This is a genomic window from Methanofollis sp. UBA420 (assembly GCF_002498315.1).
Classification (GTDB): domain Archaea; phylum Halobacteriota; class Methanomicrobia; order Methanomicrobiales; family Methanofollaceae; genus Methanofollis.
Genome location: NZ_DAGX01000002.1, coordinates 624067 through 681737 on the forward strand (window position 1 = coordinate 624067; position 57671 = coordinate 681737).

45 protein-coding genes and 1 tRNA gene (1 of these 46 running past the window's edge) are annotated in these 57671 nt (G+C 62.2%); 32 read left to right on the forward strand and 14 right to left on the reverse strand.

Annotated features, from left to right (window positions below):
* Both BP869_RS03100 and BP869_RS03105 read right to left on the reverse strand, forming a co-directional pair.
* Positions 1–1031: right-handed parallel beta-helix repeat-containing protein (locus BP869_RS03100; protein ID WP_342676788.1), on the reverse strand; the 1031-nt coding region annotated here is incomplete at its 3' end.
* 619 nt (positions 1032–1650) lie between these two features.
* Positions 1651–2055, reverse strand: coding sequence for a nuclear transport factor 2 family protein (locus BP869_RS03105; RefSeq protein WP_342676790.1), 405 nt, complete (start codon positions 2053–2055; stop codon positions 1651–1653).
* A gap of 434 nt (positions 2056–2489) precedes the next feature.
* On the opposite strand from BP869_RS03105, the gene BP869_RS03110 reads away from it, so the two are divergent.
* From BP869_RS03110 to BP869_RS03175, 14 genes are all read left to right on the forward strand, one after another.
* Entirely contained in the window at positions 2490–4364 is a 1875-nt protein-coding gene (locus tag BP869_RS03110; RefSeq protein WP_342676792.1) for a PAS domain S-box protein, read from the forward strand.
* 104 nt (positions 4365–4468) lie between these two features.
* Positions 4469–5476 carry an asparagine synthase C-terminal domain-containing protein gene (locus tag BP869_RS03115; RefSeq protein WP_342676794.1) on the forward strand — a complete coding sequence of 336 codons (1008 nt, stop codon included), beginning with the start codon at positions 4469–4471 and terminating at the stop codon, positions 5474–5476.
* On the forward strand, positions 5466–5735 hold the full coding sequence (gene gatC / locus BP869_RS03120) for an Asp-tRNA(Asn)/Glu-tRNA(Gln) amidotransferase subunit GatC (RefSeq protein ID WP_342676796.1): 270 nt from the start codon (positions 5466–5468) through the stop codon (positions 5733–5735). Before BP869_RS03115 ends, gatC begins: the two co-directional genes overlap by 11 nt.
* Positions 5736–7031, forward strand: coding sequence for an Asp-tRNA(Asn)/Glu-tRNA(Gln) amidotransferase subunit GatA (gene gatA / locus BP869_RS03125; RefSeq protein ID WP_342676798.1), 1296 nt, complete (start codon positions 5736–5738; stop codon positions 7029–7031).
* A complete protein-coding gene (gene gatB / locus BP869_RS03130; protein WP_342676800.1) occupies positions 7028–8467 on the forward strand; it encodes an Asp-tRNA(Asn)/Glu-tRNA(Gln) amidotransferase subunit GatB in 1440 nt (479 codons plus the stop codon). Before gatA ends, gatB begins: the two co-directional genes overlap by 4 nt.
* A 3-nt stretch (positions 8468–8470) precedes the next feature.
* Complete coding sequence (locus BP869_RS03135) at positions 8471–11290, forward strand: DNA topoisomerase I (protein ID WP_342676802.1); 2820 nt, start codon at positions 8471–8473, stop codon at positions 11288–11290.
* Between the two features lie 13 nt (positions 11291–11303).
* A complete protein-coding gene (locus BP869_RS03140; protein WP_342677396.1) occupies positions 11304–11993 on the forward strand; it encodes a phosphoglycerol geranylgeranyltransferase in 690 nt (229 codons plus the stop codon).
* Positions 11994–11998: 5 nt separating this feature from the next.
* The gene (locus BP869_RS03145) at positions 11999–12712 is read left to right on the forward strand and encodes an RNA methyltransferase (RefSeq protein ID WP_342676804.1); all 714 of its coding nucleotides are present in this window, start codon (positions 11999–12001) and stop codon (positions 12710–12712) included.
* 26 nt (positions 12713–12738) lie between these two features.
* Entirely contained in the window at positions 12739–13296 is a 558-nt protein-coding gene (dcd, locus tag BP869_RS03150; RefSeq protein ID WP_342676806.1) for a dCTP deaminase, read from the forward strand.
* Between the two features lie 61 nt (positions 13297–13357).
* Positions 13358–15202 (forward strand): threonine--tRNA ligase, encoded by a 1845-nt coding sequence (locus BP869_RS03155; RefSeq protein ID WP_342676808.1) that lies wholly within the window; start codon positions 13358–13360, stop codon positions 15200–15202.
* 410 nt (positions 15203–15612) lie between these two features.
* On the forward strand, positions 15613–16353 hold the full coding sequence (locus tag BP869_RS03160; protein WP_342676810.1) for a hypothetical protein: 741 nt from the start codon (positions 15613–15615) through the stop codon (positions 16351–16353).
* A 7-nt stretch (positions 16354–16360) separates the two neighbouring features.
* Positions 16361–18211 carry a fasciclin domain-containing protein gene (locus tag BP869_RS03165; RefSeq protein WP_342676812.1) on the forward strand — a complete coding sequence of 617 codons (1851 nt, stop codon included), beginning with the start codon at positions 16361–16363 and terminating at the stop codon, positions 18209–18211.
* 225 nt (positions 18212–18436) lie between these two features.
* Positions 18437–20329 (forward strand): HAMP domain-containing sensor histidine kinase, encoded by a 1893-nt coding sequence (locus tag BP869_RS03170; protein ID WP_342676814.1) that lies wholly within the window; start codon positions 18437–18439, stop codon positions 20327–20329.
* Between the two features lie 26 nt (positions 20330–20355).
* Positions 20356–21516, forward strand: coding sequence for a cation:proton antiporter (locus tag BP869_RS03175; protein WP_342676816.1), 1161 nt, complete (start codon positions 20356–20358; stop codon positions 21514–21516).
* On the opposite strand, the gene BP869_RS03180 is transcribed toward BP869_RS03175, so the two are convergent.
* A complete protein-coding gene (locus tag BP869_RS03180; protein ID WP_342676818.1) occupies positions 21494–21940 on the reverse strand; it encodes a CBS domain-containing protein in 447 nt (148 codons plus the stop codon). The genes BP869_RS03175 and BP869_RS03180 overlap by 23 nt on opposite strands.
* Positions 21941–22024: 84 nt before the next feature.
* Here BP869_RS03180 and BP869_RS03185 point away from each other — a divergent pair, with 84 nt between their 5' ends.
* Positions 22025–22237 carry a type II toxin-antitoxin system HicB family antitoxin gene (locus BP869_RS03185; protein ID WP_342676820.1) on the forward strand — a complete coding sequence of 71 codons (213 nt, stop codon included), beginning with the start codon at positions 22025–22027 and terminating at the stop codon, positions 22235–22237.
* A gap of 282 nt (positions 22238–22519) precedes the next feature.
* Here BP869_RS03185 and BP869_RS03190 read toward each other — a convergent pair whose 3' ends face one another.
* On the reverse strand, positions 22520–23299 hold the full coding sequence (locus BP869_RS03190) for a DUF3307 domain-containing protein (protein ID WP_342676822.1): 780 nt from the start codon (positions 23297–23299) through the stop codon (positions 22520–22522).
* Positions 23300–23570: 271 nt separating this feature from the next.
* Here BP869_RS03190 and BP869_RS03195 point away from each other — a divergent pair, with 271 nt between their 5' ends.
* Complete coding sequence (locus tag BP869_RS03195) at positions 23571–24284, forward strand: helix-turn-helix domain-containing protein (protein ID WP_342676824.1); 714 nt, start codon at positions 23571–23573, stop codon at positions 24282–24284.
* 20 nt (positions 24285–24304) lie between these two features.
* On the opposite strand, the gene BP869_RS03200 is transcribed toward BP869_RS03195, so the two are convergent.
* Both BP869_RS03200 and fdhD read right to left on the reverse strand, forming a co-directional pair.
* Positions 24305–24377, reverse strand: a tRNA-Gln gene (locus tag BP869_RS03200).
* Between the two features lie 33 nt (positions 24378–24410).
* Positions 24411–25178, reverse strand: a complete 768-nt coding sequence (fdhD, locus tag BP869_RS03205; protein WP_342676826.1) for a formate dehydrogenase accessory sulfurtransferase FdhD — start codon at positions 25176–25178, stop codon at positions 24411–24413.
* Positions 25179–25487: 309 nt separating this feature from the next.
* Between fdhD and BP869_RS03210 the strand changes: the two genes are divergently transcribed.
* From BP869_RS03210 to BP869_RS03220, 3 genes are all read left to right on the forward strand, one after another.
* Positions 25488–28148 (forward strand): aminotransferase class V-fold PLP-dependent enzyme, encoded by a 2661-nt coding sequence (locus tag BP869_RS03210; protein ID WP_342676827.1) that lies wholly within the window; start codon positions 25488–25490, stop codon positions 28146–28148.
* Positions 28149–28422: 274 nt separating this feature from the next.
* The gene (locus BP869_RS03215) at positions 28423–29292 is read left to right on the forward strand and encodes a hypothetical protein (RefSeq protein ID WP_342676829.1); all 870 of its coding nucleotides are present in this window, start codon (positions 28423–28425) and stop codon (positions 29290–29292) included.
* Between the two features lie 31 nt (positions 29293–29323).
* Positions 29324–29722 carry an NUDIX hydrolase gene (locus BP869_RS03220; RefSeq protein ID WP_342676831.1) on the forward strand — a complete coding sequence of 133 codons (399 nt, stop codon included), beginning with the start codon at positions 29324–29326 and terminating at the stop codon, positions 29720–29722.
* 3 nt (positions 29723–29725) lie between these two features.
* Here the strand turns inward: BP869_RS03220 and BP869_RS03225 are convergent, their stop codons facing one another.
* Positions 29726–30235 (reverse strand): type 1 glutamine amidotransferase domain-containing protein, encoded by a 510-nt coding sequence (locus BP869_RS03225; protein WP_342676833.1) that lies wholly within the window; start codon positions 30233–30235, stop codon positions 29726–29728.
* Positions 30236–30313: 78 nt separating this feature from the next.
* On the opposite strand from BP869_RS03225, the gene BP869_RS03230 reads away from it, so the two are divergent.
* Positions 30314–32761 (forward strand): plasma-membrane proton-efflux P-type ATPase, encoded by a 2448-nt coding sequence (locus BP869_RS03230; RefSeq protein WP_342676834.1) that lies wholly within the window; start codon positions 30314–30316, stop codon positions 32759–32761.
* A gap of 150 nt (positions 32762–32911) precedes the next feature.
* On the opposite strand, the gene xerA is transcribed toward BP869_RS03230, so the two are convergent.
* Positions 32912–33841, reverse strand: coding sequence for a site-specific tyrosine recombinase/integron integrase (gene xerA, locus BP869_RS03235; protein ID WP_342676835.1), 930 nt, complete (start codon positions 33839–33841; stop codon positions 32912–32914).
* Positions 33842–35685: 1844 nt separating this feature from the next.
* Between xerA and BP869_RS03240 the strand changes: the two genes are divergently transcribed.
* The 5 genes from BP869_RS03240 (at position 35686) to BP869_RS03260 (ending at position 42406) form a co-directional block, all read left to right on the forward strand.
* Positions 35686–36216 (forward strand): DUF5806 family protein, encoded by a 531-nt coding sequence (locus BP869_RS03240; RefSeq protein WP_067051992.1) that lies wholly within the window; start codon positions 35686–35688, stop codon positions 36214–36216.
* Position 36217: 1 nt separating this feature from the next.
* The gene (gene mobB, locus BP869_RS03245) at positions 36218–36970 is read left to right on the forward strand and encodes a molybdopterin-guanine dinucleotide biosynthesis protein B (RefSeq protein WP_342676840.1); all 753 of its coding nucleotides are present in this window, start codon (positions 36218–36220) and stop codon (positions 36968–36970) included.
* Positions 36971–36980: 10 nt separating this feature from the next.
* Entirely contained in the window at positions 36981–38360 is a 1380-nt protein-coding gene (glmM, locus tag BP869_RS03250) for a phosphoglucosamine mutase (protein WP_342676842.1), read from the forward strand.
* A gap of 237 nt (positions 38361–38597) precedes the next feature.
* Positions 38598–42131 (forward strand): hypothetical protein, encoded by a 3534-nt coding sequence (locus BP869_RS03255; protein WP_342676843.1) that lies wholly within the window; start codon positions 38598–38600, stop codon positions 42129–42131.
* Positions 42128–42406: an acylphosphatase gene (locus BP869_RS03260; protein WP_342676844.1), complete on the forward strand. Its 279-nt coding sequence runs from the start codon at positions 42128–42130 to the stop codon at positions 42404–42406. Before BP869_RS03255 ends, BP869_RS03260 begins: the two co-directional genes overlap by 4 nt.
* On the opposite strand, the gene cas1 is transcribed toward BP869_RS03260, so the two are convergent.
* On the reverse strand, positions 42400–43368 hold the full coding sequence (cas1, locus tag BP869_RS03265; protein WP_342676846.1) for a CRISPR-associated endonuclease Cas1: 969 nt from the start codon (positions 43366–43368) through the stop codon (positions 42400–42402). The genes BP869_RS03260 and cas1 overlap by 7 nt on opposite strands.
* Before the next feature lie 66 nt (positions 43369–43434).
* Between cas1 and BP869_RS03270 the strand changes: the two genes are divergently transcribed.
* Positions 43435–44652 carry an arginine deiminase family protein gene (locus BP869_RS03270; RefSeq protein ID WP_342676848.1) on the forward strand — a complete coding sequence of 406 codons (1218 nt, stop codon included), beginning with the start codon at positions 43435–43437 and terminating at the stop codon, positions 44650–44652.
* Here the strand turns inward: BP869_RS03270 and arcC are convergent.
* The 3 genes from arcC to lysS all read right to left on the reverse strand — a co-directional run bounded on the left by arcC (position 44642) and on the right by lysS (position 50234).
* Complete coding sequence (arcC, locus tag BP869_RS03275) at positions 44642–45577, reverse strand: carbamate kinase (RefSeq protein WP_342676850.1); 936 nt, start codon at positions 45575–45577, stop codon at positions 44642–44644. The genes BP869_RS03270 and arcC overlap by 11 nt on opposite strands.
* Positions 45574–47889 (reverse strand): Orn/Lys/Arg decarboxylase N-terminal domain-containing protein, encoded by a 2316-nt coding sequence (locus BP869_RS03280; RefSeq protein WP_342676852.1) that lies wholly within the window; start codon positions 47887–47889, stop codon positions 45574–45576. Before BP869_RS03280 ends, arcC begins: the two co-directional genes overlap by 4 nt.
* 809 nt (positions 47890–48698) lie before the next feature.
* Positions 48699–50234: a lysine--tRNA ligase gene (lysS, locus tag BP869_RS03285; RefSeq protein WP_342676854.1), complete on the reverse strand. Its 1536-nt coding sequence runs from the start codon at positions 50232–50234 to the stop codon at positions 48699–48701.
* Positions 50235–50555: 321 nt separating this feature from the next.
* Between lysS and BP869_RS03290 the strand changes: the two genes are divergently transcribed.
* From BP869_RS03290 to BP869_RS03315, 6 genes are all read left to right on the forward strand, one after another.
* Positions 50556–50807 (forward strand): hypothetical protein, encoded by a 252-nt coding sequence (locus BP869_RS03290; protein WP_342676856.1) that lies wholly within the window; start codon positions 50556–50558, stop codon positions 50805–50807.
* 108 nt (positions 50808–50915) lie between these two features.
* Entirely contained in the window at positions 50916–51755 is an 840-nt protein-coding gene (locus tag BP869_RS03295; protein WP_342676858.1) for a hypothetical protein, read from the forward strand.
* Entirely contained in the window at positions 51755–52636 is an 882-nt protein-coding gene (gene uvsE, locus BP869_RS03300) for a UV DNA damage repair endonuclease UvsE (protein WP_342676860.1), read from the forward strand. The genes BP869_RS03295 and uvsE overlap by 1 nt, the downstream gene beginning before the upstream one ends.
* A 115-nt stretch (positions 52637–52751) precedes the next feature.
* Positions 52752–54044 (forward strand): phenylacetate--CoA ligase, encoded by a 1293-nt coding sequence (locus BP869_RS03305; RefSeq protein WP_342676862.1) that lies wholly within the window; start codon positions 52752–52754, stop codon positions 54042–54044.
* A gap of 2 nt (positions 54045–54046) precedes the next feature.
* Positions 54047–55345: a phenylacetate--CoA ligase family protein gene (locus BP869_RS03310; RefSeq protein WP_394339017.1), complete on the forward strand. Its 1299-nt coding sequence runs from the start codon at positions 54047–54049 to the stop codon at positions 55343–55345.
* Between the two features lie 2 nt (positions 55346–55347).
* Positions 55348–55782 (forward strand): ACT domain-containing protein, encoded by a 435-nt coding sequence (locus BP869_RS03315; RefSeq protein WP_300165400.1) that lies wholly within the window; start codon positions 55348–55350, stop codon positions 55780–55782.
* Positions 55783–55820: 38 nt separating this feature from the next.
* Here BP869_RS03315 and BP869_RS03320 read toward each other — a convergent pair whose 3' ends face one another.
* Positions 55821–56147: a hypothetical protein gene (locus tag BP869_RS03320; protein ID WP_342676866.1), complete on the reverse strand. Its 327-nt coding sequence runs from the start codon at positions 56145–56147 to the stop codon at positions 55821–55823.
* Positions 56148–56359: 212 nt separating this feature from the next.
* A protein-coding gene (locus BP869_RS03325; protein ID WP_342676868.1) for an Ig-like domain-containing protein crosses the window boundary here: on the reverse strand, positions 56360–57671 show its 3' portion. The gene runs 461 nt beyond the window's last position; only the last 1312 of its 1773 coding nucleotides appear in the window; its start codon lies beyond the right edge, outside the window; it ends in the stop codon at positions 56360–56362.

Genomic DNA, 57671 nt, shown 5'->3' on the forward strand with positions numbered 1-57671 from the left:
GCGAAGTACGCACCGCCGCCGTCCTGTGTTGCATTGTTGTTCATGAAGGTGGTGTCAGTCAGGGTGGTGTCCGTCGGGGTGGCACCGAGGGGCCAGGAGAAATACGCACCGCCGCCGTTCGTTGCCGTGTTGTTCGCAAAGGTCGTGCCCGTCAGTCTGGCTCTGGAACAAATAGAGTCGAAGTACGCACCGCCGCCGTAATCTGCTGCCGTGTTGTTCACAAAGGCCGTGCCCGTCAGTCTGGCATCGGCGGAAGCCTCGAAGTATGCACCGCCGCCGCAGTTCGTTGCCGTGTTGTTTGTGAAGGTGGTGTCCGTCAGGGCGGCATCGGTGGAACTGCCGAACCACGCACCGCCGCCGTCGTTTGTTGCCGTGTTGTTCGTGAAGGTCGCGCCCGTCAGAACGGCACCGGCGGAATTGAAGAAGAACGCACCGCCGCCACCATAAACTGCCGTGTTGTTCGTGAAGGTCGTACCCGTCAGGTCGGCATCGGTGGAATCGACGAAATACGCACCGCCGCCGTTGTTTATCTTTGCCATGTTGTTCACAAAGGTCGTGTCCGTCAGGGCGACATAGTTAGAACTGTCGAAATACGCACCGCCGCCAGAGTCTGCCGTGTTGCCGGTGAACACCGTCCTCTCGACCAGGATGTGGTCGACGCGCTGGGCATGGAGTGCACCGCCGAGGCCAGAGCCTCCCGTGTTCCCGGCAAAAGTGCATTCGGAGATGGTGAGACCCTGAATCCCGTAGGCGTCGATGCCGGCGCCCCCAACATAGCTCAACGTGTTCCCGGAGATGTTGAGGCCGCGGAAGGTGGCGTTGTCCGCGCGGACGGTGAACGCCGGGGCAGTGCCGGAGATGCGGGGTTGGGCGGGCGACCCTTCCCAGCGTTCGACCGTCACGTTGGGCGCGTTGATGGTGATCCCGCCCTCGTAGGTGTAGCCTTCCACGCCCCAGATGCGGATCGTGTCGCCGTCACCGATCTCAGGGATATCCAGAAGACGCGTGAGGTTGTCCGCCCCCGTCACCACGGAAACATTCCAGGTGTGGGGGTGATCGGTCACCGCAGAAGCGGCAGCGGGGAGGAGAATGCACCCCGCAATCAGGCACAAAATTGCTATCCTGGCCCTACTGTTGCACATATGATCTTCAGTCATAATACTCCATATCGTCCCGTTCTTTTTTTCACGGGATGTGATGACAGCCTTATAGATGGCGATGAGACGACATATCAAAAATGCGGATTATTAAAAGTAATATAGTATATTCTGAATTTACTAATCGCGAGCACATACAAACCATGAGGGCAGATTCGGGCTGGCGGAACACATATGGGGTTAATCTGTACTCCAAGAGTTCCATGAGGGCCGGATAAGGGACCGGGATCTCGAATGCGGCGCGCAAGAGAGTGCACCGCCAACGGCACCCGAATAGAAAGAGAACAGCCTTCAGGTGAATCGCTCATGAAACGAAGTTTCAAGCGGTTCTTTGAAAACCACCCTGGGGGTTTTCATGGTATCCGCACGGCAACCCTGCCGCCTTCTCGAAAACCCTGAGGGGTTTTCTCGAACCATGCGTGACCTGTAGGGGCAGGCATGGTGCTCTGAAAAAAGAACCGGCGCCCCCATTCCGGGGCCGCCACTCACTCACTCACTCCTCCCCGCCCTCGGGCACGGAGAAGTGCGTCTGGACAAAGCGCCAGCCGTCCCAGGTGTTCATCAGCACCGCGGTCAGGCGGCCGTTCAGGTGCCGCACCCTCCCCCCGGCCGTGACCGTCATCTCGAAGGGCGTCGCCACCCAGGCGATGATCCCGTCCGCCGCGATCCTGAGGTCGCCGTATTCGAGCGAGATGTCGTCGAAAGCTGCAAATTCGCGGGCGATGGCAGAGACGTACCCGTCGCGCCCCTCCACCCACTCCCCCTTCTCCGAACCGATCCCGATCACCTCGGGCGCCAGCAGCGCCGCAACGCCGTCCGCATCCTTTCGTCCGTACGCGGAGGCGTAGGCGTACATCGTCCTCGTCACCGCATCCCGCGTCTTTGCACTGAGAAACATCTGTACAGAATAGAACAGAAAGGAGTTAGCCTTTCCTGATCCTGCGCCATCTGCGCTCCCTGCCGGCGAGATGAGATCAGGGAACAGGCCTGGAGCGGCAGGTTACGACAGAGACATAAGAAGAAAAAATACGATGCCCCGGCCAGACAAAACCGGAACCAATTAATATGATTATTGAAATGTCCGGCCATCCCCTTTTCCTGAAAATCCCCTCGTCCTGCCCCTTAATAGGAGAGTCTTCAGACATGTACAGAGACGATTTGCATTGTTGATCGCAGGCCAGAAAACAAGGGGGGTTTATCATACCGCATCAAAAATTCCAGAGACCATCATGTGGAAGCCATGCTTCCGGAGAAAGTATTCTGAACGCCCCCGGACGAGGAGATATATCCTCGCCGTCCCCCGAAGCCGAATATCTGCTGCTCCTCGATGCCATGCCGGTGCAGGCATGGTTTCTCCCTGACCCCGTAACGTACGGGGCGGTCAACACCGCCAGGGCCGAGTACCTCGGGCTGAAAAAAGAGGGCCTGGAAAGAAGGGCGATCAGGGACATCCTCCCCGAAGAAGAGGCGGCGATCTGTATCCAGGGGAACGAGAAGGTCTTCCAGGGCAAAAAAACGATCCGTACAGAGGAGTGGGTCAGGAACGCCTGCGGGGAGGAGCGGTTGCTTGCCATCACAAAAAAACCCGTCCTTGACGATTGCGGCAATGTCATCTACGCGGTCTGCACGGCCGAGGACATCACCGAACAGAGACGTGCCGAAGATGCGGTGCTCAGGCGGGACGCAATCCTCGATGCCGTGGGTTTTGCCGCAGACAGACTGCTGAAAAAGACCGGGTGGAGCGACGAGGTTCCTGAGATCCTCCGGCGGCTGGGAGAGGCGACCAGGGCGGGCAGGGTCCACCTCTTCGAGAATAGCGGGACTGCAAGAGACGGGCCCTGTCCCCCGTGCCGGGAATGGACCGCGGCAGGGATCATGCCCCTCGGGAAACAGCTTCCCCACCATGCCGGCATCTTCTCCGCGGACGGGACGCCGCAGTGGTATGCCGACCTTGCCGCAGGACGCCCTGTCGCCGCAAGAGCAGGAGAATTCCCGGAAAAAGCGCGGCAGTATCTTTTTTCAGGACAGATCCTCTCCCTCGCCGAGGTCCCTCTCCTGGTCGAGGGGGAGTGGTGGGGATGCCTCGGCCTTGAAGACTGCCGCGAGGAGAGGAAGTGGTCGGGGGCGGAGATCGACGCCCTCAAGACCGTGGCGCGGATCATCGGCGCTGCCATCGAGAGACAACGTTTCGAGGACCTCTACCGCCTCCCGGTCATGTACTCCTCCTCGGGGATCTACCTTGTACAGGACGGCACCATCAGATACGTCAACCCTGGATTCGGCAAAATTTTTGGCTACACAGAGGAGGAGGTCGTCGGACAGATGGGCCATGCAGACATCATTCTCCCGGCCGACCTGCCCCGCTTCCAGAAGACCATGCAGAGTCTTCTCTCCAGGGCGACGGCCATGGCACGGGACGATTTCAGGGGACTCGGGAAAGACGGTCGCCTGCTCTTCCTCGAACACTTCGGGACAAGAACGCTCTATCACGGGATGCCGGCGGTCCTCGGCACATTCATCGACAGGACCGCACAGAAACAGGCCGAGAACGCGCTGACCGAGAGCGAGGAGAAGTACCGCGAACTCTTCAACAATGTCAAAGATGCCATTTTTCTCATAGAAATCACGCACGACAACCATCTGGGACGACTGATCGAGGTGAACCCGGCCGCCTGCACCTACCTGCAGTACCCCAGAGAAGAACTCCTGCTCATGTCGCCCGGCGAGATCGAAGACCCGAAGACACGGGCCTCCCGTGCCCGGAGTATGGAAAGACTCCTCTTCCACGGTGAAACCGCCTTCGAGTCCGCCCTGGTGAGAAGGGACGGGTTCACCGTGCCGGTCGAGATGCGGTGCAACCTCTTTGAACTGGCCGGAAAGCCGGTGGTCCTTGCCGTCGCCCGGAACATCACCGAGAGGATAGAACAGCAAAAGAAGGAAGCCGAGGCATTCAGGCAGATCGAGAAGAACATGGAGCAGTTCGCCATCCTCAACGACCATATCAGAAATCCCCTGCAGGTGATCCTGGGCCTGGCATGCCTGTACGACGAGACGGTCGGGGACAGGATCGCCACAGAGGTCAGGGAGATCGACGCCCTGGTGAACGGCCTCGACCAGGGCTGGCTCCAGTCGGAGAAGATCAGGGCGGTGCTGCGCCGCCACTACGGGATGATTCTGGACGGCACGGCAAGGCATCAGGCAGGGTGAGGGAAGGCAGTCCGCGATCATGCCTATCTATATCATGCAGCCCTAAACCCTGTACCTGATCATGGGTTACCTGCACACACACCAGACAGTGCAGGAGGGGCGGCGTGGCTGAACTCCTCCTGAAGGGCTGGATCGAACAGGGCGGACGGCGCCTCTCCGGGGACGAGGTGCTGACCGTCCTGACGGAGAAACCCCGCGACGTCTCTCTTTTCGGCGGGGAGTTCTATCTCAGGTACGGCGAGTGGCAGGCGCGGGACCGCTTCGGCATCATGTCCGGCCCCTGCCCGGCAGGGACGGTCACCCGCGACGGCGAGGTCGTCGGGAGAGTCGGGCCGGACTACCCTGCCGGCGACCTCGAAGAGGCGATCGTCACCGCCGTCGGCCTCCGGGCCGTCGACGGCGCCGCAGTCGCCCTCTCCGGTGGGGTGGACTCCGCCCTCGTCGCCGCTCTCGCCCGCCTCCCCGCGGTCGTCGTCGGACTCGAAGGCTCGCACGACCGGAGGCGGGCCCTCGCCCTTGCGGAAAAACTCGGGATCCCCTGCGACGCCGTCTCCGTCACAGAAAGAGAGGTGGAAGGGGCGCTCCAGGAGGTCGTCGCGCTCCTCGGCAACCCGAACCCTGTGGACGCATCCATCGCGGCGACCGAGGTCTTCGTCGCACGCTGGGCAGAGGAGCAGGGCATTCACCGGGTGCTCACCGGCCAGGGCGCCGACGAACTCTTCGGCGGCTACGCACGCTACCTCGAAACCGACGATCTCGCCGACGCCCTTGAGAGGGACGTCGCCGACCTCCCGCGGCAGGTCGCACGGGACGGGGCGGTGGCCGCTCATTATGGTACCGCGTTCTCCCCGCCGTACCTCGACCTGCGCGTCGTGGCGGCGGCCCGCGCCATCCCCCCGGGTGAGAAAGTGGGGGACGGGGTGCGGAAGGCGCCGCTGCGGAAGGTCGCAGAGAGGCACATCCCGCCTGAATTCGCACGGGCCGAGAAGAAGGCGATGCAGTATGGGAGCGGGATCTGGAAGACCATCCAGAGACTCGCGTGTCACAATGGTTATAAAAAGTCGGTACAAGGGTACTTAACTGACATGGGTAGGGACATGCATGGTTTCTGAATCAGACGTGGCACACATTGCCATACTTGCAGATATCGGGATAACCAGCGACGAACTGGCCGAGTTCACCGGGCAGTTCAATGCAATCCTGGAATACTTCGACCTCCTGGACCAGGTCGAGGCGAGCGAAAAACCAGAGGCGGAAAAGATCAATATCTTCAGGGAAGACGAGGTCGTGCCGTCCCTCGCCGTCGCCGCCGCCCTCGATAACGCCGGAGAGTCGGAAGACGACTATATCAAGGCCCCGAAGGTGATGTGAGTGGGAAAGATCACCTTTGACGCGGACGACCGCTGGAACGCCTTCATCGCCATCTGCCGCGAGGCAGAGCACGGCGACGGCCCCCTGGCCGGCGTGCCCGTGGCGGTCAAGGACAACATCTCGACGGCCGGCATCCAGACCACCTGCGGATCGGCGATCCTGAAGGGCTATGTCCCGCCGTACGACGCGTATGTCGTCGAGCGCCTGAAGGCCGCCGGGGCCGCCATCGTCGGCAAGACCAATATGGACGAGTTCGGCATGGGCACGACGACCGAGTCGAGCGCCTTCGGGCCGACCACCAACCCGGTGGACACTGCCCGCGTCCCCGGCGGGTCCTCGGGCGGGAGCGCCGCCGCCGTCGCCGCGGGCATGGTCGATATGGCCCTCGGCACCGACACCGGCGGGTCGATCCGCTGCCCCGCCGCCTTCTGCGGCATCGTGGGGCTGAAGCCGACCTATGGCCGCACCTCGCGGTACGGCCTCATCGCCTATGCGAACTCCCTCGAAGGCATCGGCCCGATGGGGAGGACTGTGGATGACGTCTCCCGTCTCTTTGCGGCGATCGCCGGGCACGACCCCCGCGACGCCACCTCCCTGGACCGGCCGTATACTCACACCCCCTCCGCGGAGATCGAGGGGATGCGAGTCGGCGTGCCGCATGAGTTCTTCGGCGAAGGCGTCGACCCCGCCGTCGGGAAGACCGTCAGGGCGGCGATCGACAGGTTCGCCGAACTCGGCGCCGAGATCGTCGAGTGCTCCATGCCGAGCATGAAGTACGCCCTCGCGGCCTACTATGTCACCTGCACGAGCGAAGCATCCTCGAACCTCGCCAGGTTCGACGGCGTCAGGTACGGCCCTGAAAACGACATCATCCCCTCCTGGCACGAGTCGTACCAGGAGCACCGCAAGACACACTTCGGCAAGGAGGTGCGCCGCCGGATCATGCTCGGCACCTTCGCCCTCTCTGCCGGGTACTACGGGAAATACTATGCGAAGGCCCAGGCGGCACGCAAAAACGTCCGCGACGACTTCGCCCGCCTCTTCGCCGACGTGGACGTCGTCGCCGGCCCGACCATGCCGACGACCGCCTTCGGACTCGGCGAGAAGACCGACCCCCTCTCCATGTACCTCGCCGACATCCTCACCGTGCCGGCAAACCTCGCCGGCGTCCCGGCGATCTCGGTCCCCTGCGGCACCGTGGAGGGCCTGCCCGTCGGGCTGCAGCTCATCGGCAGACACTGCGAGGAGGAGCGGATCATCGACGCCGCCCGTGCCTACGAGGAGGTGAGGGCATGAGCGACACGACAGACGTGATCATCGGGCTCGAAATCCACTGCCAGTTGAACACGAAGACGAAGCTCTTCTGCGGGTGCTCGACCGACTACAAGAACGACGGCCCGAACACCCATGTCTGCCCCATCTGCCTCGGCCTGCCCGGCGCGATGCCGATGATCAACAAAAAGGCCGTCGAGTACGGCCTGAAGGTCGCTCGCGCCCTCAACCTGGAGATCCCCGAGGAAGGAGAGTTCTCACGGAAGAACTACTTCTACCCCGACCTCCCGAAGGGCTACCAGATCACGATGTACGACAGGCCCCTCGCGGTGAAGGGCTACCTCGAGATCGAGGACGACAACGGCATCGACAAGAAGATCGAGATCACCAGGATCCACCTGGAAGAGGACCCGGGCAAACTCGTCCATGTCGGCGGCACCGCCCGCGCCCATTACACCCTCGTCGACTACAACAGGAGCGGCATCCCTCTCATCGAGATCGTCACCGAACCCGACCTCAGGTCGCCGAAAGAGGCGCGCCGGTTCCTCACCAAGATGCGGGCGACCCTCGAGTACCTCGGCGTCTTCGACGGCGAGCGCGAGGGCGCCCTCCGTGTGGACGCCAACATCTCCATCAAGGGGTCCGAACGGGTCGAGATCAAGAACATCACCTCGTACAGGGGCGTCGAGAAGGCGCTCACCTTCGAGATCACCCGGCAGAAGGGCATGATCAGGCGCGGCGGCAGGGTCGTGCGCGAGACCCGCCACTTCCAGGAGGCCCGCGGCATCACCACCTCGGCCCGGTCCAAGGAGACGGAGACCGACTACCGCTACTTCCCCGAACCCGACCTCTGCCCCCTGCGGGTGCGGGACTGGGCACGGGAAGTCGTCCTCCCCGAACTCCCCGACGCACGGCGCGACCGCTTCATGGCCCAGTACGGCCTCTCCCTCAACCATGCCCGTACCCTCACCGGCGACCTCCGTCTCGCCGAGTTCTACGAAGCCCTGGCGGCGAAGGCCGACCCGGCCCTGGCCGCCACCTGGACCGCGGACACCCTCCTCGGCGAACTGAACTACCGGGACATGCCTGTGGCGAAGGTGCCACTCGACCACGTCGCCGACCTCATCGGCCTCGCCGGCAGGAACGAGATCACCGACAGGGTCGCCGTCGACGTGCTGCGGGCCATCCTCGACGCCGTCATGAAAGGAGAGACGCCACAGATGCCGACAGACTATGTCCGCACCCACAACCTCGGAAAGGGCGAGGCCGACGCCTTCTCCGCCGTCATCGACGAGGTGATCGCGGAGAACGAACAGGCGGTCGCGGACGTCCGCGCCGGTAAGAACGCCGCTCTCAACTTCCTTGTCGGCCAGGTGATGAAAAAGACCAGGGGCAAGGCCGACCCGAAGGAGATCACGCCCCTTATTGCCGCCCGTATCACCCCAGAGGGGGGAACATAGGCCGTGCATCTCATTGTCGCAGAAAAGAACATCTCGGCGCGGCGGATCGCCGCCATCCTCGCCAGAGACCAGAAGGTCACCACCAGGAAAGAGGGGGGCGTCGACACCTACGCCTTCGGCGACACCGTCATCGTCGGCCTGAAAGGCCATGTCGTCGAGGTCGATTTCGAGGCAGGATATACCAACTGGCGGAGCGAGGAACGCCCGCCGCGTAGCCTCATCGACGCCGGGATCGTCAAGAAGCCGACAGAGAAGAAGATCGTCGCCCTTCTCCAGAAACTCGCGAAGAAGGCCGACCGCGTCGTCATCGCCACCGACTTCGATGCGGAGGGCGAACTGATCGGCAAGGAAGCCCTCGAACTCGTCAGGGAAGTGAACACGGGCGTGCAGATCCTGCGGGCGAAGTTCTCGGCAATCACCCCGCAGGAGATCGGGCGGGCCTTCTCCGAACTTGCAGAACTCGACTTCGCCCTTGCAGCCGCGGGCGAATCGCGCCAGGTCATCGACCTGATGTGGGGTGCGTCCCTGACGCGGTTCATCTCCATCGCCGCGAAACGCGGGGGGGAGAACATCCTCTCGGTCGGCCGCGTCCAGAGTCCAACCCTTGCGATGATCGTCGACCGCGAGAGGGAGATCGAGGCCTTCGTGCCCGAGAAGTACTGGATGCTCACCCTCGACACGAAAAAGGGCGCCGACTCCCTTGAACTCCGCCACACCCACGGCCGGTTCACCGACCACGCGGAGGCCCTCGCCGCCGAGGCGCGGACACAGGATCCCCTCACCGTCACCGAGGTGCGGGAAGGGGTCAAGAACGACCGGGCGCCGACACCCTTCGACACCACGGCCCTCCTCGTCGCCGCAGGCAGGATCGGCTTTTCCGCATCGAACGCGATGCGCATCGCCGAAGACCTGTACATGAACGGTTTCATCTCGTACCCGAGGACGGACAACACCGTCTATCCAGCAAGCCTGAACCTCGGCGAGGTGCTCGACACACTGAAAAACACGGTCTTCGCACGGGACGTCGCCTGGGTCGAGATGCACAGGCGGCCCGAACCGACGCGGGGGAAGAAGTCGAGCACCGACCACCCGCCCATCCACCCGACCGGCGCCGCAAGCCGCGAGCAACTCGGCGACGATCGGTGGAAGATCTACGAACTCGTCGTGCGGCGGTTCCTTGCGACCCTCTCGCCCGACGCCGTCTGGAACACCATGAAGGTGAACTTCGACGCCGGCGGCGAACCGTACACCATCACAGGCGGACGCCTGAAGGAAGAGGGATGGCGGCGGGTCTACCCGTACAGCGAGGCCGCGGAACACGTGATCCCGGCCTGCACCGTCGGCGAACGCCTCCCCATTCTCGGAAAGGACCTTGAAGAGAAGGAGACCACCCCGCCGCCGCGGTACACCCAGAGCCGGCTCATCCAGAAGATGGAGGAACTCGGCCTCGGCACGAAGTCCACGCGCCACGAGGTGATCCAGAAACTCGTCTCCCGGCGGTACGTGCAGGGCAACCCCCTGCGCCCCACCCTCGTCGGCATGGCGGTGATCGAGTCTCTGGAGGGCCACGCCGATACGATCACGCGGCCCGACATGACCCGTATCCTCGAGTCCCACATGCAGCAGATCAAGGAGAACAGACGGACAAAGGACGACGTCGTCGGCGAGTCGCGGGAGATGCTCCACTCCGTCTTCGAAGACCTTGAGGCGCACGAGAACCAGATCGGGGACGAGATCATCAGCAGGACCGTCGAGGAGAAGACCGTCGGCCCCTGCCCGGTCTGCGGGAAAAAACTCCAGATCAGGCAGGCACACGGGGCCTCCCAGTTCATCGGGTGTTCCGGATACCCCGAATGCTCCTTCAACATCAGCCTCCCCGGCGTCCAGTGGGGGAAGGCGATCAGACTCGACAAAGTCTGCGAACGCCACGAACTCAACCACATCAGGCTGATCAGGAAAGGCGCCAGGCCCTGGGACATCGGCTGCCCGCTCTGCTCCCACATCGAGTCGAACACCGAGACCCTGCGCATGATGCCCCACATGACAGACGGCCTCATCGGACGTCTCCACACCCGCCACATCTACACGGTCCCCGACCTCGCCCATATGCCGGCAGGGGACCTGGCGCAGAAACTCAATGTCGACGAGAAGATGGCCGGGATACTCGTCTCCGAGGCAAAAGAGGTGCTCGACCGCCTCCGCAGGCGTTCCGAACTGAAGAAGTTCATCAGGGCCGAGATCCCGCCGAGGCGCGGGAGAAGCCATGCGAAGATCGCAAAGAAACTGCTCGAAGCCGGTATCGACGACATCACCTCCCTTGCCGCGGCGAACCCGCAAAAAATCGCCCAGGTCGGGATCTCCGCGGAGGAGGCAGACGGACTCCTGGCAAAGGCCCGGGCCCTCTGCAGTGAGCGCCGGTTGCGGGAGGTCGGTCTCCCCGCAGTGAGCATCAAAAAATATGTCGGCGCAGGGTTCCAGGGCCCCGAGGACTTCGCCACCCTCCACCCTGCGTACATCAGCGCGGCGAGCGGGATCAGGGTCGAGACGGTCTGCCGCCATGCCGAGGCGGCCTGCAGCGCCATCGGGCTGAAAACCCCGGCAAAGATCACCCAGAAGAAACTGGAAAAAGGGCGGGAAGAACTCCTGGCAATACCGGGCATCGGCGAGGCGACTCTCGAAAAACTCTACAGGGCCGGGATCACCGACGCGGCCAGCCTCGCCGCCGCCGATCCCGAAGAAGCCGCACAGAAGAGCGGTATCCCCACAGCAAAGATCAGGGAGTACAGCGCATCTCTATCGACAGGACACACACCACAGGAGTGAACACATGACAGACATGCATCAGAACTGGAAGAACTGGGCACATGTGACAAAACTCGATCCAGACAAGCACCTCAACCAGGAAGCGATCGAAGGAGTCGCCACGAGCGGGACCGACGCCATCCTCCTCTCCGGCACCCTCAATGTGACGCCGGAAAACCTTGCCGAACTCCGCAAGCAGGTCGAAGACTACGGCATCCCCCTCGTCGTCGAACCGGCCGACCCCTCGGGGGCCGTCTTCGAGGGCGTCGACATGCTCTTTGTCCCGAGCGTCCTCAACACCCCGGACGCCCGCTGGGTCGTCGGCAAACACCAGCAGTGGGCGCTCCAGAACCCCGACATCCCCTGGGACCGCGTCGTCCCCGAGGCCTACGTCGTCCTCAACCCCGCCTCCTCGGTCGGGAAGGTGACGAAGGCCGTCTGCGACCTCGCACCTGCGGAGGTCGCGGCCTATGCCAGGACCGCCGAGCACTACTTCCACTTCCCGATCGTGTACATCGAGTACTCGGGGACCTACGGCAACCCCGCCGTCGTGAAAGCGGCGTCCGAAGCCGTCGATAACGCGGTGCTCTACTACGGCGGCGGCATCGACTCCGCGGAGAAGGCCGCGGAGATGGGGCAGTACGCCGACACGATCGTCGTCGGCAATGCCGTCTATGAGAAGGGCCTCGATGCCCTGAGGGCGACGGTCAGGGCCGTCCAGTGACGACCATGCCCGAGATCGCGATCGTCCTTGTGGAACCCCTGTACGAGGGGAATGTCGGTTCCGTCGCCCGGGCCATGAAGAACTTCGGGTTCACCAGACTCGTGCTGGTCGACCCCTGCCCCCTCGGGGACGAGGCCCATGCCCATGCCTCCCACGCGCTCGACGTCCTCGAAGGCGCGGAGAGAAAGACTCTCGACGAGGTTTATGCGGAGAGCGACCTCGTCGTGGCGACGACAGGCGAACTCTCCAAGTCGGTCTGCACCTCGATGCGGATGCCCTACTACACGCCGTCCGAGATCAGGTCGATCGTCGCGGAGGTCGACGGGCGGGTGAGCATCCTCTTCGGCCGGGAGAACTGGGGACTGAACAACGACGAGGTCTCGCGCTGCGACCTCATCTGCACCATCCCGACCGCCGAGATCTACCCGATCATGAACCTCTCCCATGCCGTCGCCGTCGTCTGCTACGAACTCGCCCACCTGCCGCGCGGCACCTACCGCCTTGCCGGAAAGACCCAGCGCGAGGCCCTCATCGAGCATTTCGGAAACTTTCTTGCCAGGATCGAACATCCCGACCACAAGCGCGCCAACACCCTGCTGATGCTCCGCCGCGTCCTCGGGAGAACGGCGCTGACCACGCGCGAGGTCACGACCTTCCACGGCCTTCTCCGCAGGACAGAGTGGCACCTCGACCACCCGGGCGAGGAGCAATCACCTTAATTCCCCTGACAACGTACTCCTACCCAATGATCCTTGTTGACTGGCAGATCGAGGACCGCATCAGGCGGGGGCAGATCAGCATCGACCCCTATGACCCGGCCCTCATACAACCCAACTCCCTGGACATCAGGCTCGGGGACCATTTTGTCTGGTACGAACCGGGCGAGGACGTCATCGATCCCTACGAGAAAGAGAGCGTCACCTCCCATGTGCGCGAGACCCGCGCCGCGTCGGTCGTCATGAATCCCGGCGATTTCATGCTCGCGGAGACGCTCGAAGCCGTGACCCTCCCCGACAACGTCGTCGCCAGCATCGAAGGGAAAAGTTCCATCGCCCGTCTCGGAATCGAACTCCACCAGACCGGCGGATGGATTGACGCAGGTTTCCGGGGCACCATCACCCTGGAGATGTGCAATGTCAACCAGCGGCCTGTGCGCATGTATGCCGGGATGCCGATCGGCCAGCTTGTCTTCTACACGACCGAACGTGCCGAGAACCCGTATAACCTGAAGAAGGACGCAAAATACATGGACCAGCGCCAGGCAACTCTCTCGCGGTACCACGAGAACGAGAAGAGTGTTTGAAGATAAATAGAGGGAACACGTACAATTACGGAGATTATAGATCGTAAAGAAGGGGTTTTCCATGCGGCTTCTCTTAATTCACTCAGACCACATTGATTATAAGGCGCAGAAGAAGACGTCGATCGCCGAGGAGGGGGCAGTTCTCTCCGACGCCCTTGACGAGGCGCTCGTCGCCTTCTGTGCCATCGAATCGGCAGACGAAGAAGATATCGACGACGTCGTCGCCCAGGCGGCCGCCGAGATCAGGAAGACCGCCGGCCAGCTCCAGACCGACCGGGTGCTCATCTACCCGTACGCCCACCTGAGCTCCGACCTTGCGGCCCCGGATGTCGCCAAAAAGGCGCTCACGGCCATCGAAGAGGACCTCAAGGCCTCGGGCGACCTGACCGTAAAGCGCGCTCCCTTCGGCTGGTACAAGGCCTTCACCCTCTCGTGCAAGGGCCACCCCCTCTCCGAACTCTCCAGGACCATCCTGCCGGGAGAAGGGGAAGAGGGTGCAGCAAAGCCTGCGAAGAAGCAGGTCACCCACACGTTCTTCGTCCTCACCCCCGAGGGCAAGCGGCTGGACGCCGAGTCCTGCTGCGACGACTCGGCTTTCGGTTCCCTCGTGAAGAAGGAACTCGGAAAGCCGACGGCTGCCGGCGGCGAGCCGATCCACGTCGACCTCATGCGCTCCAAGGAGCTCGTCGACTACGAACCGGCCTCAGATGTCGGCCACCTCCGCTGGATGCCCCGCGGCAGGCTGGTGCGCGACCTCCTTGAGGACTATGTCCTCGGCCTCGTCCTGGACTACGGCGGCATGCCTGTCGAGACGCCGGTGATGTACGACCTCGGCGACCCCGCGATATCCGAGCACGCGGCAAAGTTCGGCGAGAGGCAGTACCGCTTCAAGAGCGGGAACAGGAACATGATGCTCCGGTTCGCGGCCTGCTTCGGCATGTTCTCGTTCATGCGCGACATGCACATCTCCCCGAACACCCTGCCGATGAAGATGTACGAACTCTCCACGTACTCGTTCAGGCACGAGCAGTCGGGCGAGGTCATCGGGCTGAAGAGGCTCCGGGCCTTCACGATGCCGGACATGCACACCCTCTGCCGGGACATGGACAACGCCCTCACCTGCTTCGAGGAACAGCTCCGCATGGGCTGGCAGACCGGTTCGGACCTGGAGACTCCGCTCGTCGGGGCGTTCAGGTGCACGCAGGAGTTCTACGACCAGCACGAGGACTGGATCAAGAAGATCGTGAAGGAGTCGGGCGTGCCCCTCTTCATCGAGGTGCTCTCCGACCGCGTCCACTACTGGATCGCGAAGATCGACCTCGCCGCCATCGACGGTCAGGGCAGACCGATCGAGAACCCGACCGTCCAGATCGACGTGGAGAGTTCCACCCGGTTCAATATCAGCTACCGCGACGTCGAGGGCACCGAGGTCCACCCGCCGATCCTCCACTGCTCCCCGACGGGCTCGATCGAGCGCGTGATCTGCGCCATGCTCGAGAACACCGCCTACCAGCCTGTGCCGCACCTGCCCACCTGGCTCTCCCCGACGCAGGTCCGCTTCATCCCGGTCGCGGAGAGGCATGTGGCCTATGCCGCCGACCTCTGCGAAAAGTTCAACGCCGCCGGTATCAGGGCCGACCACGACGACCGCGACGAGTCGGTGAACAAGAAGATCCGCGAGGCCGGGACCGAGTGGGTACCCTATGTGGCCGTCATCGGCGACCGCGAGATGGACGAGGGGAAGCTGACCGTGACTGTCAGGAAACTCTCCGAGCCGAAGAAGCCGCACAAGGAAGAGATGACAGCCGACGCTCTCATCGCCGCCGTGAAGGAAGAGTGCACAGGCAAGCCCTTCCGCCCGATGTACACCGCAAAGAAGCTCTCTATCAGGCCGCGGTTCATCTGAACCCCCCACACATGGGTGAAAATTTCAACATCTCTTTTTTTCTCCGGCCGTAAAAATTTCCTCAACCCTGACCACACATGACAAAAACTCGCGGCAGTGCCGACTTTTCATATTCACATAATTAGATAAATTATATATAATAATCTGCCGTGTATGGATATCACCGGACGCGTAGCCCAGAGAAAAACATCATCGAAGCGCAACATCGAGCCATTACATCCATGCATACCAGAACCGCAATTTATACACATTATTCGCGGGCAACCGTCGGTCCCGCAGGGATCGGGGACGTCGCCTCCCGATCTTGCAGGTACGGCCGTCCTTCGTGAACGGCAGATACAACCAAAATGTACCGCAGACCCCGGAAGGGTTGGCAATGCGGTGATCGCCCTCTCCGGGATGGTGAGAGAATGATACGACAGATAGGCATCTCAGCAATAATCCTTGCCGGCCTCGTTGCCGTTGTTCTGGCCGGGCCCGCGCTCGATGCGGGCGAAAACGTGGCCATAGACGTTGGAAAGACCGTAGAGATCCCGATCACCCTCACAGGGGTCGATGCAGGGATTTCGGGATACAACATCACCCTTGCTCTCACCGAACCCGGGGTTGCAGAGATCACCGACCTGTCCTTTCCCGGGTGGGCCGGCCTCCATACGGCAGGGGTAGTCCCGGCCGACACGACCTGGATGCAGGCGGTGGACCTCGGCAAAAAGGCTGAAACAGGGGAAGGCACCGCCCTCGTCGGGACCGTCACCATCAGGGGTGAGAAGGACGGTCTGACCGGCCTCATGATCAGACCTGTACAGGTGCAGAACGACAGAGGCGAGGACTACCAGGTCGAAGACCTCAGGACAGAGATCTCGGTCGGGACAACCGGCAGTGCATCATCCTCGTCTTCGTCGGATGGGAGCAGCGTGACCCCGCTCCAGACGGAGACCATCGCATCGGCGGCGACACCAGCACCGGAATCGACGACCGCATTACCGGCGACGCCGGAAACACCGGCACAGGTTTCGACGACCGCATACGGGACCGACGCAGTCGCGGTGACCGGGACCGCGGGGGAACCGACGCCGAAGCCTGCACCGCTCTGCCCGGTGCTCCTCGTGGCGACACTCGCCTGGGTATTCTGGCTCAAGAAAAGGAAGTGAAAGACATATGAAATCAATACATTGGATGCCTTTGATCGGCATCGTACTGCTCGCCTGCATCTTTCCGGTGCAGGGGGCTCCGGACGACGGTCCGGGATTCGTAGCGAACCAGATGGACATTACTCTCAGCCTCATGCCCGCAGAGGCAGAGATCGGCATGAACGAGACGACGACCTATGACGTGGTGGGGGTCTGCAACCCGCCGGGAGCGATGAACGAGACGGCATGCATCGACAGTTACAACATCACCGTCAGCCTCGACGACGGTATGGTGGGCGAGATCATGGAGATCGCCTTCCCTGAAGATGTAAGCATGGGTGAGAGCGGAACGGTGCCCGGCGACAGCGTCTGGGTAACGGCCCAGAACCTCACTCCGCCGGCTGCCGCCGCTGAGAACCAGACCCTCTTCACGGTGACGGTGCGCGGCGACGCCGCGGGCACGACCGGGGTCACGCTGACGCCCGACATGGTCGTTGACGGGCAGGGCGGCACGCCGACGGTCACCACCGTACCGGCAAACCTGACGGTCACCGGCGAGGCAGGCCAGACCATCTACGAGACCGCGGTCGCCGACGGGAACTTCACGACTCTCGTTACCGCCCTCGACCTCACGGGCCTGAACGCCACGCTCGATGAACCAGGCACGTACACAGTCTTCGCACCGACAGACGCCGCATTTGCGAACCTGCCGGCAGGCGTGCTCGACAGCCTGCTCAACGACACCGGGGCGCTCGAAAACGTCCTCCTTTACCATGTGGCCGGAGAGACGTACACCGCGGCAGATATTGCCGGGATGACCGAACTCCAGACGCTGCTCGGTGAGAACGTCACCGTCACCGTGGACGAGGCGAACGGCACCGTCATGATCAACGACGCCATGGTGACAGCTGCAGACATCGAGTGCACGAACGGCATCGTCCATGTCATCGACACGGTCCTGATCCCGCCCGAACCCGCAGGGCTGGAGGCTAATTTCTCGGCCGACGTGACAGAGGGTGAAGCGCCGCTGAACGTCCAGTTCACCGACCTCTCCACAGGCGACGTGACCGTCTGGTACTGGGACTTCGGTGACGGTGCGTTCTCGACCGAGCAGAACCCTGCTCATATGTATAACACCAGCGGGACCTTCAACGTCAACCTGACCGTGTCCGACGACACCGGCGCCAGCGACAGCCTTGAAATGCCCGACTACATCAATGTCAGCGAAGCGCCGCCGGTCATCGTCCCTGAGATCTTCTTCGAGCCCCAGAACGCATCTGTCGACGTGGGCGGCACGGTCGAATACGCCCTGATCCTCAACACGGCCCCTGACGGCCTTGCCGGGTACACCCTGAACGTGGACTCCGGGACCGAAGGTGTCGCCGAGATCGTCAATGTCTCCTATCCTGACTGGGCGATGCCGACCAACACCTCGGCACTGCCTGACACGACCGTGGAGATAAAGGCCGGCGACATGATGGACAATATCACGGCCGGGGCCACGAATGTCAGTCTCGCAAACATAACGGTCCTCGGTGTTATGGAGGGCCAGGCCAACCTCAGCGTCGAAGTCGTCAGGATGACGGCCGACGGAGGAGGACCGATCATGCCCGACATGATGACCGCTGCGATCAACGTGACGCCGATAGCGACGCCACCCACGCCGTTCCCGGGATACGAGAACCCGCCGACAGACCCGAATAACGACGGGAAGTACGAGGACGTCAATGGGAACGGGGAGATCGAGTACGACGACGTCATCGCCCTCAACACCAACATGCAGTGGGTCGAGGAGAACAACCTGGTGCCTCTCTTCGACTTCAACAACAACGGCAAGGTCGACTATGACGACATTGTCATGCTCTTCGACATGATCTAAACCCCAAATTTTCTTTTTTAATCATAAAAGCAGCATTTACAGAATTATTTTCGAATTAGATACATAATTATCAGCATATGATATTAGAACGCCATAAAAACGAGAAATAGTGATCTGTGGTATGAGGAGAGTATATATCAACAGATGAACGGGTAAGAGATTCATTTAAAAAGGAATATATTATATCGGGGCACTATTTTTCAATATTACCCCGTGATGAGATCTATGAACATACCAGGAATTTTACCGGGAAAAAACAGTTCCTTCCATAAAAATCTCCTGATCTGCGTCCTGTTCATTATCGTCTTCGTCATCGCTCTCCTCTCATCAATTTCGTACATCGAGGCGCAGAACGAACTCATCGACAAGAACCTGCTCCTCAAGGAAGAGACCGAGATCAGCGTCACGCAGTGGATGACCCTCGTCGACCAGGGACTCAAGATGTACGACGATACCCTGAACACGCAGATGATAGAGGGTTTCAGAGGGTTTATCGACGAGTACGAACGCACGGGGAGAGACCCTGCACAGATGGACCTCATCGCGCTGAAGGAGAGACTCGGCGGGACGATGGACCTGTACATGATCAACAGCACGGGGGTCATCGAGTACAGCACCTACGCGCCTGAAGTCGGCCTCAACTTCAAGAATGTCCCCTACTTCTACGAATACATCACAGATCTCCGCAAAGGAGACTCATTCTCTGCCGACCGGGTGGTGCGGGAGCAGTCGACCGGGGCGATCAGGAAATATGCCTACATGCCCTCGCCCGACCACCGCTACCTCTTCGAACTGGGCCTGGTCCCCGACCAGTTGAAGGACCGGAAGCTCGGGCTTTCCTATGTCAAGACCGCCGAGGCCCTCAAGAACCTCAACCCCGACCTCGAAAGCATCAGGATCTTCGACACGATGGGGAAGGTCGTCGGGAACAGGAGTTATGTGCCGGACCCCCTCCAGAAGACGCGGGTCATGAAGGCACTTGCCGGGAGAGAGAGCGACGTCTACCCCGACCCCGGGCAGAAGAAAGAGTACCGCTACCTGTACGTCGACCTCTACGATCCAGAATATGCCTCAGATATGAGCATGGTGATCGAACTCACCTACACGACCGCCCCCATGGAGAGGAAACTGGCAGGCCTCTTTTTCTCGCACCTGACGATCGCCCTCCTCGCGATCCTCGGCAGTGTCCTTGTCTCCTATGGCGTTGTCAGTTATATCTCCAGACCGGTCTCCGAGGTGGTCGAGGACATCGACCGCATTGCGCGGGGCGACTTCGACCACCGGATCAGGCACACGAATGGTATCGAGTTCTGCCGCCTCGAAGACAGCATCAACGCGATGGTCGCATCGCTCAAAGAGAATATCCAGAGAGCGAAGGAGTCCGAAGACGCACTGAAAAAGACAAACGAGAACCTCGAAGAGATCATCGGCCGCCGCACCGCCGCCCTCACCGAGGCAAACGAGGAGGCAAACCTCTACCTCGACATCATGTCTCATGATATCAACAATACAAACACCGTCGCCCTCGGGTATGCCCAGATGCTGCTCATGCACCTTGTCGAGAAAGAGAGATACCAGGCCGACAGGATCAGGCAGAGCATCATCAGGAGTTCGGAGATCATCCAGAATGTGGCAACGATCAGGCTGATCCACCAGAAAAACTTCCCCCTCGAAAGGGTGGACCTGGACGCCATGATCAGGGAGGCGATCGATCACCACCCCGAGGCCGCCATCCACTACGAAGAGAGGAAGGTGACGGTCTGTGCCGACACTCTCCTGCCCGAGGTCCTCTCGAACCTGATCGGGAACGCGGTGAAGTTCATGGACGGACAGGGCGAGGTCTTCGTGAGGGTCGAGGAGGAGGAAAGAGAGGTCCGCGTCTCGGTGGAGGACACGGGGTCCGGCATCCCGGACGAGATGAAGGGTGTCATCTTCACCCGCTTCAGGAAGGGGACGAACAAGCGGAGCGGGAAGGGTCTCGGTCTCTATATCGTGCGGTCCCTGGTGGAGAGGTACGGCGGCAGGGTCTGGGCCGACGACCGCGTGCCCGGAGAGCCCGGCCTCGGGGCGGCGGTCCGCTTCACCCTCAGGAAGGCGCCTGACGAGCGGCAGGAATAAGTGGGCCAGGAGGGGATCACCCCTCGATGGACCCCCTGCTCCAGGTGATCCTGGTCCTTGTCGTGGCGAAGGTCTTCGGGGAGATCGTCGAGAGGACGGGCTATCCGGCCCTGATCGGGGAGATCGGCGCCGGGGTCCTGCTCGGCCCTTCGGTGCTCGGCCTCGTGGCGTATGGCGGGGCCATCGAGTTTTTTGCCGATATCGGGATCATCGCGCTGCTCTTCATCAGCGGGGTCCAGATGAACATGAAGTCCTTTGCGGCCTCGGAGAAGGCGGCCGTCTCGACGGCGCTCGCGGGGGTCGGCGTGCCTCTCGCCCTCGGCATCCTCCTCGGGGTCTTTGCCGGTTTTTCTCCTGTGGAGACGCTCTTTGTCGGCATCGCCCTCTCCATCACCTCCATCGGGATCGCGGTGCGGGCCCTGATCGACCTGCGGCGCCTGGACACGCCGTCAGGGACGACGATCACGGGGGCGGCGGTGATCGACGATATCCTGGGGATCGTCCTCCTTGCGGTGCTCACCGCCGTCGCCTCGGGGAGCGGCGGGGCGGTGGTGTACACGGTGGCGGCGGGGGCGGCCTTTATCCTGGGGAGCATCTTTATCGGGAAGCGCCTCCTGCCGTACATTCTGGTCAGGGCGCGGCAGAGCAGGACGCACGAGATGCCGTACTCGGCGGCGATCGCCGTCGCCCTGCTGATGGGCTGGCTCTCCAACCTCGCCGGTCTTCACTATGCGATCGGGGCATTCTTCGCGGGCCTGCTCCTCGGCGACCAGATCAGGAACGACAGGGAACTCTTCGACGGCCTTGCCGATTTCGCGTTCGGATTTTTCGTGACGATCTTTTTTGCGTCCGTCGGCCTGCTCTTCGAGGCGGGCCCGGAGATCGTCCTCTCCCCCCTTGTCCTGCCCCTCGTCGCCGTCGCCTTTGCAGGCAAGATCCTCGGTGGCTACCTCGGGGCCCTCCCTTTCCTCGCACACCGGGCCGAGGCCCTGATCGTCGGCATCGGCCTCTGCCCGCGGGGGGAGATCACCCTGGTGGTGGCGAAGGTCGCCCTCCTCGGCGGCCTGATCACGCGCCCCCTCTTCTCGGCCTTCATGGTGACGGTCATCGTCACGGTCGTCGTCACCCCGGCCCTGATGGCGGCCGCATACCGGCGGTGGCTCCCTACAGGTGGCCGGCCACCCTGAGGTGGGCGACGATCATGCAGACTTCGAGTCTGCCGACGGCGACGCCGTCCCCATCGACGACGATGAGGACGGGGTAGCGGTAGCGTTCCATCGCCTCCATCGCCTCCCTGAGGGTGGCCGCGGCCGGGACGGTGATGTGGCTCCGCGTCATGATGTCGGCGGCCGCCGTGGCGTCGCGCCTGAGGAGGCACTCCAGGCACGCGGTCTTTTTCCGGCTCCGCACCCCGACGACCGGCCCGACGGCGGCGAGGAGGTCGAGGGCGGTGATGAACCCGAGGAAGCGGTTGTCCTCCCCGGCGACGACGAGGTCGGTGCAGCCCGGTGCGGCGAAGCGCTCGAAGACCTCGGGCAGGGGGGTGTCGGGGCCGATGGTGGTGACGACCTCTGCCATGACCGCGGTGACAGGGATGTCGGTGGGCTGCATGGGATCAGGGGTGTGTGGGGGTGGAGGGGTATAGAGGTTTTGGGGAGGTATTTTCAAACAGGCAGGATGAAAGAGGTGATGAGAATGTATCGATATCTCATCGTTATCGAAAAGACGGAAGGGAACTATTCGGCATATTCTCCTGCCCTGCCGGGGTGCGTGGCGACAGGGAAGACGCGGGAGGAGGCGGAGGAGAAGATGCAGGTCGCCATCGAGACGCATGTCAGGGGACTGATCGAAGACGATCTCCCGGTGTCCGAGCCGCAGTCGTTCGCGTCCTATGTGACCGTGCAATAAGGTGCATGCAAGACCATCTCAGAATCTCTTTCAAAATCCGAAGCAGGCAGACGGCCTCCTCACTCCCGACGAGAGTATGGTCCCTGTTCAGTGCCCACACTGCAAAACCATTGTCGGGACGACCACCCGGCATTGTTCCGACGACTGCGGCGCCATCTCGCCGACGACACCGAGGTGACCCGGGCACGGTCGGACGCCGGATATGGTGAGGTAGAGGATCAGGAAGAGACGAGGCGGCAGTAACCAGGTCGGACGTCACAGAGAGGCAGATAAAAAAAGGGATCAGGCGAGGTTTAACAGATATACAACACCCGTCCCGACAAGTATTGCAACGCTGTAACTTAGCAGCGTCCCGGTGAGAATGTATTCGCTAATGTCTCTTTTATCAGTATACCGGAATATTGCCTTCGCACCCACTAAAAATCCTATGGCCGTATACTGATCCACGAGAATGAAGGAGAGTATCAAAAAACGTTCGAGATAACCGATATATGTCCCTGCATTTTTTAACCCGTCATCCTCGATTCCTTTTTTCTCTTTGTTCGCCTTTAATTCAATATAACCCATGAGTTTCCCGATAAAGACGCCCCCCGGCCAGAGGACAATGAGATACCCAAGAAGGATGACGATCACGTTGTAGATCGTGACATCATCAAAATACAGATTCGACGGTGCCGGGTTGAGGCCACAGATACACCACCATATCAGTATCAACACCAAAATATGGAGCGTCTGGTCTACGAAAAAAAGACGGACATCCTTGTATGTCGCGGAATTCCCGTCTGTATCGTTCAAATGTGCCTTAAAACCATCAATTATGAAATGGGTGAGGCAGACGATGATAAAGACCCCTATCGCCAGAATCCAACCACAAAAATAAAGAGACGGTACAAAAGCGAGGACGCCGGCAAGGGCACCGTGTATGTAAAGATAAGACGAGTGCCATTTATTTTTGGTTTTATCCGCAACCCAGCGATCTGGTTGAAGAACAAAATCAACCAGAAGATTAGAAATAACCAATGAAAAGAAAAAGGCTAAACTCATCTTTGTCAGGGGATCCATCCGCTATCGGGAACAGATGTGCGGCAGCGCATAATAAAAGTTCTGGAATTGCCGGATACCTCGATTTTTATCCTCAAACAAATAGCAGGGCATCAGCACTCTGAAATCATACACAGAATTTTTTTAAAGAGTTATTAAGTATGGAGTTCATATCACACAATTATTAATTATATAATTCATATGTTGCAATTATTAATTTTGGAGTTCATAATTGACAAACTATAAGTAAAGGGATCTGACATATGACATGTGCGGGAGTTGACGGGTTTATATGGCCGATAGGTGGATCTACGGGGTTTTAACAGGCGATATAATCAAATCAACAAAATTAAAGGATAAATATGGCGACGAGTTGATCGCGTTTATTAGAAATACTCTCGAAGACGCAGGAAAAAACAATATAAAGCCATATTCAATTTTCAGAGGGGATTCATTCCAGGGCATAACAGGAAATCCGGAAAACGCTCTTGAAGATGCAATTCTCATACGACTTGCCCTCATTTCGAGCAAATATTCCGGGAATCTCAGGCAGGACCACCTCGATGCAAGGGTGGCAGCAGGCATCGGCACCGTCGACTACCTCCCTGAAGACAGGCCAGTCAGTGAAGGGGACGGGGAGGCATTCAGAAACTCCGGCCCCGAACTGGACAGGATGAAGAACGACAGAAAAAAACTGGTCGTGAAAACTCCATGGGCCGGTATCAATGAAGAGTTCGAGATCTACTGTGCCTTTCTCGATCGCTCTTTCGATTCTATTACACCCAAGCAGGCAGAGGCACTGGTCTATCTCTTCAAAGGATTGTCACAGCAAGAGATTGCCGAGAAATCAGGAGTATCACAATCCGCAATCTCGCATCGGATCAAAAAGACCGATTACGACATCATAAAGAAGATCATAGCCAGATATCAACGCAAGATCCGGGAAGCATTGAATTTAGAATCAAATTCCAGAGATCTAAAAATAAAAATCGATAACCTTGCCTGAATTTAGAACAGAGTGTTCAATACCCCCGCCCGGATTCGAACCGGGGTCGCCGGATCCAAAGTCCTGCATGATTGACCACTACACTACGGGGGTGAACGGTCGGTACCTGTTGGTTTTCCAGATATATCATTCTGTTTTTTGATCCGCACCCTCAACCCGGCCGGGATGGCTGTAGATGTTCAACTTTCCCCCCCGCGCGAACCCCACCACCGTGAGCCCGGTCTTCTCCGCCGTCTCCACGGCAAGGGAGGTCGTCGCACCGCGGGAGACGATCAGGGGGATGTTCGCGACAAGACACTTGCGGACCATCTCCGAGGAGATGCGGCCCGACGAGACGACATAGGTCAGGGAGAAGTCGACGCCGTTCCGGAGGCCGTAGCCGATCACCCGGTCGAGGGCATTGTGCCTGCCGATATCCTCCGCGACCGCGATCACCTTCTCGCGGTCGAGCAGGGCGACGATGTGGACGCCGCCTGTCGCCGTGTGGAGCTCCGAGGTGAGGACCGACTGCACGGCGCCGAGGACCTCGGCGGGCGTGACCGTCAGGTCGGAGCGGACCCTCGGGAGTTTCTCCGTGTCGATATACGAGACGCTCCCCCCGCAGCCCGAAAGGATCGTCTTCTTTGTCCCGATGGACTTGAACGGGTTCGTCGTCAGGACGCTCACCCTGTTCTTCTCGACCTTGATCGACTCGATCTCCTCGGGCCCTTTTATGATCTCTTCGGTGAAGAGATAGCCGACGACAAAATCCTCGAAGTTGCCCGGGCTCATCATCGCAGTCATCGCATGCCTCCCGTTGACGAAGAGGGCCACAGGAAGTTCTTCCACGACGTCGTGAGCGATCGTCTCGAATCCTTCGCCGTCAAAACGGATGCAGGGTATTTTTCTGAACATACACTCTTCCTCTGTCGATCCGGGAGATCATTCCGGGCGGTCGACCTGTGTTTCGCCGTGTCGCCCCCCCGGGCAGGCGTCAGAGAGGAGGACACGATCCGATATACAGGTTCCTGCCATGCCGATATCTATGTTCGGTAGACAGGTTCCAGAGAATCGCCCATGAAACAAAGTTTCAGACAGTACACCGGGAAACACCCGCGGCCGGAAGGCAGGAAAACAATCTATACATAGGAGGCATGCAGATAGTACGGCGCGACATTCACAATTGTGAATACACCGCAGGGATACACCCGGGGCAGACCACTCATGAGTAACAAAGAAATGTATATGGGGCGCGAACCGCCGGTAAAAAAGGTCCTCTTCTGGTGCGACCGCTGCAATGTCCCCCTGATCGGACAGAAGTGCGGGTGCGGGGCCGAAGGGAAAAAAATCTCTCTCCTCCAACCCTATGAGGTGCGCCCCGCGCTGAAAGGGGACATGGACCTCATCACCAGGCTCGTGCACGAACAGTTCGGCACCGTCCCCCTTCCCCGGATCATGCTCCTGAACAAGACCGGCGGGGTCGACCGCGCCGACCTCGTCATCGCGCATGGCGGGCGCTTCGGCTGGCTCACCTTCGACCCCGTGAACCGGCGGTTCAATTTTGACATCGCCCCCGAGGCACTCCCGTACATCCTCGACCATGCAAGCAAAGGGATCGTCGACCTCGATAGCGTCGCGGCTCCCGGCGAAGTCAGGGGACGGATCGGCGGCAAGAAGTTCACCCTCACCGCCAATGTCCCCGAAGGGACGGTGATCGTGAAGTACAGGAACAGGTACGGCACCGGCACCGTGAAGGAGGGACAGATCAGGGTGAAGGAAGTCGTGACGGTGGAGACACGCAGGCCTGCAAACCCCGACTGGAACGTCGCGATCAGGAAGAACCAGACCCAGCTCAAGAACCTCGAACAGGAAGCCATCCGCACCATCCGCAGGCACATGAACGACCGCCCGACAGCGAACGTCTCGTTCTCCGGCGGCAAGGACAGCACGGCGGTCCTCCACCTCGCACGCAAGGCAGGGATCGAGAAGGCGTTCTTCATCGACACCGGCATCGAGATCAGGGAGACCATCGACTTTGTCGCCTCCCGACCCGGCGTCGAGATCATCGAGAAGGGCGGCGACTTCTGGCAGGCGGTGGAAAAGGCCGGGCCACCCGGCAAGGACAACCGCTGGTGCTGCAAACTCCTGAAACTCCAGCCTCTCAAACTCTACCTCGCCGGGGTCGGCCCCTGCGTCACCGTGCAGGGCAACCGCTGGTACGAGTCCTGGAACCGTGCGAGCCTTGAAGAAACGAGCCAGAACCCGGCAAACCCCCTGCAGTTGAACGTCTCCCCGATCCGGGCCTGGCGGGCGCTCGAAGTCTTCCTCTACCTCTGGTGGCAGAAGGTGGAGATCAACCCCCTCTATGATATGGGGCTCGAACGCATCGGGTGCTTCCTCTGCCCCTCGATGCTGGAGAGCGAATACGAGTTGCTGAGGGAGACGCACCCGGACATGGTTGCGCGCTGGGACGCCTTCCTCGAAAAATGGGCCGAAAGAAAGGGGCTTCCCGACGAGTACTGCCGGTGGGGCCTCTGGCGGTGGCGCGCCCTGCCCCCGAAGATGCGGGAGGTCTGCAGGGACAGGGGGATCGCCTTCAACGACGACTACAGTGTGCGTGCAACAAAAGAGAAGGTCGTGCGGCCTGCCGAAGCCCCCCCGCGTGAAGCAGCGCCCGGCCCCGAGATCGAAGAGGCGGGATTCCCGGTGGAGAGGATCCGCCGGGACTTCCCGATCCTCGGGGACATCGTGTACCTCGACAACGCGGCGACAAGTTTCTCGCCCGAGGTAGTGGTCGAGGCGATGGTCGAGTTCGAGCACAGGTACCGCGCCAATGTCGGCCGGGGCGTGCACCGTCTCACCCAGATCGCATCGCAGCGGTACTGGCACGCCCATGAGAAGGTGGCCGCCTTCATCGGCGGGAAGGACGGCGTCACCGTCTTCACGAAGAACACCACCGAGGCGGTCAACATGGTGGCGCAGGGCCTCTCATGGAAGCCCGGCGACCGCGTCGTCACGACGATCCTGGAGCACCACTCCAACCTCCTGCCCTGGACGCACCTGAAAAAGCAGGGCGTCGAGGTCGTGGTCATACCGATCAGGCCCGACTCCTCCCTCGACCTCGACGCCTTCAGGGAGGCGGTCGAGGCCGCGCCTCCGCGCCTCGTCGCCGTCACCCATGCCTCGAATGTCCTCGGCACGGTCACGCCGGTGGAGGAGATCGCCAGGATCTGCCATGAGCACGGCTCGCTCCTCCTGGTGGACGGGGCGCAGAGCGTCCCGCACATGCCGGTCGACGTCGCCCGTATCGGCTGCGACTTCTTCTGCTTCTCGGGCCACAAGATGCTCGGGCCGACCGGGACCGGCGTCCTCTGGATGAAGGAGCCCATCCTCGAACCGACGGTCTTCGGCGGCGGCATGGTCGAGGCGGTCACCGCCGACGGCTTCACCCCGGCGGCAGGCTACCAGCAGTACGAGGCCGGGACGCCGAATATCGGCGGCGGCATCGGGCTCGGCGCGGCGGTCGGGTACCTGGAAAAGATCGGGATGGAGGAGGTCAGGCAGTACGAGGAGGACCTCACCACCCGCCTCATCGACGGGCTGAAGGGCATCGAAGGGGTGCACGTCTACGCGGCCGAAGACCCGGAGGCCCGCATCGGGGTGGTCTCCTTCACCATCGACGGCCTGCACCCGCACGAGGTCGCGCAGCAGCTCGACGAGGGCGCGGAGATCATGGTGCGGTCGGGGCACCACTGCTGCATGCCCCTCATGGAGCACCTCGGCCTCCCGGAGGGGACGGTGCGGGCGAGCCTCGCCCTGTACACCACCAGGCAGGAGGTGGACCTCCTCGTCGCAAGCGTGGCGGAGATCTGCCGCGGCCTCTGAATAATATTCTTTTTTGGCGGAGCAGAGAAAAACCTCATATGAGGGGTGAGGATCCGCTTTTCTTCCCGGTAGTTCCAAGGAGCTATTTCGAAGATTGTCATACACCTCCCTATCCTAAGTGCGGGGGGTCTGGGGGGCGGCAGCCCCCCGGAAGAGACACCGATACACAGGCACCTCAGACAGGAGTATTACAGAGCACTTTTTCTCTACCCTCAGGACTTCCCATACCCCCCAGGACAGAGGTATCTTCTCCCCCGCGGACAGAAGCGGTGCCGTGCAGATCGCGATCCTCGGGGCTGAGTCGCTCGGCGCACGGTCGATGGCGACGGTCGTCCGGACCGCCGACCGGACGGTGCTCATCGACCCCGGCGTCGCCCTCGCCCCGAAACGCTCGGGCTTCCCGCCCCACCCCGGGGAGGTGGAGGCGGCCGACAGGGTGAGGGAGGCGGTGCTCGGGTGGCTGCCGCGGGCGACCGACGTCGTCGTCACCCACTTCCACGGCGACCACATGCCCCTTGCAGACGCCGACCCGTACCAGGTCTCCCTCTCGGCATTCGTACCGCCGCGGGGGTGCCGGGTCTGGGTGCCGGGCGAGGAGGGCCATTCGGGACAGGCGCGGGCGCGGCGCCGGGCCCTCGGGCAGGCCCTCGGGCAGGCCCTCGGGCAGGCCCTCGGGCAGGCCCTCGGCCGTCCCCTCCCCTCAGCCGAGGGGAAGGACGACGGCGTCGTCGCCTGCGCCGGCCCCTTCCCGCATGGCGGGGGGATCGGGGCGGTGATGATCGTCGCGGTCAGGGAGGGGAACGCCTGTTTCGTCCATGCCTCCGACACCCAGCTCCTCTCCCCCGAAGCGGTCGGGACAGTCCTCCGGTGGCGGCCGTCCGTCGTCTACACCTCTGGCCCGGCCCTGTACCTCCCCGAGATCACCTGGGAAGAGGTCGACCTCGCCCGCGCCCATGCCGCCCGCATCGCCGCGGCGACCGACACACTCGTCATCGACCACCACCCCCTCAGGGGGGAGGGCGGCATCCGGTGGGTCGAAGACGCCGGCGGGATATCGGCCGCCGCATTCATGGGCGTCAGCCCCACCCCCTTCGAGGCGCGGCGCCGGGACCTCTGGGGACGACCGCCCGCAGGTATTTATTGATCCCGGTGGATATCACGCCGGGGAGGGCATCATGACGGAAGGCGAGTTGCCGACCTTTGTACGGGCGATCATCACCGACGAGGAGGGGAGGGTCCTCCTTCTCAGGCGTGCAGAAGGGTTGAAAAAATATTCCGGTCTCTGGGAACTCCCCGGAGGCTGGGTGAGGCCGGGGGAATCTCTTCCCGCGTGCCTTGAGCGCACGGTCTTCGAGGAGACCGGGCTGACCCTTGATGTCTGCGGGTGCAGCGGGTCCTGCGAGTCGGCCTGGGAGGGAAAGACAGAGGTCCACCAGATCTGGGTGGCGCACCCGCAAAGAAAGGAGATCCGCCTCGCACCCGGACACACGTCATCGACCTGGGCGGGCCGCGACGAGATCGAAATGTTCCGGGCGGTCCCCTGGCTGACAGATGCGGTCAGGCAGGTCTTCTGACCATCATTTCACTTTTTTCAGCGACTCCCTGACAAATACCGGGATGTCGGCCGGTTGCCTGCTGGTGACGAGGTTTCCGTCCACGACGACCTCGGCGTCGACATAGTCGGCCCCCGCGTTCCGCAGGTCCTGCACGATCGACCTCCAGCCGGTGACCCGCCTGCCTTCGAGCACCTGCGCCGAGATCAGGAGTTGCGGCCCGTGGCAGATGGCAAAGACCGGCTTTCCACTCTCCACGAAAGACCGCACGAACTCCACGGCATGAGCGTCGCCCCTCAGGATGTCGGGGGAGAATCCGCCGGGGATGAGGAGGGCGTCGAAGTCGTCGGGCGTCGCGTTCCTGACGGCCCCGTCGACCTGCACCTGTGTCCCTTCTCTCTTGCCGGCGACGGTGGCCCCGGCCTTCAGCCCGAGTCGAACGACCTCATGGCCTGCCTCTTCGAATGCCTGCACAGGCTTTGTGTACTCAGAGTCTTCGAACATGTCCGTGATCAGGACAGCAATACGGCTCATGGTGATCTCCTGCCCGGCGCAGTGCCGGACAGGCGAAGATAGGAGAGGTGATATATAACACATTGTCGAGGGGAGGGCATGGGCAGGAGGGAGGCCGGCGACATTTCTGGGGACGAGGCACAATCGGCATCGGTGGAGGAACTCCAGAAACGTCTGTCGACCGGGCCTGAGGGTCTCACGACGGAGGAGGCAACGCGGCGCCTCGAACTCGCCGGCTATAACGAGATCCCCGAGCGTGAGGTCGGGCCTCTCCGCCGTTTCCTCGCCTATTTCTGGGGTCCGATCCCCTGGATGATCGAGGCCGCCATCGTCCTCTCCGCGGTGCTGGGCCGTCTGGAAGACCTCTTCATCATCCTGGTCCTCCTCCTCGTCAATGCGGGGATCGGTTTCTGGCAGGAGGACAGGGCCGACAACGCCATCAAACTTCTCAGGCAGAAACTCGCTCTGCAGGCGCGGGTGCTCAGGGACGGCGACTGGAGAATCGTGCCTGCCCGGGAACTCGTCCCCGGCGACATGATACGGCTCAGACTCGGCGACATCGTCCCGGCAGATGCGAAGATCGCCGGCGAGGGATACCTTGTCATCGATGAATCGGCACTGACCGGTGAGTCGCTGCCGGTCACAAAAAAGGCCGGCGAGATCGCGTATGCAGGGACCGTGATCAGGCAGGGGGAGACCGAAGGTCTGGTCTTTGCCACCGGCATGAAGAGTTTCTTCGGTCGGACGACAGGCCTCGTCGGAGAGGCAACGACTCCAAGCCACTTCCAGAAGGCGGTGATCAAGATCGGGGACTACCTCATCGCCCTGGCCGTTGCCCTGGCCGCCGTGATCATCATCGTCGCCCTCTTCCGTCATGAGAGTCTTGCCGAGACTCTCCAGTTCGCCCTTGTGCTGACGGTGGCGGCGATCCCGGCGGCTCTTCCCGCCGTCCTGACGACCACCCTTGCGGTCGGGGCCATGGCGCTCGCCCGACGTGAGGCGATCGTGAGCAGACTTGTCTCCATCGAGGAGATGGCCGGCGTGGACGTGCTCTGTGTCGACAAGACCGGGACCCTCACCAGGAACGAACTGACGGTCGCGGAAGTGGCGGGTTTTGACGGTTTCTCAGAAGAGGAGGTGCTCCTCCTCGCCCGCCTGACCTCGCGTGAGGAGGACAACGACCCCATAGACAATGCGGTGATCGCGCGGTTTCGAGACGTTCCCGGCATCGGGAAGGAGGCAGCGGCCATCAGGGTGACGGAATACACTCCTTTCAATCCGGTCGACAAGCGCGCGATGGCAACACTGGAGACAGAGAACGGGACCCGCTTTATGGCGGCAAAGGGTGCTCCCCAGGCAATTTTCGCTCTCACCAGCGGCGAGGGCGGCGATGTGGAGGGCCGTGTCGCCGCCTTTGCCGGGCGTGGCTACCGGACCCTCGGCGTGGCGCGGGCCGATGCTACAGGGGTGTGGCGGTATGCTGGCCTGATCGCCCTGTACGACCCGCCGCGGGATGACTCCGCAGAGACGATCAGGAGGGCGAGGGCAATGGGCCTGAGTATCAAACTCCTCACCGGCGATCACATTGCCATCGCCCGGGAGATCGCAGCGAAACTAAACCTCGGTGCCAGGATCGTCGGGGCATCGTCCCTCACACAGGTTTCGGAAAAGGAACGCAGCCAGGTCATCGAAGACTCGGACGGTTTCGCCGGGGTGTACCCCGAACACAAGTACGAGATCGTCGCCGCACTCCAGGAGGCCGGGCATATTGTGGGGATGACGGGAGACGGGGTGAACGACGCTCCTGCCCTGAAAAAGGCCGACGCGGGGATCGCGGTCGCCGGCGCCACCGACGCGGCGAAGTCCGCGGCCGACATCGTCCTGACGCTGCCGGGGATATCGGTCATCATCGATGCTGTCACCGAGAGCAGGAAGACGTTTCAGAGGATGTCGAACTATGCCATCTACCGGATCGCCGAGACGATCAGGGTTGTCTTCTTCATCACGGCGTCGATCATCGCCTTCAACTTTTATCCGGTGACCGCTCTGATGATCGTCCTTCTCGCCCTCCTGAACGACTTCGCCATCATGACGATCGCCTTCGACCGGGTCGTCGTGCCCGCCGGGCCGGTCAGGTGGGACATGAGGTTGCTCCTTGGCATCTCAACGATTCTCGGGATATATGGCGTCTTCGAGTCATTCGGCCTCCTCTACCTCGGAAAGGAGGTGCTGATGCTCGACCCCGATGTCCTCAGGTCGTTTATCTATCTGAAGCTCTCGGTCGCGGGTCACCTCGCCGTCTTCGCCGCACGGACGCGGGGGCCTTTCTGGTCGGTGCCGCCGGCGGCACCGCTCTTCCTGGCTGTCGTCGCCACGCAAGGAGTCGCGACGCTCCTCACTGTCTACGGCATCCTCCTTCCGGCAATGGGGTGGGGCCTTGCCGCCATCGTCTGGGGCTACGCCCTTGCCGGTTTTCTCCTCCTTGACGTCATCAAGCTCGGCGCCTACAGACTGCTCGAACATACCGGGATCGTTTTCAGTCGATGAGGTCAGCAGATATAGCAACATATGGTTTATGAGTGGGTCGGGGCCGATCCCCGGACACCGTAACGCGGTCAGGAGAAGGAGATCAAAAGAGAATAGGAAGAAATAATCTGGTTATAGGGCGTCCCCGTCAGAGACAGGGACACACAGAAATTAATCCCGCCCCCCGTCATGCGAGAGCGGGAAGTACTGCCGATACACGGCCTGCCTCTCGTCGAGGTCGGTATGCAGGTAGATCTCGGTCGTCTTGATGGAGGCATGGCCGAGGTTCTCCTGGACGACGCGGAGGTTCTTCGAGCGCCGGTAGAGTTCAGAGGCATAGGAGTGCCGGATCTTGTGCGGCGTGATGCCGGGAGGAGCGCACTCTTCGAAGATATACTGGACGGTGCGGGGCGTGATATGGTGGCCGTTCTGGCCCACAAAGAGCGGCCCCACAATTTTATTCCCGATATAATCCTCCACCTCCGCGAGAGTGCCCTCGTCAACAAAGACGGTCCGGATTTTTCCTCCTTTTCCAAGGATCCGGATCGTGCCCTCGTCGAAGTCGATGTCGCCGACATCGATGGCGCAAAGTTCGGAGACACGGACGCCGGTGGCGTAGATCAGGCGGATGATCAGGCGGTCGCGCGGTTTTTCGATGGACTTCAGCAGGCGCATCACCTGGTTGTGCTTCAGGTATTTCATCTCCTGCTCTTTTATGCGGGGCCGGGCCATTCCCGGCATGGGATTGACGGTCACGGCTTCCTGCGTGAAGAGGTACAGATAGAATGAGGAGAGCGCGGAGACGAACTGGCGGACGGACGTCGGCTTATACGCCTGCACAGACGTCAGGAAAGAAAGGAAGTCGGTGACCATGGCCCGGGACACTTCCACCCCGGTGTCGAGGTGCGGCGCCTCAGAAGAAAGCCATGCGGTTCTGAGAGCATCCGCGTCGCCACAGTCGCCCCGCCGCCTGAGCCAGACATAGTGGGAGAATTTTTTCAGGACCCTGGCATACCCGTCAAGCGTATTCTTCGAGTAATTTCGCATTCTGAGGTAGTCCATGAAGGCGTCGATCCACTCGGAAAAATCTCCGTCTGCCATTGATTATTCTTTCATATCTCGGATATAATAACTTTTTCGCATAATCACCATTATGTGAAACGCGTGATCGAGGAGAGACGCCTCCCCGCAGACCCCATGACCCGTCGACTACAGGAGTGCCCGGCACCACGGCGACCGGGGGGACAGACCGACACCGTGCGCGAAAAAATAGTCACATGACCCGGAAAACGAGGCGGCCCACGAAAATGCATACAGGGAGATTTTCAGGGAAAACAGGATGGATGATACCTCCCCCCGACAGAGAGGCCGCCAGGCCGCCGGGAAAAACAGAGGAGATCGCCCGGATTGCAAGGGCATCATGACAGGAGAAAGCGGGAGAACCATAAAGAAGTGGGGCCATGCCCCCGACAGATCGTCAAAGGTCGGGGCGACGGGTCGCGGAGAAAGTGTCGGGACCACGGAGAGAAAGCCCGGCCAGGAGAGACACCCACAGAGATGGAGAGAGTGAGGGGCGGTTCCCCCCACATTCCCGTCAGGCGGGACGAGAAATGCATGATCAGATTGTGCTCCACCACATTCACAAGGTTTGAGGATGCCGGGATACCAAAAGGCGGATTGGAACCCCTTGCATGAACATCAGGGGGCCACAAGATAAAGGGGGGCCGTGCGGGGAGAAAGTGAAGGCCGCACGGATCAGACAGACGAACACTGGCACCGGACGGCACAGATACACAGGAAAGCGCCGCAAAACCGTCATGTACGTGGAGGAGAGATCCATTCCCGCCACCTGCCCCGGGGCCAAGCCCCGCACAGAGAGAGAGAACAGATACCTTTTGAGAGAGTGAAGCCTCCCCCCGGGGGCCGTCATCAGACGGAAATATCGGTCGCACGCTCACGGCGAGACAGAACGCCCGAATAGAGAAAGACGCAAATCCTTTCGGCCGTACGCCACCAGGCCCCGACACAGGGATCAGAGTGAGACGGCAACCTTCCCCGTCACGATCTCTGATCTGTCTTCCCCGGCCCCGGCCGAATAGAATGTGACAGGAGAGAATCGGGAAGATGGAAACTCGAGGATTTTCCTGTTCAGACACATTTTTGATGTGCTATGAACCGGGGGGGCGAGCACCACGCGAGCATGAGAAAGCCGGGGGCTTTCAAGGACCGTGGCGTCAGTCCCCTGCCCATATGTGGGGGTGGCAGTGGGCCCGGACACTCCTCCGGAGGACCACCATGAAAGCCTCACATTAGGACAGGGGGCGGAGGGCAGTCCCCCCTTCAAAATGTAGGTTTGCCCCCCCCCTTTTGAGGTCCAATCCCGAGCGGGGACGATCGGAGGGCGTTGAGAAGACCTACGATTTTCGAGGTCGGGGGCAACGAGCGATAGCGAGTTCGAGAACACAGGGAATCGAAGATTCCCGGTGAAGGAAAATCTATGATTTTCCGTTTACAGGAAGATCTTCGGCCTTCCGTGGATCTGGATCTTCGAGGTGCGAGCGAAGCGAGTATGAGACTGACTCACCCGGCCGTTCTCCACCCGGAATAAGGGTCCGGGGAAACAGAAAAGTGATCTTGATGAGAGCAATTGCTATCTCGCATTTTCTGTGCACGTATTTTTCTTCTCGGAAAATCTTTGATCCCCCACGGTCTCGAACTCACCGGCGTTCGCTCCCCACCCCGGATAGATGCAGGGGGCAACCGCCCCCTTTCAGGATCTCCAACCCATTCTTCCGGCCCCCGCCCCCGACCCGGCACCGTACACACACCCCACGCCGCCCACCTATAAACCGTATGATGCTATATGTACGAATCGACCCCTGAGGCCCGGCGGCGAGAGACAGACCGGTAATCTTGATACCCGGGAAAACCAATCCCGTAGTTAAATGAGCGATCCCGCAGACCGCACTGACGAGATCAACAAATACCGGAAGTTCAAGAAGGTCGAGGGCTCCACCTACCGCCGGGTCAACCAGTTCCTGCGCAAGCATACCTACATCACCGCGCGGGAGTGGGCGATCGCCCGTCTCTGCGCCGACTTCCAGACCACAAGCGGCGCGGAGATGACCTTCGTCGGTGCGCACCTGCCGGAACTCGTCCCCTTCATGACCGAACCCTACACCCCGCAGGCGGTGAACCAGGCCCGCAACGCCTTCAAGAGAAAGGTGAAGATGGCCGGGGCCACCTTCTTCTACGGTGCGATGTGCGGGTTTTTCACACCCGAAGAACTCGACGACATCCTCTTCGAGGCAAGCGAGGTGGCCCGCTTCCTCATGGAGATCGAGGGCACGGCCCTGGAGATCGACGACGAGATCGATGTCGAGGACAGAGTCGCCGAAGTCATGAAAAACATATCCCGTGCATCGTCCGACCTTCTCAAGGAACGGACCAGACGGGCAGAGAGCGAGGAGGAGTGAGATGAAGATCATCCAGTTTGTCGGAAGGTCGAACTCCGGCAAGACGACATTTATCGAGGGACTGATCAGGGCCCTCAAAGAGAGAGGGAGCGTCGCCGCCGTCAAGCACCTCGGCCACGACAGGTACGCCCTCGAAGAGGGAAAGGACACGACAAAATATGCTGAGGCAGGCGCCGACCGCGCGGTCGGCATCGACGACGTCAGGGCCGTGACCGCCAGCCAGAGCCCCGACCTCACCGCCACGCTCACCGATCTCTGCGACGCCGGTATCGAGTACTGCATCGTCGAGGGCTTCAAGACCATTCCCTTCCCGAGAATCGTGATCGGGGACCTGGAATCTGACAACGTCGTCCTGAGAAATCCGACCATCGACGATATCATCGAACACCTCGACGCGTTCGAGGACTTCCAGACCATGCAGGGCATCGTCAGGGAACTGCGGCGCGCGTACCCGATGGAGAGGGCGGGTGCCGTCCTCACCTTCAACGGCATCGTCAGGGAACTGACCGGCGACGAACGTACAGAGTACCTCGATTTCCCGGCCGGCATCGACACTCTCGTCGAAGACCTCAGGAAGGAGGCCGAACAGACGCCCGGCGTCATCGGCGCCAGGTTCTATCACAGGAAAGGGCGGCTGTACGCCGGCGAGGACATCACTTACTTCGCCATCCTCGCCGAACACCGGCAGGAAGCCTTCGCCGCAATGGCGCAGGCGATCGACCGCCTCAAACGCGACGTACATGACAGAAAATGAAGGGATGAATATGAGCACAGAGAGAGTACAAAAACGGATCTTCGGGACAAACGGCGTCAGGGGCGTCATCGGCAAGGACATGACACCCGACCTCGTGATGCGGATAGGCAAGGCCCTCGGCACGATGAGAAAGGGACGGATCGCCGTCGGGCGGGACACCCGGACCTCTGGCGAGGCCCTCGCCGCTGCCGTCTCTGCCGGTCTGATGGCGACAGGGTGCGAGGTCGTCGACTGCGGCGTCCTCCCGACCCCGGCCCTCCAGTACCTTATCATGGAGCACTTCGACGGCGGGGCGATGATCACCGCCTCCCACAACCCCCCGGAGTACAACGGCGTCAAGGTCATCGAACCCGACGGCACCGAGATGGGCGACGAGGAAACCCTGAAGCTGGAGGAGATCCTCTTCTCCGGCGCCTTCGACGAGGTCTCCTGGGAGGAGGTCGGCGGCAAGAAGGACGCCCCTGACCTCAAAGAAGAGTACATCGACGCGATCGTCTCCCACTTCCCGCCCGGCATCGGCGCCGGCCTCACCGTCGTCGTCGACCCGGGTTCAGGGCCCGCGGCAGACACGACGCCGGCGATCCTCTCCCGCCTCGGCTGCACCGTCCACACCATCAACGCCCAGAAAGACGGGCGCTTCCCGGGCAGACTCCCCGAACCCAGCCCCGAAGGACTCGCGCCCCTTGCAGAACTGGTCGTCGAAACCGGTGCGGCCTTCGGCGTCGCCCATGACGGTGACGCCGACCGCGCCGTCTTCGTCGACGACCAGGGGAGGTACGTGGAGGAGAACAGGGAGTTCGCCCTTGTCGGCAGTTATGTCTGCAGGAAGACGAAGGGCCGTGTCGTGACCCCGGTCTCCACCTCCCTCATTGCCGAGGAGATCGCCGCCATGCACGGGTGCACGGTCGAGTACACCCCGGTCGGGAGCATCTATGTGGCAAGGCGCATGCGCGAACTCCTCGGGGAAGGGAAAGAAGTCGCCTTCGGCGGCGAAGGGAACGGCGGGCTCATCTACCCCGACCACCAGTTCTGCCGCGACGGCGGCATGACGGCCGCCACGATGGCCGGCCTCCTTCAGGCCGAAGGGAAGTCACTCTCCGCGCTCCTTGACGCCCTGCCGACCTATCACATCATCAAAGAGAAGGTGAAGACACAGGCGGCCGCAGCCGTGGTCGCCGCCCTGAAAAAACGGTATGCCGGGGAGAAGATCGACTGCCGGGACGGGATCAGGATCAACAGGCCAGGCAGCTGGGCACTGGTCCGCCCCTCAGGGACGGAACCGATGATGCGGGTCGTCGTTGAAGCGCGGAGCATGGAGGATGGAGAAGGCTTTTTCAGGGAAATCATGGCCGTCGTCAGGGCGGCCGCACCGGATCTCACGCCCACGTGAATAATTTAAAAAATATAAAAATCGCAATCTATTTTTTTATTGCACTCCGATTAACCCGGAGATAGAGAAATCCCCGGGTCGTACCGGGACGATAGGTGAAATAATCTTTGATTTTCTTTTGCGTTACGAATCTCAAAAGTCACCATAGAGAATGTTTATCTACTATTATCCAAATATATTCAGTCAGGATGAGCCGTGCCTGCAACTGAGATAGATATTTTAAAGAGAATACATCAGGTGGTCGCGCGGGGAGACCAGGGAGAGATCGAGACCTTACTGAGCGACATCTCTGATATCCCGAAGAGAAAGGAGAAAAAGGAGTTACTCGAAGAGATCCATGCAACCATACTCGATACAGCCTTCCGTGAAAATCACCCGGAACTGACGAAAATCCCGTTGTCACTTCCGAAAAACGATATCTTCGAACACATCCTGCACGCGACCCGGATCTATATCGACACCAGGGACCAGGCATGGCTCCAGGCCGTCTACGACCTCTCGAACTCACTCGACAGGAAGAGTTCACAGTCCATCATCCTTGCCGAGGTGACCAAGAACCTCATCGAGGCCGGAGTCGACCGCGCCGATGCCGACCTGATCAGGGTGGGCATGGAGGTCTATCACCAGATCAGTTTCAGGAAGTACCGCTCAGCCATCCTGATGGACATCGTCCCCCTGCATATCGTCTGGAGCGTCACCATCAGGGACACCACTCTCCTCACCGAGGCCGCCGACCTCATCGAAGGGATCGGCGACATCTCCAAGAGATCCCTCCTCCAGAGCGAAGTCGCAAAGGCGATCGGGCGGATCGGCGTCTCCACGCGCGACTTCGAGCTCATCGTCAGGGCGCTCAGGTCCGCCGCCGACATCAAGCAGAAGATCAGGCGGACAAACTGCATCGCCTACATCGTCGGCCAGACCTGGAAATCCCCCCTCAGTTCGCAGATCTCAGACGTCATGGAGGTCCTCAAGAGGCTGGACGACCTCCCGGAGACAGAGATCGCGGAGATCTCCGCAGCCATGGCAGAGGAGATGATCGCACGGAACCACGACAAAGGTGCCGTCGTCGTCACTCTCGAAGCACTGGTACGGGCCTATCCCTTCACCCTCCAGGGCATCATCGCGGAGCTCCTGAAAGCGGCGGAGAAGACCGGCGACCCCTACTATCTTGAGGCAGGGCTCAAGTTCAACACGCGCCTCGAACCCTCAGAGGAGGTCCAGATCAGGGAAGTCGTCAGGGCCAGCATCGCCGTCGTCGAAAGGACGGGCGAGGCCAGGTTCATCCTCCAGATCGTCCCCATCGTCGAGGAGGCGATCTCGGGCCCGAAGGCCTTCGCCATCTACCTCTCCCTTGTCCACACCATGCTCGAACGCGGGGCATTCACCCACGCCATCGACATATTCGGGAGGATCACCTCCTTCACCGAGATCACCCAGATGGGGAACCAGTTCTGGGACACCACCGTGCTCCTGGTAAGCACAGGCGTCCTGCGGGACCGGGTCGACGACGTCAAGACACGCGTCTTCGCACGGATGGACACCGAAACGAAGGAGAGCCTGATCCAGCGGAGCGTCACCGACCTCTGCAAAAACACCCCATTCAACGATATTGTCAGGCACATCCCGTCTCTCGTAGCCCTCTGCGGCCTCCACAGGCGGCGCGACGAACAACTGCAGACGGCCATCGACCTCCTCATCGAAAGGCAGTTCATCGAGTCCCTCGACCCCTCGTACCTCGTCGAGATTGCGAGAAACATCAGCAACCCGGCGACAAGCGGAAGCTCGGTCTCACGGATCGTCGCCAATATCGCAGACTACGGCGTATCCCACAGGAACCGCGACTACCTCCAGCGTGCCGTCGGCCTCACCTGCGAGATCAGGGAGCAGAAGATGCGGTCGGAGGCGCTCTGCAGCATCATCGACCGCGCTGCCGACCTCGCCGTCTATCAGGGCGACCTCACCCTCCTGAAACGGATGCGCGGCTGGACCGACCCCCTGCTCGAAAAGGAGTACGGCCTCTACACCGCCGGCAACATCGTCCGCGGCATGGTCAAGTACGGCATCGACAAGGTGGCCCCTCACGCCCTGGAGAACGCCTACCAGATCGCACGGGAGATCGAAGACCCGTCCTTACGCCAGCAACTCCATGAACTGATCACCGAGGGCTTCATCAGGGTCGGGTGCCTGATGATGACCGAACCCCTCACCGCCGAGAACGTCGACCTCCTGGAGAACCGGATCTCGGTTTTCAGGCGGGCGATCGAGATCCTCAAGGAGACAGTGGTCGAGAGGCGGTATTCCATCAGGATCGCACGGAGCATCGACATCATCGAGGAGTACGTCGCCAGTGCGCGGAACCCGTACCATGCCATCCCTCTTGCGATGTTCGTCCTGGAGATCAGCAGCAACGCCGAGCGGGACGCGATGATCGCACGGGTCATCGTCGATTTCGAGGACTACCTCGACGACCTCGCCTCCACCGACCCCTACGAGATGATGGCATTCATGCTTGCCCGTCTCGAATATGCGCGGGGTTCGCCCGAGGTTATGGAACTCACCCGTCTCCTCCTCCTCCAGATCGCAAGTCCGTACACACGGTACTCGGGGATGTGCACCCTCGCCGAGGGGTATCTCAGGATCAACGACACCGACAGGGCGACGACGATCCTGGACAGCATCCGCGACGGGGTCAGGGAGATGGAAGTCCCCCATGAAAAGGCCCTGATCCTCTCCGACCTCGCGGGCCTGATGGCACGGGTCAACACGGCGGACGCCTACTCCTGCTTCGACGAGGCACTCTCCCTCCTCCCGGCGGTCGACCCGGAGATGGGCGGCGTCGTCAGAAAACACCTTGTCTTCGCACTCGTCAGTCTTCATGCCACCGAGCCGCGGGAGGAGAACATCGCCGGCGTCAACGATCTGATCATGACCATCGACGACCCGGTCGACTATGTGAACTCCCTTGTCGCCGCCTTCGGCATGGTCTCCCAGGGAGGGAGGACGGCAGAGGTCCTTGAGAAGATCTATGACGGCATTGCGGCCATTCCCTTCCCGTACGACCGCGCCTCCATGCTCATCTCGGTCGCCCCCATCGCCGAGAAATACGGACAGGAACGCGACGCCGAGATGCTCCTCGCCGAGGCCGACAGGATCACCGCAGAGATCCAGATCCCGGTCGTCGCCGCGATGGTGAAGAAGGGCGTGAGCCAGATGTTCCTGATGCTCGCCGCGGCCCGGAATGACGAAAGCCTCAGGACCGGGGCAATCGACGCGATCCAGAGTATCGAGGACGAGATCATAAGAAACCGCGTCTTCACCCAGATCGGCGTCAGCCCTGAGACCCCGATCGCCGACCAGGCATACTCCAGGCTCATTGACGCCGCACAGGCGGTCATCGGTGCCGCCACGTCACGCCCCGACACCTCGTCCCTCGAGTACCTCATCGAAGGCGTCTCGGACCGTGCCCAGAGGGCGCGCTACTGCTTCGAACTCTACCTCCTCTTCCGCGACGCCGGCAGGGACCGCCTTGCCGACCACACCCTTCTCATCGGTATCGACGAGGCGAGCATCATCAGGCCGCTCTCCAGGCGGGTGCACGTCCTCTGCGACATCGCCCTCTCCCTCCACGAGGTCGGCGAGAAGAAGAAGAGCCGGGACGTCGTCGGCATGGCGGTCAACGCCGCCACCAACATCAGGCAGGACGACCTGCGGGACGAGGTCTTCAACGACCTCGACGTGGTGATGCGGATCCTCCAGGAGGAGCGGGCATGAAGACGGTCCGGATGGTCGTCTCGGGAAAAGTCCAGCATGTGGGGTTCCGGGCCTGCACAAAGAGGATCGCTGTCAGCCTCGGTGTCGGCGGCGTGGTGAAGAACCTCCCCGACGGCACGGTCGAGATCACCGCCTCCGGCGACCCGGTGATCCTGGACAAGTTCGTCGCCATGCTCTATGCCTGCCCCCGCGTCGTGGTCAGGGAGGTCGAGGTGACGGCCCTGCCCTTTCATGAATTCCCCGACTTCTGCATCCTGCGCGAGATCCGTCAATAAACAGGTGAGAACTCTTTTCCCGAGATCAGGGATGTGGACAGGTCTCGTGCGACAGACACGATCGGTTCGTCCTGAATGCTTGCATGGAGCGCCGGGAGCAGGCGGCCGACAAGGGCGTCGGAGAGGATGCACCGCCCTGTCCCGGTCTCATAGTCGCCTGCGTCAAGGCCGGCACGCACCAGGGTAAAGACGGTCTCGTCCACCATAGCGGGCTTGAAGCCGTCGATCAGGTCGTTGACGAGAGAACCGTTCCCCTCGTGGAGGGCGCCGGCGTCCGGGTCGAGGCCGGCGGCAAGGGCCGCACACTGTGCGATCCCGTACAGCATCGCATAGCCGAGAGAGAGCATCGCGTTGACGGGGTCGGGGTGAGGCCGCGCAGTCCGCCGCCTGAAGCCGGGTTCGTGCGGGAGGGTCCTCGCCATCACTTCATAATAGGTGTCGGCGATCAGTCTGCTGACCCGCCTGAGTTCGTCCATTTTGATGAGGTACGGGAGTTCATCCCTGTTCCTGTGGAAGAACTCAAGTTCCCCTTCATAGAGAAAAGACCAGCCGGATGAGTTTCCCATGCGTTCGATCGCGAGGATACGAGCGTCGGCCACTTTCCGTGCAAAGGTCAGGGCATAGGTGTGCCCAAACATTTTTTTCTGGGCTTCTCTCACTCTCTCCCCTGCATCGTACCCGGAGGGAAGGACCTGGCCGGCAGGAAGGCCGTCGGCGTCGAAGAAAGAGATGGGCACGCCGGCGCGCCTGAGGGAGATCACGGCCGATGTGTGGATGGTGTGGCCGCCGACGACGATGAGGTGGCCGACATTCTGGAGGTCATACTCCTGTACCGTGTTCATTCTCCGCACTGTCAGGGTGTTGCGGCTTGCCCTGACGTGCGCTCCCGAACCTGCGACCGTCACCCATCGTCCTGCCCTTTCCATGGTTAAAATCCCGGCACTGATGATCAGATGTGGCATCTCCCCCTAGATGAACAGATCGATATCCCCCGAACCTTGATTGCCGGGGACGTTCCTGAGAGGATCATGAAGGCCGGTGCAGGGGCAGAATGGCACACTCTCCGGGACGTCCTGGTGCACGAGCCCGGTATCGAGGTCTTTTTCGCACTGACGGCACCCAAGCACCACCTCTACGAACGGTTCTTCTGTCTCGACGCCGCACGGCAGGAGCACCTGAGGCTCTGCACGGTCCTCCACGACGATTTCGGCGTCCGCGTCCACCGCCTTGCGGCGGCCGTACGCGACGGCGCCGAAACCGACCCCGCGATCAGGACGGCCCTCGAAGAGGTCGCCGCCGGCGGGGGCAGGGCGATGGACCCGCCGGCCGCAGACCGGGACACAGGCAACCTCCTCCTGACGGCCGTCCTCGACCCGGTGGCCGGAGACGGCCGGGTGACTCTCGGGAAGACGATGCACAACCTCTACTTCATGCGCGACCAGCAGGTCTGCACAGCCCGCGGCATGGTGACGGGAAGGATGGCGACGGCCGAAAGGCAGAGGGAGGTGGCGCTCACCGGCCTCGCCCTCGCGGCCATCGGTGCGGGGCCTGTCGGCGCGGTGGGGGCAGGGAGATGCGAGGGCGGCGACTTCATCCCTGCCGGCGAGTTCGCCCTCGTCGGGTGCGGGTCGAGGAGCGACCGGGCGGGGATAGAAGCCCTTCTCTCATGCGGCATCGGTTTCGACGAGGTGGCGGTCGTGCACGAACCTGTCCACCCTCTTGTCAGGGGCCGCGATCCCATGGTGAACATGCACCTCGACACCTACTGCAATATCGCGGGCGACGGTATCGCCGTCGGCACCCCGGCCCTCCTCGATCGGGCGGCGGTCGAGGTGCTCCACCGGGAGGCGGACGGGTTCGTGACGGCCGGATGGGAGGGGAGCCTTGCCTCCTACTTCAAAGAAAAGGAGTTTGCCATCGTCCCGATCACCACTCTCGAACAACTCTGCTATGCCTCGAACTTTCTCTGCGTCAGGGACAGGGAGGCGGTCGCCGTCGACGCCGGGGCGCTCGCCCCCCGCGTCATCGAAAGGTTGCAGGAGAAGGCGGCGGAGAGGCCGGGGAAGTACGACGCCCTCCTCGCGGCGGCCCGGGAGGACTACCGGCGCCTGATGGCCGGGGGCGGGTTCTTCCCGTACACGAAGGAGGTCGCCGCGGCAGGCCTTGAGATGGTGCCGGTCGCACTCACCAATGCCACAGGCGGGTACGGCGGGGCGCACTGCATGACCTGCACGGTCAGGCGGTGATACGCGTCCCGGCACGGCCCCTGACGGCCTTCTCCGCATCGTCGAGATGGGCGATGACGGCCGACTGACCGCCGCCGCGGACAAACCTGACGGCCGCCTCGACCTTCGGCGCCATCGACCCTTCAGCAAACTCCCCGGCGGCGAGGAGACGTTTTGCCTCCGCAGCGTCCATCACGGGGATCAATTCCTCTTCGGCCGTCCCGAAGCGGCGGTACGCCCCCCTCACGTCGGTGAGGATGAGGAGGAGGTCGGCGCCGATGCCCGCGGCAATCCTCTCCGCGGCAAGGTCCTTGTCGACGACCGCCTCGACGCCAGCAAGACGGCCGTCCCCCTCCCTGACCACGGGCACGCCCCCGCCGCCGCCCGCGATCACGACGGCGCCGCTCTCGAAGAGGGACCTGATCGCCCGGACCTCAAGGACCTCGCGGGGCGCGGGGGAAGGGACCACGCGCCGCCAGCCCCGCCCCCCTTCCTCCCGCATCGTCCACCTCTCGGACGCCCCGAGCGCCCGCGCCTCCGGCGCCGTATAATAGGGGCCGATCGCCTTGGACGGGCGGGCAAATGCCGGGTCAGACCTCTCCACCAGGGTCCGGGTCAGGACGGTCGCGATCGGCAGGTCGAGGCCGGCCGCAGAAAGCCGGTTTGCCATGCACTGCTGGACCATGTAGCCGATCATCCCCTGGCTCTCGGCGCCGCAGACGTCGAGGGGCATACGCGGCACCGCGTCCTTCGCGCACTCGTTCTGGAGGAGGATGTCGCCGACCTGCGGGCCGTTGCCGTGGGTGACCAGGACCTGGTGGCCGGCGGCGACCAGGGCGGCAAGAGGGGCCACGGCCGCGTCGATGTGGCCGAGTTGCTCCTCCGCAGTCCCCCCCTCCCTGTACCTGACGATGGCGTTGCCGCCGAGCGCCGCGACCACCTTCATCCGTCCTCCTTCAGGCAGAGGACGGAGACGACCTTCCCCTCCGCAGTCTGCTCGGAGACGACGCCGTGGATCTCGGTCTCGAAGCCCGGGAAGGCGGTGTCGAAGTCACCGTACAGGAGGAGGAAGTTGACGAGGCAGCGGTCCTCCGCGAGGACCCTCTCGCCTGGCATCAGCACAGGGATGCCGGGCGGGTACGGGACGACCATCACCGCCGCCGTCCTCCCGATGATCGAGCCGATGGGCACCGTCTCGGTCTCGCCGGCCACGAGGTGGCGGTAGGCCTCGGCCGGGGTCATCACGGCCTCGGGGATGCCGGCGTACACCGTCTTCAGCACGCCGGCGATGTTCCGCCTCCTGAGGTAGGCGTGCATCGCGTCGCAGAGGTCGGCAAGCCCCATGCCGCCGTAGATCTCGGGGTGGGCGCGGGTGAGGGCCGGGAAGACCCGTTCGAGCGGGGCGTTCTCGTCATAGAGGTCCTTGAACTCGAAGAGCTGGGCGATGAGGGTGCCCGATTTCCCTCGCGAGATCCCCATCGTGAAGAGGATGAGGAAAGAGTAGAAGCCGCTCTTCTCCACGACGATCCCGCGCGACTGGAGGAAGCGGGAGACGACCGGGGCCGGGATGCCGCGCATCCCCATGCCGCCGTCCTTCTCCACGCCCGGCGTGAGGACGGTCACTTTCAGGGGGTCGAGGAGGACATAGCCCTCGTCCAGGCCCTCGAACCCGTGCCAGGCATCGCCGGGCCTGAGCGTCCAGAAGGCGAGGTGTCTCTCCAGGTCGTCGCCGGCCTCGGGGCGGGGCCGCAGGTCGGGAAAGTCCCCGCCCTCGGGTTGCCAGATCCCGAACCACCACCTCTCCCCCGCCTCCTCGCCCGCCGCGAGCTGCTCACCTATCTGGACCATCTTCTGCCTGAAGATCAGCGCCTCCTCGAGGGTGTCGGCGATGAGGGCCGTGCCCGAGTCGCCCTCCATCATCTTCGCGGCGACGTCGAGGGAGGCGATGATCGAGTAGGCGGGAGAGGTGGACGAGTGCATCATAAATGCCTCGTTGAAGCGTTCGGGGTCGACCCGGCCATCCTCGGGGCGGTGGCCGTCGAGGATGTGGACCATCGAGGCCTGGGAGAAGGCGGCGAGCACCTTGTGGGTGGACTGGGTGGCGTAGAGGACAGGGTCGTCCGGGCCGAGGCCTGCCCCCGACATCGCGTACCGCCCCTCGTACAGGGGGTGGACACAGGCATAGCCGTACCACGCCTCGTCGAAGTGGAGGGCGTCCACCATGCCCCGCAACCAGCCGCGGATCGCGACGACGTCGTAGCAGAGGCCGTCGTAGGTGGAGTTCGTAATGACGGCGAGTTTCGGGGCGGCATCGGGCTGCGCCAGCCTGTTCGACCGGATCTTCTCCAGGATTGCATCCTCCGAGAACTCGGACGCGGGGATGGGGCCGATGATCCCGTAGTTGTTCCGCGTCGGGACCAGGTAGACGGGGACGGCGCCCGTGAGGATGATCGCGTACATCACCGACTTGTGGCAGTTCCTGTCGACGAGGACGATGTCGCCGGGGGAGACGCAGGACGAAAAGACGATCTTGTTCGCCGTCGAGGTCCCGTTCGTCACGAAATAGGTCCTGTCGGCCCCGAAGATCCGGGCGGCGTCGGCCTCGGCGTCGCCCACCACGCCCGAGTGCTCCAGGAGGGACCCGAGTTCGGGGACGGAGACGGAGAGGTCGGCCCTGAGGGTGTTCTCGCCGAAGAATTCGTAAAAAAGTTTGCCGACCGGCGACTTGAGGAAGGCGGCGCCGCCGGTGTGGCCGGGCGTGTGCCAGGCATAGGTGTACTCCTGGGTGTACCTGACGAGTTCGCCGAAGAAGGCCGGGAGGAGGGTGTCGAGATAGTCGCCGGTGACGTCCTCGATCCGGCCGGCGACGAACCGCGGGGTGTTGTCGAGTTTCCAGAAGTAGCCGTCGATGGTCCGGACCACCTCCAGGGGGATCTCGTTCACCGCCAGTTTGCGGGTGAACAGGAATATCGGGAGCGACCTGTTCCTCGTCCTGATCTCCCGGATCATCTCGGCCGGCCCCGGTGCGTCGGGGGCGGCGGCCTGGAGGTCCCAGTCGAGGAGGACGCCGGCGATCTCCGGGTACGACGACCTGAAGATGGAGAAGGCGTCGTCGATGGTCGTGGCCTCGACCACGTCGAAGTCGAGGTCTTTCAGGAGCCTGATGATCTCCCGGAGGGCGATGCCTCCCGCGGTCTTCGCCCCGAGTTCGGAGTCGATGATGAGGATGGAGAGGTCGAGGTTGCTGTACCATTCCATAGGTCTGTGCCCTCAGGGGGGAGTGGGCGAGGGAGGCATAAAAGGTATGGGTAGGAAACAGAGACCGGGAGACTCTATCGAAAGCCGCGGGTGGAGAGCGGCGATCAACGGGCTTCCCGAAACACAGACCTGGCATCGATCCCCCGTCTTCCCCACAATCGAAAAACTACGGTCAACGGCAAATCAAAGATTTGCCAGAACAGGAAAATCTTCGATTTTCCCGTATTTCTCAAGCTCGCTAACGCTCGCACCCTGCCATTAGGATAGGGCCGGGGAAGACAGAGCAGAGATCCTGAGGTGGGAGATTGCCATCCCACCCCTATCCTGAGCGGGGGTCCGGGGGCGTAGTCCCCCGGCATGAAATACGGATCAATCATCTTTCCCGCACACACCACAGGCAGCTCCCCGGAGGAAAACCCCGACCCACCGCCTTCCCCACGCGGCTCGCCGGGGGCTCTTCGAAAGCCTTCGGCTTTCTCAAGCTCGCTGACGCTCGCTGCCCCCGGACCCCACATTAGGATAAGGCCGGGGAAGACAGAGCAGAGATCCTGAGTGGGAGATTGCCATCCCACCCCTATCCTGAGCGGGGTGCGAGCGCCAGCGAGTTCGAGAAAACCGAAGGTTTTCGCTGACGGGGGCGGTAGTCCCCCGGAGGAGAGCGTCGGCAGGACACATGGTATGGCGCAGGAACACCTGCCGGGACACGGTCCCGAAGAACCCGACAGCCCCCGCTCTCGCCCTCGCATGCCATGCCAACAGGATCAAAAAAAGAGGACCGGCCCCTCCCGCGGGGGCCGTCTTCGGGAGCGTTACTCCTGCTTCTCTTCGGGCTCGTCCGACTCTTCGGCCTCGGCCTCTCCGCCCTGTGTCGCGATCGTCCGCATCGACGGGAAGAGGATCACTTCCTTGATGGAGTCGTTGCCGGTGATGAGCATGACCAGGCGGTCGATACCGATGCCGACCCCGCCGGTCGGGGGCATGCCGTAGCCGAGGGCGTTGACGAAGTCGTAGTCGATCATCTGCGCCTCAAGGTCGCCGAGGCGGCGCTTTGCGTCCTGCTCCTCGAAACGCTGCTTCTGGTCGATCGGGTCGTTCAGCTCGGAGAAGCCGTTCGCAAGCTCCATACCGTTCACGAAGAGCTCGAAACGCTCGGTGAAGCCGGGCTTCGAGCGGTGGCGCTTCGCCAGCGGCGAGTTCTCGACCGGGAAGTCGTAGATGAAAGTCGGCTGGATGAGTTTCTCCTCGCAGTAGTGGTCGAAGAAGAGAGGGAGGTAGTCCCCGTGGGTCTGTGCCGTCTCGCACTTCTCCACGCCCTCTTTTTCGGCAATCCTGGCGAGTTCGTCGAGAGGCGTCGCATAGACATCGATGCCGCCGTACTCCTTCACCGCGTCCTCCATGCTGAGTCTCCTCCACGGCCGGGCAAAGGAGATCTCGTTGCCCGCGAAGGTGACCGTCGTCGTGCCGAGAGCGCTCTCGACAAGGTGGGTGATGACCTCCTCGGTGAGGTTCATCATGTCCTCGTAGTCATGGTAGGCCGCGTAGATCTCCACCATCGAGAACTCGGGGTTGTGGTGGGTGTCGATGTCCTCGTTCCTGAAGTTCTTCGCGATCTCGTAGACCTTCTCGAAGCCGCCGACGACAAGCCTCTTCAGGTAGAGTTCCGGGGCGATGCGGAGGAAGAGCTGCTGCTCCAGGGCGTTGTGGTAGGTGATGAAGGGCCGGGCATTGGCGCCGCCATAGACGGACTGGAGGGTCGGGGTCTCGAACTCCATGAAGCCCCGTCCATTGAGGAAGTTCCGCAGACCGGCGATGGCATGGCTCCGGGTGCGGAAGGTCTGCCGCGACTCCTCGTTCATGATCAGGTCGAGGTACCGGTGGCGGTACCGCTGCTCGGTGTTCTTGAGCCCGTGGAACTTCTCCGGCATCGGGCAGACCGACTTGGTGAGGAGGTCGAAGCGGCTGACCCAGACGGTGATCTCGCCCATCTTCGTCCTGAAGACATGGCCTGTTGCGCCGATGATGTCGCCCGCGTCCAGGTACTTCTTGATGAACTCGAAAGGCTCGTCGCCGACGTCGTTCTTCCGCACATAGAGTTGCATGCGGGCCGAGGCGTCGCCGATGTCGATGAAGATCGTCTTGCCGTGGTGACGGAGGGCGTAGATCCTCCCGGCCGTCACGACCTCCTCTTCGCTCTGGTCGTGGCCGATCTCCGCAAAAGTTTCCTTGATCTCGCCGAGGGTCTGCTTCCGCTCATAGTGGGCCGGGTACAGGGTGAGCCCGGCCTCCTGAAGTTCGCGGTATTTCGTGAGTTTTGCCTCATCAAAACTGATCTGTGAATCGCTCATGATACCATTCCCGGGTGCAGGGTTGGCCCGGCCGCACGGCGCGGCCGGGTGAAATCGCTATATATCTTTTTTATCGGGGAGTATTAAGGGTATCAGTCTGAGGAAAAGAGGTCCCCGGACCGGTACCGCCGGGGGACGATCGCCGGAGACGGGAAGAGACCGCCATATGAGGGGCGATTGTCCGGCGCGATATGCAAGCACATAAATAGTGCCTGCAAAATTTACTATTCTGTATGAGGAGGCAGGATGGTTCAGTCCATTGAATCACGGTTCGAGACTTTTTCATCAGAGTGGCTTGAAAGGTGCACGGAATGCAAAAAAATGGCGATATCGGACGATATGGCCGACAATGTCCGGAAAGAACTTGAAACCGATCTCTACTTCTTCAAACTGCAGGCAGGGATCGCTGGCGAGGAGACAGGAGACCTTGAAAAGGGCATCAGGCAACTGCAGAAATACGTCGAGATCGCCCTGGCAAAAGGAAAGGCAAACCATGCACGAGAGGCGGGCGGAGAAAAGAAACCCCCTCGCGCCCCGCTCAGGGACATCATGGCGGGCCTCCACAGAAAATAACCCCCGAAATTCTTCCCCTCAACGGACGGTCAGGGTGTTGCCACAAAGATAGAGCATGGGCAGGTCAATTTCGCCAGAGATATATAGTCCCTGAACCACGGAGATGCGATGAAACTCGGGTACCCCTGCACCAACCTGACCATCGGGGCCATGAATGGTCTTTTCCCCGACCGCCGCCATGCCCCGGCGGAGGAGGTGGACGCCGCGGTCGTCGAGAACCTTGCCTGCCTGGCGAGGACCCTGGAGTTCAATGAAAAGGCCGACCTCTCCTTCTTCGCGATCAGTCCGCGGGCCGTCCCGCACAGGACAGCCGCGTATGCGGAGTGTCTTGCGGCCGTCGGGGCCTATGTGAGGGAGAAGAAGATGCGGGTCATGACCTGCCCTGCCAGGCCCGCCCTCACCCCGGAGAGGCGGGCCGCCGACCTCGTCCATCTCGCCTCCCTCCTCGACGCCATGGACCTCGACACGACGGCAAAGATCCCGGTCAGGATCTACGGCAGGGGCGATGCTGACGAGTTCTGCCGGGAGTATGACAGCCTCCCCGACGCGGTGGCCAGGCGTCTTGTCATCAGAAACGACCGCTTTCACACGGTCGAAGACTGCCGGGCCATCGGCCGGGCATGCAGCGTGCCCGTGGCCTACGACCGCCACCAGGCCGGGGGAGACCCCGGCGAGGCCGTCAGGGAGTGCGCCCGCACCTGGGGGAAGGAGGACGGCGTGCCGATCGTCTTCTACGGTTCCCTCGACCGGGACACGCCGCACCCGCCCTCGGTCGACCCCGCCGCATTCGGATCTTTCCTTGCGGCCACGGCCCCGACAGACATCGACGTCATGCTCCTCTTCAGGGACAGGGAGAGGTCGGCCCTCATCGCGCGCCGGGTCGCGCACGACGACCCGCGGCTGGCGGCCGACAGGGTTATGAGCGCACCCGCCCACCACGCGCCCTGATGCGGATCGGGTACCCCTGCATGAACACCGCCATCGGGTGCACCTCGGCCCGCACCTTCAGGCTGAAGTCCTGGAGCGAGGAGAGGTTCCTCTCGACGGTCGCGGAGAACCTCTCCTGCCTCTCGCGGATCCTCGCGTTCAACGCCGAACACGACCTCCTCTTCTTCAGGGTCACCTCGGACCTCGTCCCCTTCGCCTCCCACCCGGTGAACGCCCTCGACTGGCCGGCGATCTTCGCGGAGGAGTTCGCCGGGATCGGGGCGTTCGTCCGGGGCCGCGGCATGCGCATCTCCCTGCACCCCGACCAGTTCACTCTCCTCACCTCACCCGACGCGGGTGTCGGTGAGAGGAGCGTCGCCGAACTGGCGTACCACGCCGCGGTCCTCGACGCCATGGGCCTGGACACGACGGCAAAGGTCCAGATCCACCTCGGCGGGGCCTACGGCGACAGGGAGGCGGCCGTCGGCCGGTTTCTCGACAGGTACCGCGCCCTCCCCCGCGAGGTGAGGCGGCGCCTCGTCGTCGAGAACGACGACCGCCTGTACACCGAGGCCGAGTGCCGCGCCGTCAGCCGCGAGTGCGGCATCCCCGTCCTCTTCGACGCCTTCCACCACGAGTGCAACCCCTCCGGCCTCGACACCGGCGCGGCCGTCGCCGCCTGCGCCGCCACCTGGTCGGAGAGGGACGGCGTCCCGATGGTCGACTACTCCTCCCAGGAACCGGACGGGCGGCGCGGCCGCCATGCCCGCACCCTCGACCCGGCCCACTTCGCCGCCTTCCTCGCCGCCGCCCGACCCCACGACCCCGACATCATGCTGGAGATCAAGGACAAGGAACAGAGCGCCCTCCGCGCCCTCTTGATCGTGCGGCACGCCGGGTGAGGGCCCGGCACGGCGCGCCATGTCAGAACATGGCAAGGTTATTGATGAGCGGGGCCAAACTCTTTTCCAACCATCACGGGCGGGGAGGCCGCCCGGATCAGAGGATAGTGTGCACATGTTCTGGAACAGGGAAATGGAGACGATTTCAGGGGCAGACCTCGAAGCGTTGCAGCTTTCACGGCTGAAGTGGACTGTACACCACTCGCAGAACGTCGACTTCTACCGGCGGAAGTTCAGGGACGCCGGCGTCACGCCGGACGACATCACAATCCTCGCCGACGTGGAAAAACTCCCCTTCACCTACAAGAAGGAGTTGCGCGACGCCTACCCCTTCGGCAACATCGCCGTCCCGATGAAACAGGTCGTGCGCATCCACACCACCTCGGGCACGACAGGCAAACCGACCGTCGTCAGTTACACGAGACAGGACCTGGACAACTGGTCTGAACTGATCGCGCGGAACCTCACCATGATCGGCCTGACCGACGAGGACATCTTCCAGAACGCCGTGAACTACGGCCTCTTCACCGGCGGCCTCGGCTTCCACTACGGCGCCGAGAAGATCGGGGCGACCGTGATCCCGAGCGCCACCGGCAACACCAAGAGGCAGATCGAGATGATCCAGGACTTCGGCGTCACCGCGATCCACTGCACCCCCAGCTACGGGATGCACCTCGCCGAGGTCGCCGAGGAGATGGGCGCCACCCTCGACACCCTGCGGATCGGGATCTTCGGCGCCGAACCCTGGTCAGAGAACATGAGAAAGGAACTGGAGGAACGTCTCGGCCTCGAAGCCTTCGACTCGTACGGGATGTCGGAGATGTACGGGCCGGGCGCCGGTTTCGAGTGCCCCGAGCACGACGGCCTCCACATCTGGCACGACTGCTACCTCGCCGAGATCATCGACCCCATCACGGGCGAACGCCTGCCCGACGGCGAGAAGGGCGAACTGGTCGTCACGCCCCTGGTCAAGGAGGCGATGCCCCTGATCCGGTACCGCACCGGCGACATCACCCGCATCATCCCCGAGGACTGCCCGTGCGGCCGCGGCAAGAAGATCGCGCGCATCACCGGCAGGGCCGACGACATGCTCGTCATCAGGGGAATCAACGTCTTCCCGTCCCAGATCGAGCACACCCTCCTCTCCATCCCCGACGTGGGGGACCAGTTCATGGTATATGTGGACAGGATCAACCATCTTGACGAGATGACGATCGAGGTCGAGATCAACAGGAAGAGTTTCAGCGGCGAACTCGCCGACCTCGCCCGCCTCCAGAAAACGGTGGCCGGGGCGATCAAGGAGGCCCTGAATCTCAGGACGACCGTCAGGCTCGTTGAACCGGGCAGCCTGCCCCGCTTCGAGGGGAAGGCCCGCCACGTCGTGGACAGGAGGAATGAGATCTGGTGAGGATGTGGGACCCCCGCGTCGAGGAGATGCCGGCCGGGGAGATGAAAAAACTCCAGTACCGGCTTTTGAAGACGCTCGTCTACCGGTTGTACAGTTTTTCCGACTTCTATCACGCGCGGATGCGGGAGGCCGGCGTCCACCCCGACGATGTCAGGACGCTCGACGACGTCACGAAGCTCCCCTTCATGTACAAGCGGGATCTGCGGGACAACTACCCTGACCGCCTCTTCACCGCGCCGCAGGAGGAACTCGTCCGCTACCATGTCTCGTCGGGGACGACGGGCAAACCCACGGTCGTCGGCTACACCGCAAACGACCTGGAGAACTGGACGACCTCCCTCGCCCGCTCCTTCACCGCCTGCGGCCTCGGCCGGGGCGACGTGATCCAGGTGAGTTACGGCTACGGCCTCTTCACCGGCGGCCTCGGCATCCACTACGGCGCCGAGAGGGTGGGGGCGACCGTGCTCCCGATGAGTACGGGCAACACCGAGAGGCAGATCGAACTGATGCAGGACCTCCATGTGACGGCGATCGCCTGCACTCCCTCGTACCTCATGCACCTCGGCGAGACGGCCGAGAAGATGGGCGTCTCGATCCCGAAGGACACGGGTCTCCGCCTCGGTATCCTGGGGGCCGAACCCTGGTCCGAGCAGATGCGGAAGAAGATCCAGGAGTCCCTCGGCATCAGGGTCTTCGACATCTACGGCACGAGCGAACTCTCCGGCCCGATGTTCACCGAGTGCGCCGAACAGAACGGCATCCATATCTGGGGGGACATCGCATACCCGGAGATCATCGACCCGGAGACCGGCGAGCAGTTGCCGCCCGGCGAGAAGGGCGAACTGGTGATGACCATCCTGAAAAAGGAGGCATTCCCCCTGATCCGGTACCGCGTCGGGGACATCACGGCCCTCGACGACTCGGTCTGTGCCTGCGGCCGGACGTCGCCGCGGATCATGCGCATCCAGGGCCGCGTCGACGATATGCTCATCGTGCGCGGGATCAATGTCTTCCCGTCGCAGGTCGAACACACGCTCATGGGCATCCCCGAGGTGGTCGGCAGCGCCTTCCTGATCGAGGTGGACCGCCGCGGGGCCCTGGACTCCATGCTGGTGCGGGTGGAGATGAGCAAGGAGGCCTTCTCCGACAAGATCACCGACCTGATGAGGGTGCGGGGGAAGGTCGTCCACCAGTTGAAGAGTTCCCTCAATGTGGCGGCCGACGTCGAACTCGTGGCGCCGGGGTCGCTCCCCCGCTTCGAGGGGAAGGCAAAGAGAGTGATTGACCGGAGAGTGTACTGAAGATGGCTGAGAAGAAGTATATCATCAAGCAGGTCTCGATCTTTTCAGAGAACAAGCCCGGCCGCCTTGCGGCGATCGCCCGCGCCCTCGAAGAGGCCGGGATCAATATCCTCGCGTTCTCGATCGCGGAGGCGAACGGCTTCGGCGTCGTGCGGGCGCTCGTGAACAGGCCGGAGAAGGCCCACGACTGTCTCACGAAACTCGGCTTCATGGTCTCCTTCACCGACGTCATCGCCGTCGCCATGCGCGACGAACCCGGCGGCCTCTACGAGATCGCCCGCATCCTCGGCGACGCGGGGGTCAATATCGAGTACTCGTACGCCTACTCGGGCAAGGATGCGGCTGTGCTCATCCTGCGGGTCGACCAGGTCGAGGAGGGGATCGACAGGATCCTCGCCGCGGGCGGGAAACTGCTCAGCGTAGATCTTTTCCAGTGACGCCCCGCGGGGCGTGGTCCCTCTCTTTTTTTGCGATATTATAGCCGGGCGATCCCGGTGATCGCGATGCGTTTGCCCCACATCTGGATGCCCATCCCTTCTTCCGCGGCTACCGCGGTCACGCGCACGTGCAGGCCCTCGACCTGGTACTCTTCGGCCAGGTTCGTCGGGAAGAAGTGCCCGCCGTCATCGCCGGTGATGCCCCAGAAACCCCCTTCGAGGTCCACATAGGTGACGGTGCCGTTGAATGTCACGCCATCGTGTGCGCCGTCGTCCGCAGGTTCTTCCGTGCCGGTGCACCCGGCGGCGACCAGAAAGAGGGAGAGCAGGAGAGAGCACACGACGCTGGAGACGATCGATCTCATAAAAACAGATGGACTGTGCACTCTGATAAGATGATTGGGCCCGGGACGAGCGCCGGAACAGGATACGCCATGAAAATGATCCCTGAGTCCGACTCTCCGGGTTTGCACGAGGATGTGACTCCATCACGTCCCCCTGCCAGAGATGCAGAGGACCACCGTCTGAACGGTTCGCCCTCTATGCCCGATTCAACAGAGCAAAAAAAGAATCGGGGTCAGTCCCTGCGGCCCCGGAGGACGAACGCCGCGCCCGCCCCCGCAAGGGCGGCGAGGACACCGAAGCCCGGACTCCGTGCAGGCGTGGTCGCGGTCGCGGGCGCCGTGCCGGTGGCGACCGGTGCGGCGGTCCGGACGACCTCGGGCGACAGGGTCGCGGTCGGGGTCTGCGTGGGCGTCAGGGTCGGGGTGGCGGTATCGACCGCCGCCGACACGCTGCTCGCGGCAAAACCCGATCCCCCGCCACCACCGCCTCCGCCGGGTGTCGGCGGTTTCGGTGTCGGAACAGGCGGGGTGACCGCAGGTGCTCCGCCGATGGTGCGTACCATGGTGAAGACGGAAAATCCGGACGTCTTCACGGCATAGCAATGATAGCCCCCTTCGGTCTTCACCCACTCGGTCGGCAGCGCCTCCCATGCCCCGGAGACGGTGTTGTAGCGGTATGCCCGTACATTGTGCTTCTCGCCTGCAGGGAGGTCGGCAACAGGGATACGGAACGTCAGCACCGCGCTGTATGCGAGGTGCTTCGCGTCCTTCAGGTTCTCCGGCGTGATGCTGAGGGAGAGGAACGCATCCTCCGGCAGGCCCATGCCCGCGGCAAAGGCCGGGACATCCCCGCCTGCAGGTTTCACCGTGAACCCGGCATTCCCGTCGACGTCCTGCCGGTCGACCACGATCTTCAGGACGGCACCCGGACTATCAGATGCTATCGTCGGGCTGACCGGGTTCTTCGGCGCCGGCGGTACGGACGCCGGCGCCAGGTACACGGTCACATGTACCGGATCCGAAAGTGCGTCTCCGGCCTTTGCCGTGATGGTGGTGTTGCCGCCATGTACGGCCGTGAAGAGGCCGGTGGTCCGGTTGATTGTCCCGACAGACATGTCGGAACTCGCCCACGTCACCGGCACGGTCTTCAGGGTGCCGTACTGGTCATAGACCTTCGCGGCAAACTGCCGCGTCTCTGTCGTGTTCAGGGGAGAGACGATCTTCGAGGGCGTCACCACGACCCTTGCCGGCGCCGGCGTGGCTTTGACGGTCAGCGTCACCGCACCGGACATCCTGTCCCCGGCCTTCGCGGTGACGGCGGTACTGCCGGCACCGACAGCCGTGAAGAGACCGGTGGTCCGGTTGATCGTCCCGACCGTCGGATTGGAACTCGCCCAGGCGACCGGGACGTCCATCGCACTGCCGTACTGGTCACGGACCTCCGCGGCAAACTGCCGCGTGTCGCCGGGGAAGAGGGGCGACACCGTCGGCGGCGTGACCGCAAGAGTCGTCACGACCGGCGGGTCTCTGTCGGTGACGACCGTG

Coding starts and splice junctions, on each gene's coding strand:
- BP869_RS03320 (WP_342676866.1), bottom strand. CDS start 56,147: ATGAGATCGATCGTCTCCAGCGTCGTGTGCTCTCTCCTGCTCTCCCTC.
- BP869_RS03280 (WP_342676852.1), bottom strand. CDS start 47,889: ATGGAATGGTACAGCAACCTCGACCTCTCCATCCTCATCATCGACTCC.
- BP869_RS03180 (WP_342676818.1), bottom strand. CDS start 21,940: ATGCAGCCCACCGACATCCCTGTCACCGCGGTCATGGCAGAGGTCGTC.
- BP869_RS03310 (WP_394339017.1), top strand. CDS start 54,047: ATGTGGGACCCCCGCGTCGAGGAGATGCCGGCCGGGGAGATGAAAAAA.
- BP869_RS03190 (WP_342676822.1), bottom strand. CDS start 23,299: ATGGATCCCCTGACAAAGATGAGTTTAGCCTTTTTCTTTTCATTGGTT.
- BP869_RS03165 (WP_342676812.1), top strand. CDS start 16,361: ATGAAATCAATACATTGGATGCCTTTGATCGGCATCGTACTGCTCGCC.
- gatB (WP_342676800.1), top strand. CDS start 7,028: ATGAGCGACACGACAGACGTGATCATCGGGCTCGAAATCCACTGCCAG.
- dcd (WP_342676806.1), top strand. CDS start 12,739: ATGATCCTTGTTGACTGGCAGATCGAGGACCGCATCAGGCGGGGGCAG.
- BP869_RS03140 (WP_342677396.1), top strand. CDS start 11,304: ATGCATCAGAACTGGAAGAACTGGGCACATGTGACAAAACTCGATCCA.
- gatC (WP_342676796.1), top strand. CDS start 5,466: ATGGTTTCTGAATCAGACGTGGCACACATTGCCATACTTGCAGATATC.
- BP869_RS03230 (WP_342676834.1), top strand. CDS start 30,314: ATGGGCAGGAGGGAGGCCGGCGACATTTCTGGGGACGAGGCACAATCG.
- xerA (WP_342676835.1), bottom strand. CDS start 33,841: ATGGCAGACGGAGATTTTTCCGAGTGGATCGACGCCTTCATGGACTAC.
- BP869_RS03240 (WP_067051992.1), top strand. CDS start 35,686: ATGAGCGATCCCGCAGACCGCACTGACGAGATCAACAAATACCGGAAG.
- glmM (WP_342676842.1), top strand. CDS start 36,981: ATGAGCACAGAGAGAGTACAAAAACGGATCTTCGGGACAAACGGCGTC.
- BP869_RS03105 (WP_342676790.1), bottom strand. CDS start 2,055: ATGTTTCTCAGTGCAAAGACGCGGGATGCGGTGACGAGGACGATGTAC.
- cas1 (WP_342676846.1), bottom strand. CDS start 43,368: ATGCCACATCTGATCATCAGTGCCGGGATTTTAACCATGGAAAGGGCA.
- BP869_RS03305 (WP_342676862.1), top strand. CDS start 52,752: ATGTTCTGGAACAGGGAAATGGAGACGATTTCAGGGGCAGACCTCGAA.
- BP869_RS03170 (WP_342676814.1), top strand. CDS start 18,437: ATGAACATACCAGGAATTTTACCGGGAAAAAACAGTTCCTTCCATAAA.
- lysS (WP_342676854.1), bottom strand. CDS start 50,234: ATGAGCGATTCACAGATCAGTTTTGATGAGGCAAAACTCACGAAATAC.
- BP869_RS03160 (WP_342676810.1), top strand. CDS start 15,613: ATGATACGACAGATAGGCATCTCAGCAATAATCCTTGCCGGCCTCGTT.
- BP869_RS03110 (WP_342676792.1), top strand. CDS start 2,490: ATGCCGGTGCAGGCATGGTTTCTCCCTGACCCCGTAACGTACGGGGCG.
- BP869_RS03195 (WP_342676824.1), top strand. CDS start 23,571: ATGGCCGATAGGTGGATCTACGGGGTTTTAACAGGCGATATAATCAAA.
- BP869_RS03315 (WP_300165400.1), top strand. CDS start 55,348: ATGGCTGAGAAGAAGTATATCATCAAGCAGGTCTCGATCTTTTCAGAG.
- BP869_RS03290 (WP_342676856.1), top strand. CDS start 50,556: ATGGCGATATCGGACGATATGGCCGACAATGTCCGGAAAGAACTTGAA.
- fdhD (WP_342676826.1), bottom strand. CDS start 25,178: ATGTTCAGAAAAATACCCTGCATCCGTTTTGACGGCGAAGGATTCGAG.
- BP869_RS03145 (WP_342676804.1), top strand. CDS start 11,999: ATGCCCGAGATCGCGATCGTCCTTGTGGAACCCCTGTACGAGGGGAAT.
- mobB (WP_342676840.1), top strand. CDS start 36,218: ATGAAGATCATCCAGTTTGTCGGAAGGTCGAACTCCGGCAAGACGACA.
- BP869_RS03210 (WP_342676827.1), top strand. CDS start 25,488: ATGAGTAACAAAGAAATGTATATGGGGCGCGAACCGCCGGTAAAAAAG.
- BP869_RS03270 (WP_342676848.1), top strand. CDS start 43,435: ATGAAGGCCGGTGCAGGGGCAGAATGGCACACTCTCCGGGACGTCCTG.
- BP869_RS03225 (WP_342676833.1), bottom strand. CDS start 30,235: ATGAGCCGTATTGCTGTCCTGATCACGGACATGTTCGAAGACTCTGAG.
- BP869_RS03155 (WP_342676808.1), top strand. CDS start 13,358: ATGCGGCTTCTCTTAATTCACTCAGACCACATTGATTATAAGGCGCAG.
- BP869_RS03295 (WP_342676858.1), top strand. CDS start 50,916: ATGAAACTCGGGTACCCCTGCACCAACCTGACCATCGGGGCCATGAAT.
- BP869_RS03185 (WP_342676820.1), top strand. CDS start 22,025: ATGTATCGATATCTCATCGTTATCGAAAAGACGGAAGGGAACTATTCG.
- arcC (WP_342676850.1), bottom strand. CDS start 45,577: ATGAAGGTGGTCGCGGCGCTCGGCGGCAACGCCATCGTCAGGTACAGG.
- BP869_RS03260 (WP_342676844.1), top strand. CDS start 42,128: ATGAAGACGGTCCGGATGGTCGTCTCGGGAAAAGTCCAGCATGTGGGG.
- uvsE (WP_342676860.1), top strand. CDS start 51,755: ATGCGGATCGGGTACCCCTGCATGAACACCGCCATCGGGTGCACCTCG.
- BP869_RS03220 (WP_342676831.1), top strand. CDS start 29,324: ATGACGGAAGGCGAGTTGCCGACCTTTGTACGGGCGATCATCACCGAC.
- BP869_RS03175 (WP_342676816.1), top strand. CDS start 20,356: ATGGACCCCCTGCTCCAGGTGATCCTGGTCCTTGTCGTGGCGAAGGTC.